This window comes from Azomonas agilis, assembly GCF_007830255.1.
Taxonomy (GTDB): domain Bacteria; phylum Pseudomonadota; class Gammaproteobacteria; order Pseudomonadales; family Pseudomonadaceae; genus Azomonas; species Azomonas agilis.
Map to the genome: position 1 here is coordinate 173,014 of NZ_VLKG01000004.1, position 57,671 is coordinate 230,684.

General features: G+C 49.6%; 52 protein-coding genes and 3 pseudogenes (2 of these 55 only partly in view). 15 read left to right on the top strand and 40 right to left on the bottom strand.

The features are described 5' to 3' along the window. The 8 genes and pseudogenes from LX59_RS07100 to LX59_RS07135 form a co-directional block, all read right to left on the bottom strand. A protein-coding gene (locus tag LX59_RS07100; protein ID WP_246118701.1) for a TonB-dependent receptor plug domain-containing protein crosses the window boundary here: on the bottom strand, window positions 1-1,660 show its 5' portion. It extends 812 nt beyond the left edge of the window; 1,660 of the gene's 2,472 nt are visible here — the first part of the coding sequence; it begins with the start codon at window positions 1,658-1,660; its stop codon lies off the left edge, out of view. Between the two features lie 202 nt (window positions 1,661-1,862). Beyond that, window positions 1,863-2,897 (bottom strand): ABC transporter substrate-binding protein, encoded by a 1,035-nt coding sequence (locus LX59_RS07105; RefSeq protein WP_144571155.1) that lies wholly within the window; start codon window positions 2,895-2,897, stop codon window positions 1,863-1,865. 170 nt (window positions 2,898-3,067) lie between these two features. Further along, window positions 3,068-3,874, bottom strand: coding sequence for an ABC transporter ATP-binding protein (locus tag LX59_RS07110; protein WP_144571156.1), 807 nt, complete (start codon window positions 3,872-3,874; stop codon window positions 3,068-3,070). A gap of 3 nt (window positions 3,875-3,877) precedes the next feature. After that, window positions 3,878-4,636 (bottom strand): annotated as a pseudogene (locus LX59_RS07115) (ABC transporter permease); the annotation flags it as partial. A 99-nt stretch (window positions 4,637-4,735) separates the two neighbouring features. Continuing rightward, window positions 4,736-5,536, bottom strand: coding sequence for a class II aldolase/adducin family protein (locus LX59_RS07120; RefSeq protein WP_144571158.1), 801 nt, complete (start codon window positions 5,534-5,536; stop codon window positions 4,736-4,738). A 21-nt stretch (window positions 5,537-5,557) separates the two neighbouring features. Then, window positions 5,558-6,403 (bottom strand): class II aldolase/adducin family protein, encoded by an 846-nt coding sequence (locus LX59_RS07125; RefSeq protein WP_144571159.1) that lies wholly within the window; start codon window positions 6,401-6,403, stop codon window positions 5,558-5,560. Between the two features lie 16 nt (window positions 6,404-6,419). After that, window positions 6,420-7,361: a D-isomer specific 2-hydroxyacid dehydrogenase family protein gene (locus LX59_RS07130; RefSeq protein ID WP_144571160.1), complete on the bottom strand. Its 942-nt coding sequence runs from the start codon at window positions 7,359-7,361 to the stop codon at window positions 6,420-6,422. After that, window positions 7,358-8,557, bottom strand: a complete 1,200-nt coding sequence (locus tag LX59_RS07135) for an acyl-CoA dehydrogenase family protein (RefSeq protein ID WP_144571161.1) — start codon at window positions 8,555-8,557, stop codon at window positions 7,358-7,360. The genes LX59_RS07130 and LX59_RS07135 overlap by 4 nt, the downstream gene beginning before the upstream one ends. Window positions 8,558-8,962: 405 nt before the next feature. Between LX59_RS07135 and LX59_RS07140 the strand changes: the two genes are divergently transcribed. Further along, the gene (locus tag LX59_RS07140; RefSeq protein WP_144571162.1) at window positions 8,963-10,069 is read left to right on the top strand and encodes an LLM class flavin-dependent oxidoreductase; all 1,107 of its coding nucleotides are present in this window, start codon (window positions 8,963-8,965) and stop codon (window positions 10,067-10,069) included. 53 nt (window positions 10,070-10,122) lie between these two features. Here LX59_RS07140 and LX59_RS07145 read toward each other — a convergent pair whose 3' ends face one another. Next, window positions 10,123-10,599: an integrating conjugative element protein gene (locus tag LX59_RS07145; protein WP_246118702.1), complete on the bottom strand. Its 477-nt coding sequence runs from the start codon at window positions 10,597-10,599 to the stop codon at window positions 10,123-10,125. 257 nt (window positions 10,600-10,856) lie between these two features. On the opposite strand from LX59_RS07145, the gene LX59_RS07150 reads away from it, so the two are divergent. From LX59_RS07150 to LX59_RS07160, 3 genes are all read left to right on the top strand, one after another. Beyond that, window positions 10,857-11,948: a zinc-binding metallopeptidase family protein gene (locus LX59_RS07150; RefSeq protein WP_144571163.1), complete on the top strand. Its 1,092-nt coding sequence runs from the start codon at window positions 10,857-10,859 to the stop codon at window positions 11,946-11,948. A 143-nt stretch (window positions 11,949-12,091) separates the two neighbouring features. Then, window positions 12,092-12,679, top strand: a complete 588-nt coding sequence (locus tag LX59_RS07155; protein ID WP_144571164.1) for a YceI family protein — start codon at window positions 12,092-12,094, stop codon at window positions 12,677-12,679. A 66-nt stretch (window positions 12,680-12,745) separates the two neighbouring features. Further along, the gene (locus LX59_RS07160; protein WP_144571165.1) at window positions 12,746-13,300 is read left to right on the top strand and encodes a cytochrome b; all 555 of its coding nucleotides are present in this window, start codon (window positions 12,746-12,748) and stop codon (window positions 13,298-13,300) included. A gap of 152 nt (window positions 13,301-13,452) precedes the next feature. Here the strand turns inward: LX59_RS07160 and LX59_RS16140 are convergent. Continuing rightward, window positions 13,453-13,919 (bottom strand): annotated as a pseudogene (locus LX59_RS16140) (AbrB family transcriptional regulator). A 215-nt stretch (window positions 13,920-14,134) separates the two neighbouring features. Here LX59_RS16140 and LX59_RS07170 point away from each other — a divergent pair. Continuing rightward, window positions 14,135-15,691: a sensor domain-containing diguanylate cyclase gene (locus tag LX59_RS07170; RefSeq protein WP_144571166.1), complete on the top strand. Its 1,557-nt coding sequence runs from the start codon at window positions 14,135-14,137 to the stop codon at window positions 15,689-15,691. Window positions 15,692-15,895: 204 nt separating this feature from the next. Here the strand turns inward: LX59_RS07170 and LX59_RS07175 are convergent, their stop codons facing one another. The 3 genes from LX59_RS07175 to LX59_RS07185 all read right to left on the bottom strand — a co-directional run bounded on the left by LX59_RS07175 (window position 15,896) and on the right by LX59_RS07185 (window position 20,977). Continuing rightward, entirely contained in the window at window positions 15,896-16,975 is a 1,080-nt protein-coding gene (locus LX59_RS07175; RefSeq protein ID WP_144571167.1) for an HD domain-containing phosphohydrolase, read from the bottom strand. Further along, a complete protein-coding gene (locus LX59_RS07180) occupies window positions 16,975-19,854 on the bottom strand; it encodes an ATP-binding protein (protein ID WP_144571168.1) in 2,880 nt (959 codons plus the stop codon). The genes LX59_RS07175 and LX59_RS07180 overlap by 1 nt, the downstream gene beginning before the upstream one ends. Window positions 19,855-20,257: 403 nt before the next feature. Then, the gene (locus LX59_RS07185) at window positions 20,258-20,977 is read right to left on the bottom strand and encodes a cytolytic delta-endotoxin (insecticidal protein) (protein ID WP_170234344.1); all 720 of its coding nucleotides are present in this window, start codon (window positions 20,975-20,977) and stop codon (window positions 20,258-20,260) included. A 187-nt stretch (window positions 20,978-21,164) separates the two neighbouring features. Between LX59_RS07185 and LX59_RS16145 the strand changes: the two genes are divergently transcribed. Next, window positions 21,165-21,299, top strand: coding sequence for a phage integrase N-terminal SAM-like domain-containing protein (locus tag LX59_RS16145; RefSeq protein ID WP_425457479.1), 135 nt, complete (start codon window positions 21,165-21,167; stop codon window positions 21,297-21,299). A 233-nt stretch (window positions 21,300-21,532) separates the two neighbouring features. On the opposite strand, the gene LX59_RS07195 is transcribed toward LX59_RS16145, so the two are convergent. The 3 genes and pseudogenes from LX59_RS07195 to LX59_RS16225 all read right to left on the bottom strand — a co-directional run. Then, on the bottom strand, window positions 21,533-22,294 hold the full coding sequence (locus LX59_RS07195) for an HvfC family RiPP maturation protein (protein ID WP_144571171.1): 762 nt from the start codon (window positions 22,292-22,294) through the stop codon (window positions 21,533-21,535). Next, complete coding sequence (locus tag LX59_RS07200; RefSeq protein WP_144571172.1) at window positions 22,294-23,142, bottom strand: HvfB family MNIO-type RiPP peptide maturase; 849 nt, start codon at window positions 23,140-23,142, stop codon at window positions 22,294-22,296. Before LX59_RS07200 ends, LX59_RS07195 begins: the two co-directional genes overlap by 1 nt. A 70-nt stretch (window positions 23,143-23,212) precedes the next feature. Then, window positions 23,213-23,260, bottom strand: a pseudogene (locus LX59_RS16225) (HvfA family oxazolone/thioamide-modified RiPP metallophore); the annotation flags it as partial. A gap of 81 nt (window positions 23,261-23,341) precedes the next feature. Between LX59_RS16225 and LX59_RS15595 the strand changes: the two are divergent. The 5 genes from LX59_RS15595 to LX59_RS07220 all read left to right on the top strand — a co-directional run bounded on the left by LX59_RS15595 (window position 23,342) and on the right by LX59_RS07220 (window position 26,609). After that, window positions 23,342-23,488, top strand: a complete 147-nt coding sequence (locus tag LX59_RS15595; protein ID WP_170234345.1) for a vWA domain-containing protein — start codon at window positions 23,342-23,344, stop codon at window positions 23,486-23,488. A gap of 69 nt (window positions 23,489-23,557) precedes the next feature. Beyond that, window positions 23,558-23,737 carry a vWA domain-containing protein gene (locus LX59_RS07205; protein ID WP_144571173.1) on the top strand — a complete coding sequence of 60 codons (180 nt, stop codon included), beginning with the start codon at window positions 23,558-23,560 and terminating at the stop codon, window positions 23,735-23,737. Between the two features lie 831 nt (window positions 23,738-24,568). Then, a complete protein-coding gene (locus LX59_RS07210) occupies window positions 24,569-25,444 on the top strand; it encodes an energy transducer TonB (RefSeq protein WP_144571174.1) in 876 nt (291 codons plus the stop codon). Between the two features lie 46 nt (window positions 25,445-25,490). Further along, window positions 25,491-26,207, top strand: coding sequence for a MotA/TolQ/ExbB proton channel family protein (locus LX59_RS07215; protein ID WP_144571175.1), 717 nt, complete (start codon window positions 25,491-25,493; stop codon window positions 26,205-26,207). Beyond that, window positions 26,208-26,609 (top strand): ExbD/TolR family protein, encoded by a 402-nt coding sequence (locus LX59_RS07220; RefSeq protein ID WP_144571176.1) that lies wholly within the window; start codon window positions 26,208-26,210, stop codon window positions 26,607-26,609. A 63-nt stretch (window positions 26,610-26,672) separates the two neighbouring features. Here LX59_RS07220 and LX59_RS07225 read toward each other — a convergent pair whose 3' ends face one another. From LX59_RS07225 to LX59_RS07250, 6 genes are all read right to left on the bottom strand, one after another. Then, on the bottom strand, window positions 26,673-27,872 hold the full coding sequence (locus LX59_RS07225) for an MFS transporter (RefSeq protein ID WP_144571177.1): 1,200 nt from the start codon (window positions 27,870-27,872) through the stop codon (window positions 26,673-26,675). A gap of 16 nt (window positions 27,873-27,888) precedes the next feature. After that, window positions 27,889-29,109, bottom strand: a complete 1,221-nt coding sequence (locus LX59_RS07230) for an alpha/beta fold hydrolase (RefSeq protein WP_144571178.1) — start codon at window positions 29,107-29,109, stop codon at window positions 27,889-27,891. 129 nt (window positions 29,110-29,238) lie between these two features. Next, window positions 29,239-29,994, bottom strand: coding sequence for a 2,3-dihydro-2,3-dihydroxybenzoate dehydrogenase (gene dhbA, locus LX59_RS07235; protein ID WP_144571179.1), 756 nt, complete (start codon window positions 29,992-29,994; stop codon window positions 29,239-29,241). Between the two features lie 23 nt (window positions 29,995-30,017). Beyond that, the gene (locus LX59_RS07240) at window positions 30,018-30,881 is read right to left on the bottom strand and encodes an isochorismatase family protein (RefSeq protein ID WP_144571180.1); all 864 of its coding nucleotides are present in this window, start codon (window positions 30,879-30,881) and stop codon (window positions 30,018-30,020) included. A gap of 9 nt (window positions 30,882-30,890) precedes the next feature. Then, window positions 30,891-32,522: a (2,3-dihydroxybenzoyl)adenylate synthase gene (locus tag LX59_RS07245; RefSeq protein ID WP_144571181.1), complete on the bottom strand. Its 1,632-nt coding sequence runs from the start codon at window positions 32,520-32,522 to the stop codon at window positions 30,891-30,893. A gap of 14 nt (window positions 32,523-32,536) precedes the next feature. After that, window positions 32,537-33,733 (bottom strand): isochorismate synthase, encoded by a 1,197-nt coding sequence (locus tag LX59_RS07250; RefSeq protein ID WP_211354831.1) that lies wholly within the window; start codon window positions 33,731-33,733, stop codon window positions 32,537-32,539. A 271-nt stretch (window positions 33,734-34,004) separates the two neighbouring features. On the opposite strand from LX59_RS07250, the gene LX59_RS07255 reads away from it, so the two are divergent. Beyond that, window positions 34,005-35,351 (top strand): condensation domain-containing protein, encoded by a 1,347-nt coding sequence (locus LX59_RS07255; RefSeq protein WP_211354832.1) that lies wholly within the window; start codon window positions 34,005-34,007, stop codon window positions 35,349-35,351. Window positions 35,352-35,402: 51 nt separating this feature from the next. Here LX59_RS07255 and LX59_RS07260 read toward each other — a convergent pair whose 3' ends face one another. The 8 genes from LX59_RS07260 to cobO form a co-directional block, all read right to left on the bottom strand. Then, window positions 35,403-35,945 (bottom strand): vWA domain-containing protein, encoded by a 543-nt coding sequence (locus LX59_RS07260; protein WP_211354833.1) that lies wholly within the window; start codon window positions 35,943-35,945, stop codon window positions 35,403-35,405. A 98-nt stretch (window positions 35,946-36,043) separates the two neighbouring features. Beyond that, entirely contained in the window at window positions 36,044-37,060 is a 1,017-nt protein-coding gene (locus tag LX59_RS07265) for a magnesium chelatase ATPase subunit I (RefSeq protein WP_144571183.1), read from the bottom strand. Continuing rightward, the gene (gene cobN / locus LX59_RS07270) at window positions 37,057-40,827 is read right to left on the bottom strand and encodes a cobaltochelatase subunit CobN (protein ID WP_144571184.1); all 3,771 of its coding nucleotides are present in this window, start codon (window positions 40,825-40,827) and stop codon (window positions 37,057-37,059) included. The genes LX59_RS07265 and cobN overlap by 4 nt, the downstream gene beginning before the upstream one ends. After that, entirely contained in the window at window positions 40,827-41,903 is a 1,077-nt protein-coding gene (cobW, locus tag LX59_RS07275; protein WP_144571185.1) for a cobalamin biosynthesis protein CobW, read from the bottom strand. The genes cobN and cobW overlap by 1 nt, the downstream gene beginning before the upstream one ends. Before the next feature lie 56 nt (window positions 41,904-41,959). Then, window positions 41,960-42,721 carry an ABC transporter ATP-binding protein gene (locus LX59_RS07280; protein WP_144571186.1) on the bottom strand — a complete coding sequence of 254 codons (762 nt, stop codon included), beginning with the start codon at window positions 42,719-42,721 and terminating at the stop codon, window positions 41,960-41,962. Further along, the gene (locus LX59_RS07285; protein WP_144571187.1) at window positions 42,718-43,731 is read right to left on the bottom strand and encodes a FecCD family ABC transporter permease; all 1,014 of its coding nucleotides are present in this window, start codon (window positions 43,729-43,731) and stop codon (window positions 42,718-42,720) included. The genes LX59_RS07280 and LX59_RS07285 overlap by 4 nt, the downstream gene beginning before the upstream one ends. Next, window positions 43,728-44,567: an ABC transporter substrate-binding protein gene (locus LX59_RS07290; protein ID WP_144571188.1), complete on the bottom strand. Its 840-nt coding sequence runs from the start codon at window positions 44,565-44,567 to the stop codon at window positions 43,728-43,730. The genes LX59_RS07285 and LX59_RS07290 overlap by 4 nt, the downstream gene beginning before the upstream one ends. After that, window positions 44,567-45,178: a cob(I)yrinic acid a,c-diamide adenosyltransferase gene (cobO, locus tag LX59_RS07295; protein WP_144571189.1), complete on the bottom strand. Its 612-nt coding sequence runs from the start codon at window positions 45,176-45,178 to the stop codon at window positions 44,567-44,569. The genes LX59_RS07290 and cobO overlap by 1 nt, the downstream gene beginning before the upstream one ends. 385 nt (window positions 45,179-45,563) lie before the next feature. Between cobO and LX59_RS07300 the strand changes: the two genes are divergently transcribed. Both LX59_RS07300 and LX59_RS07305 read left to right on the top strand, forming a co-directional pair. Continuing rightward, complete coding sequence (locus LX59_RS07300; protein ID WP_144571190.1) at window positions 45,564-47,006, top strand: ATP-binding protein; 1,443 nt, start codon at window positions 45,564-45,566, stop codon at window positions 47,004-47,006. Next, window positions 47,006-47,692: a response regulator gene (locus LX59_RS07305; protein WP_342779677.1), complete on the top strand. Its 687-nt coding sequence runs from the start codon at window positions 47,006-47,008 to the stop codon at window positions 47,690-47,692. Before LX59_RS07300 ends, LX59_RS07305 begins: the two co-directional genes overlap by 1 nt. A gap of 74 nt (window positions 47,693-47,766) precedes the next feature. On the opposite strand, the gene LX59_RS07310 is transcribed toward LX59_RS07305, so the two are convergent. From LX59_RS07310 to LX59_RS07345, 8 genes are all read right to left on the bottom strand, one after another. After that, complete coding sequence (locus LX59_RS07310) at window positions 47,767-48,222, bottom strand: ferritin-like domain-containing protein (RefSeq protein ID WP_144571192.1); 456 nt, start codon at window positions 48,220-48,222, stop codon at window positions 47,767-47,769. 11 nt (window positions 48,223-48,233) lie between these two features. Then, complete coding sequence (locus LX59_RS07315) at window positions 48,234-48,518, bottom strand: ferredoxin family protein (RefSeq protein ID WP_144571193.1); 285 nt, start codon at window positions 48,516-48,518, stop codon at window positions 48,234-48,236. 11 nt (window positions 48,519-48,529) lie between these two features. Beyond that, complete coding sequence (locus tag LX59_RS07320) at window positions 48,530-49,828, bottom strand: FAD-dependent oxidoreductase (protein WP_144571194.1); 1,299 nt, start codon at window positions 49,826-49,828, stop codon at window positions 48,530-48,532. Between the two features lie 10 nt (window positions 49,829-49,838). Continuing rightward, a complete protein-coding gene (locus LX59_RS07325) occupies window positions 49,839-50,921 on the bottom strand; it encodes an electron transfer flavoprotein subunit alpha/FixB family protein (protein WP_144571195.1) in 1,083 nt (360 codons plus the stop codon). 11 nt (window positions 50,922-50,932) lie between these two features. After that, window positions 50,933-51,778, bottom strand: a complete 846-nt coding sequence (locus tag LX59_RS07330; RefSeq protein ID WP_144571196.1) for an electron transfer flavoprotein subunit beta/FixA family protein — start codon at window positions 51,776-51,778, stop codon at window positions 50,933-50,935. 18 nt (window positions 51,779-51,796) lie between these two features. Beyond that, complete coding sequence (locus tag LX59_RS07335; RefSeq protein WP_144571197.1) at window positions 51,797-52,012, bottom strand: 4Fe-4S binding protein; 216 nt, start codon at window positions 52,010-52,012, stop codon at window positions 51,797-51,799. A gap of 455 nt (window positions 52,013-52,467) precedes the next feature. Continuing rightward, window positions 52,468-53,349, bottom strand: coding sequence for a phosphate/phosphite/phosphonate ABC transporter substrate-binding protein (locus LX59_RS07340; RefSeq protein ID WP_144571198.1), 882 nt, complete (start codon window positions 53,347-53,349; stop codon window positions 52,468-52,470). Further along, window positions 53,340-55,667, bottom strand: a complete 2,328-nt coding sequence (locus LX59_RS07345; protein ID WP_144571199.1) for a putative bifunctional diguanylate cyclase/phosphodiesterase — start codon at window positions 55,665-55,667, stop codon at window positions 53,340-53,342. The genes LX59_RS07340 and LX59_RS07345 overlap by 10 nt, the downstream gene beginning before the upstream one ends. 139 nt (window positions 55,668-55,806) lie before the next feature. Here LX59_RS07345 and LX59_RS07350 point away from each other — a divergent pair, with 139 nt between their 5' ends. Beyond that, entirely contained in the window at window positions 55,807-56,172 is a 366-nt protein-coding gene (locus LX59_RS07350; protein ID WP_144571200.1) for a hypothetical protein, read from the top strand. A 147-nt stretch (window positions 56,173-56,319) separates the two neighbouring features. On the opposite strand, the gene LX59_RS07355 is transcribed toward LX59_RS07350, so the two are convergent. Together LX59_RS07355 and LX59_RS07360 are read right to left on the bottom strand one after the other, a co-directional pair. Continuing rightward, window positions 56,320-57,096, bottom strand: a complete 777-nt coding sequence (locus LX59_RS07355; RefSeq protein WP_144571201.1) for a TerC family protein — start codon at window positions 57,094-57,096, stop codon at window positions 56,320-56,322. 78 nt (window positions 57,097-57,174) lie between these two features. Then, on the bottom strand, window positions 57,175-57,671 hold the 3' end of the coding sequence (locus LX59_RS07360; protein WP_144571202.1) for a CitMHS family transporter. Its footprint extends 808 nt past the window's final position; 497 of the gene's 1,305 nt are visible here — the last part of the coding sequence; its start codon lies off the right edge, out of view; its stop codon occupies window positions 57,175-57,177.

A 57,671-nucleotide genomic window follows, 5' to 3' on the forward strand; every position in this document is an offset into this window, starting at 1 on the left:
CCGGAACCACATTACCGTTGGCATCCACCGCCGTCCGGTTATCGGTCACACTGTAGCCAATCTGGGTCAGAGAGGGCGCGCGATAGCCCGTACCAAAGTTACCCCGTACCGCTAAGGTGTTGGTCAGTTCATAGCGCGAGTTAAGGTTAAAGCTGAAGTTCTTCTTCTGATCCATGTCGTCGAAGTGCTCCAGCCGTCCGCCCAAGCCCACCGACCAACGCTTGGTAGGCCGCAAGTTGACACTGGCATACAGCGCCGTGGTATTGCGCTGCTGATCGGCTTCATCCTCGGGGCGGATGGTGACAGCGGCCTGCGCACCCACCGCCGGCTGTCCGGTATAAGCCGTGTATAAAGGGTTGAGGGAACCATTGGCCAAATATTGCGGATAAGTATAAGGCCCCACAGTGTAGGCCTTGGGGTCGCCATCAAAGGTGCGAAAGCGCTCCCAGCGGTTTTCGATGCCTGCCTCAATGTCTACCGGGAAATTTAACAGCGGGAATTTTTCCACCGTCCCTTTAACATCGAAGTTGGTCGAGTTTTGCTCAAACTGAAAAGTCGCTAAATCATCAAAAGAAGTGGGAGACTCAGGCCCATAGGTGGGGTTAATAGTCAGGTCGCTGGAGTGCTGATTACGGTTGCGGCCATAGGTATTACTAAAATCCCAGTCCCAGTTGGATACACTCCCTTTAACCCCAAGCAAGAATTGGTAGTCCTCATCCTGAATATTATTCAGTGGGAAATAACCATCAGGAAATAACTCTGGGATAGAGGCATTGCCATTGGGAAGACGTTTGTTATTCAGTGCTTCGGTACGGCGCTCTCCATAACTGCCGTAGGAATAAAAGCGGGTGTAATCTGTAAGAGCAAACTCGGTGTTATAAGACCAATTATAGGCCTTGATTTTGGGATCACCGTTTTTGATCGCTCGATGATCCCAAGTTGCTTGGCGGGCATCATCAAAATAGGCCCGATAGTTGGGATCAGCCTTATCCAACCAATAGGCCATGCCGCGTTTACGGGCATCCAGCGAAACTTGTAGAAAGCCATCCTCACCAATGGCAAACCCGGTATTGCCTTCGAATTTACTGGTTTCACCCATGCCCGAATACAACTGGCCGTAGCTGGTTCCCACATGGGTGCCTGAGGGCGAGGAGCGCAAAATAATGTTAATCACCCCGGCGATGCCGTCCGCGCCGTATTTGACCCCGGCCCCATCGCGCAAGACTTCGATACGCTCCACAGCGGCAATAGGGATCATGTCGATGTCCACCGGGTTATGACCGCTGTTATCGGTAGAGCCACTGGCCGGAACCGAGCTGTTATGGCGGCGCTTACCGTTGACTAACACCACGGTATAGGCCGGGTTCATGCTGCGGTTATTCAGGGGCCGGACGTTGGATTGATAACCGGCCATGTTGGTACCGAAGTTAAAGGACGGCAGCAGCTTGGAAATGGCTTCTGAAAGTTCGGCGCGTCCGGTTTTCAGCAGTTGTTCGGCACTGATGATGTCTACCGGCGTGGGGCTGTCCACCACCGTGCGCAATTGGGTACGGCGCGTATCTTCCGCCGCCGCTGCCGAACGTTTCGAGCTGACGGTTACGGTTTCTAACTGAGTGTCCTTACTGCTGTCCTCAGCTAAAGCGCAGGCCGAGGCCAGCATAAATCCTGACAGGGGTAATAAACTCCAGGTTTTAAATTTAAAGGGTATTAAATAGCTACTCGGTACACTTTTCCTATAACGCTCAACACTTAACATAGCAACCCCAGAGACAGGTAATCCCCGTCGATTCAATGAGATCAATTTAATAAATTGGATGAATAATTTAATTATCGAGATAAATCTAAAGCGCTAGTTATTCGGATTAATAACCCGTGGTACTTAAATTAGTTGGCTGAGTTAATCCCGAACATTCCGGCCCTTGCTCACTAAATATATTTTTATCCGCTAATAACTGGGTATTAATCGCATGGGGAAATATTCCTTTAGCTACGAATAAATCATCAACATCCTGTAAGGTCTGCACATCCTGATCGGTGACGGGACGTACAATCTCATCCCCCCAAGAACGCAAGCGCTTGGAAACATTCAGCGGCACGGAGTTAGCTGTTGCAAAAATCTGGGCATATTCTTCTGGGTGTTTTTGTGCCCAATCAAAGGCTTGGCTAAGGCGAACCAATACATCACTCAACGCGCAGCGTTTTGAAGGGTCAGCCAGAGCCGAATCGGCAGCGGTAATAAAGCCTAAACCACTGTTAATGCCTTCCCCATGAATCAGCACCCGAGCACCGGCCTCTTCAGCAAAGGCTTGGTAAATACCAAAAGTGGCCCAAGCCTCAATTTGTCCGGCATTAAAGGCGGCTAAGGCATCCGTAGGTAATACAAACCCAACATTGACTTTTTGCTCATCCACACCTGCCTGCGCTAAAGCGCGAATTAGCAAGTATTGAGCAATACTGCCCCGAGCTGAAGACACCACCACATTACGGCCTTCTAAGTCTTTAAGACTGTGAATGGGGGAGTTTTCCGGCACCAAAATGGCAATGCTGCGCCCAGTACCACTACGGGAGGCGATGATTTTCAGCGGTGTGGCTCCGGTAGCTGCTGCTAATACCGGAGTATCTCCCGCAGGTGCTAAATCTACCGCTCCTGCGCGTAAGGCTTCGAATAAAGGCGCTGCGCCTTGGAAATTAGCCCATTCAATACGATAAGGCGTGTCTTTTAAGGTGCCTGCGGCCTCTGCAACCGTAAAAAGAATCTTAGATTGATCTCCTAGGCGCAGGGTTAACTGAGACCAATCCCTCTGCTGAGTATTTGTTTTAGCAGGAGTATCCGTATCAGAACATCCGGCTAATGCCGTACATAAGGCAAGGGTTAAATACCGATATCGCCACCTCATATAATAAGCCTTACTTAAGCGCATCATTAAAAATTCCCATTTAAACGCAAAAAAATCCTTAGCCTCTAACTCATAAGTTATGAGGCTATGCTGCATATATATTGATGAACGAGTGCCTTATTTAAATAAACTTACTGAGATCATAGTTATCCGTAAGTTTTAAATACTATTTAACCATTAGCGACTCGACGTAACTCTGCGTGCTCTATTGCCGCTTCCTGTAGGGCATGGCTTGCGGAGGTTTCAGGAGCGACTGCCGTCACCTGAACGCCCAATAAACTCAATAGATGCTTACGCAGCGCCTGAAAACCGGCTTGGCTGCTGTCCCTAGGTCGAGCTAGGGGAACGGAAGCGGCTTCGGCGATGCGGCCTTCTTTCAGTACAATGATGCGATCCGCCAGCAAAATGGCCTCGTCTACATCGTGAGTAACTAGTAACACCGCCGGGGTGTGGGCTTGCCAAAGGTCGATAATCAGCCGGTGCATGCGGATACGGGTTAGGGCATCCAAGGCGGCAAAGGGCTCATCCAGCAATAAGAGTTTAGGTTCGCGCACCAAACCCCGTGCCAGAGCTACCCGCTGAGCTTCGCCCCCAGACAGAGTAGCGGGATAAGCATTTAAACGATGACTCAAACCCACTTCGGTCAGAGCTTGAATGGCCAACTCCTTGGCATTGGGTGCGCGCACGCCTAAGGCCACATTGCGCCAGGCTTTTTTCCACGGCATTAAGCGCGGCTCTTGGAATACAGCGGCGCGCACTTCGGGTACGGCTAAATGGCCGCCGTCCAGCCGATCCAATCCAGCTAAGGCACGCAGTAGGGTAGTTTTCCCCGAGCCGCTGGCCCCAAGCAGGGCCACAAACTCGCCGGGGGCAATGTCTAAATCCAAACCATCAATGACGCGATTAGGGCCAAATTGGCGTACCACTTGCCGCAGGCGCACCGCCGGTTCGGCAGGGGAAGAAAGCCGCTGTGTCATGGTTTAATTCCTGATAAATGAAGGCCGCCATGCCAGAGCAAAGCGCTCCAACACCCGGATGATTCCATCAATGAGCAGCCCCAAAAGGCTGTAGATCAACAGGCAGATGACGATCACATCGGTACGCATAAAGTCGCGGGCATCGCTGGCTAAATAGCCCAGTCCGGCCGAGGTGTTGATTTGCTCCACAAACACCAGCGCCAACCAGGAAATCCCCAGCGAGTAACGCAGGCCCACAAAGAACGAGGGCAATGCACCGGGCAAAATAACGTGCCAAATCAGCTCGCGTCGGGTTAAACCCAGCGTCTGTGCCGCCTCAATCAGCTTAGGATCAATGTTGCGAATCCCAGCAAACAGGTTCAGGTACACCGGAAAGGTGGTGCCCATCACAATCAGGGCTACCTTGGTAAATTCACCGATACCAAACCAGAGAATAAACAGCGGAACCAATGCCAAAGAAGGAATGGTGCGCAACATCTGCATGGGAGAATCCAGCAGAATTTCACCCCGCCGCGACAACCCAGCCACCAGTGCTGCCGCCGTGCCAATACTGACACCGATGAACAGCCCCAAACCGGCTCGCTGTAGGGAGGTCAACAGATGCCGCCCCAGCTCACCGCTGGCGATCAGCGTCCACAGGGTTTCGGCGATGGCACTGGGCGCGGCGATGATGCGCGCTGGAATCAAACCCGCGCGTGAAGCCAGCTCCCAGAGGCACAAAATCACCAAGGGGCTGATCAGGCGTAGGACGAAATCCGGGGTCTTCCATGGGCTCCGTCGCCATGCCCAAAGAGGGCTAAGGCTTAAGGGTTTAACATTCTGTTCAGCCACGGGTGATTGCTCCTGGGTAATCCTAAATACTTAACGGCGGTAGCCATCGCCTTGGCGTTCCAGCAGACGAATCAAAGCATCCCAATGGCGCTGGGTGATGGGCTGCTCAGCCTCTTCAGGGCGCTCAGTCTGGCGGCGTACCTTGTCGATGGCATCCTGAGGTGCAAACAGCAAATCGGTATTGCCCCCTGATTGCGCCGCGATCTGGATATTGCAGGCGTATTCCAATACATGCAGGCGGCGGAAGGCTTGCTCTACAGTACTGCCTCCAGCCAACAGACCGTGATTGCGCAGAATCAGCAGGCTTTTATCCCCCACATTGGCAATCAGACGATCCTGTTCTTCTACATCCAGCACAATGCCTTCGTAGGTGTGATAGGCCACACGACCGTAAGAGGCCAAAGCGTGTTGGGACAGCGGCAACAAACCCTCTTTTTGCGCGGAAACGGCGGCCCCGTCACGGGTATGGGTGTGCAAAATAGCGCGCAAATCCGGACGCACCCGATGCAGGGCGCTGTGAATCACATAACCGGCTTGGTTAATGCCCAGCTCCAAGGGGTCTTCAATCACGGTGCCATCGATGTCAATTTTCACCAGATTGGAGGCGCTGACTTCATCAAACAGCAGGCCGAAGGGGTTAATCAGGAAATGTTCTTCCTTACCCGGAACCCGCACCGAAAAGTGGGTGTAAATATGATCCGTCCAGCGAAACAGGGCGGCCAATCGATAGGCTGCGGCCAATTTAACCCGCACCTCCCATTCATCAGCAGGGATGTGAGCGGGGCGAGCGCTGGCGGCTTGTTCATTAATGTGGCGGTTTAAGGCGGTCACGGTGGTAGTCCTCTGTTGGGGTTAATCCAAAAAGTCTGGTTCTTGGCGCAGTACGCGATCCCAAAACGGCAAGAAGCTGGCCCAGTTGGCGTACTCACTGCCGGTTAAAGCCGCCGTGCGTTCGGCGACTTCCGGGCGAATCAATTGCGGAGTTCCGGCGGCTTCGGCCAGAAGCTGGGCTTGGGCGGCGTTTTCAAAAGCGATGTAGCGCCAAGCCGCGCCCTCAACGGTTTGAGCTACAGTCAAATGACCGTGGTTTTTCAGAATCACTGCTTTACGGTGGCCAATGGCTTCGGCAATACGGCGGCCCTCGCTGTTTTCCAACACCACTCCGGTGAAGTCATCAAACAGGGCGTGATCCTGATAGAAGGCGGTGGAGTCTTGAGTGAGCGGGTCAAGCAAGCGGCCCAGAGTTGACCAGCTTTTGCCGTATAAGGAATGGGAGTGGGCGGCAGCGTTTACTTCTGGGCGGGCTTTGTGCAATTCCGAGTGAATGGCAAAAGCGGCTTGGTTCAGGAAGCCTTCCCCTTCCACAATCTCGCCCGCGTGGTTGACCAACAACAAATCCGACACCCGAATATGCCCAAAGTACACACCGTGGGGGTTGACCCAAAAATGATCCTTAAACTCAGGGTCGCGCACGGTGATGTGACCCGCGCTGCCCATATCAAAGCCCAGCCACGCAAACACCCGAAAGGCAGCAGCCAAGCGCTGTTTACGGTACAGGCGCTCCTCGGCCAATGTGGCTTGCTGGGGCGGCTGTTGCCAACGCTGTCGCACCGTACCTTCGCGGGCCAAGCTATAAGCGCTGGGTTTTAAGGGTGTTTTGTAGGAGACGGGACGTAAAACACTTACGGAAGAGGTCATGGCAAGATTCCTTAATTCAGTAACCACGCTGGCGGTCGACGGGATACAGCAAAGGTTGTCCAGTTTTAAAACGCTGGAGGTTGTCTAAAAAGCGCTCAGCGATACGACGCTGACCCAGCGTGGAAATCCCCGAGGTATGGGGCGAAATCCGTACCCTAGGATGCAGGTAGAGGGGATGCCCATCCGGTAGCGGCTCAGGATCAGTAACGTCCAAGGTGGCCAGCCCCAAGCGTTCGCTGTCCAAGGCTTCCAACAGCGCGGAGTGATCCAGCAGCGGCCCACGGGCGATGTTGATCAGATGCTGCCCCGGCTTGGCGTGGGCCAACAAGGCGCGCCCCACTAAGCCTCGGGTTTCTTCGGTGAGGGGCGCGGCAATCACCAGATGATCGGCGCGGGCGAACAGTTCCTCTAAACTGGCAGCGGTTTCCACCCCAGCTAGCTCAATAAGTTGCTTGGAGCGGCGGCTGGCAATCACCTGCATGCCTAGGTGCTGCGCCTGCTCGGCCAAATGCTGTCCAATGCTGCCAAACCCCAAAATACCCAGCGTGCTACCGCGCACGGGCGTCTGAGGTATAAAACTCCAGCGCGAATCCTTAACCCACAGCTCAGGGATACGCTTGGTGGCGGAAAAAATCGCCGCCAGTACATACTCGACGATGGCCTCAGTGGCCGTACCCTGAGCACTGGCTACCGGGCGCTGAAACAGCCATTTTGGATAGGCATCAATGCCCGCCGAAGAAAGCTGTGTCCACTGCACCTGAAAGGGCCAGCCCGCTGGCGGCTGTGGCTGGCTGAGTCCGCGAATTTCGATGGGCCGCACCAAGAGCGCTGCTGTTTGTTCCGGTAATTTCGGCAACAAACCCAGTGTAATGCCGATGACCTCGTCCTGCGGCAACTGGCTCTGCAAAAACCGATTCGTGGCCTCGTCCAACTGGCTGGCAATCAACAGGCCGCTCATACAGCAGGACTCGCGGCAAAGGCCTGTTTGCCCACGGAGGAAAACACCACATCGTCCTGAGGTGTATGTACCCGCGCGCAAAGCACATCGCGGTAGTGGCGCTCCAGTGGAAATTGACGCGATAGACCGGGATTACCCGCCGCCTCCACCGCTAAGGACACCGCTTCAATAGCATTTTGGGTGACTAGCTGTTTGATTTGCCCCGCATGCTGAGCGGGCACCTGTCCCGCCGCCGCGTTATCCAATAGCTGACGATTGGCAAACAGCAGCGTATCAATACGACCTACGGCCTCCTGAAAGCGTGGCAAGCTGGACAGCGGTGCGCCCAAATTGGACGGTGTACGCACTTGCAACCAGTTCACCAACCAATCCCGTGCCGCAATAGCAATCCCATCGTACAGAGACGACAACAGCACCGACATCCACAGCGCGCCCTGCGGATCAAACTCCGGGGTAGGGGCACTCCAAGGGCTGACGCTCACCGCATGATCCAGCGGCACGCGAACCCCTGAAAACTCGACCTTATGGCTGCATGTAGCGCGCATGCCCAAATGATCCCAGTCCTCGACGATACGAATACCGGGGGTGTCCTTGTGTACCAACCAAGCACCGACCAGAGGATCAACATCATCACTGCGCGCCCAAACCAGATACCAAGTCACGCCAAAGCTGCCGGTGGAATAGATTTTGCTGCCGTCAATAATCCAGCCTTCGGGGGTACGGCGGGCAATAGTGGCCGGAAGTCCGCCGCGTACTGGTGTTCCTAATTCGGGCTCCACGCGGAAAGCATTAATCAGCGCCCCCTCAAGTACGGCTTCGCGGCTCACTCGTAAGCGCAAATGCTCCGGCCAGCGCGTGTTGAACTGCAAACGGTGCAAATGCAGGTATTGCATGACCAAGATCAGTGCTGTCGAAGGCTCACCCTGTGCCACGGCAGAAATCACCTGACGGGCTTCAGTCAAATTGGCTTCTGCACCCCCTAATTCTTTGGCTACCGTTAGGCCCAACAGGCCCCGCTGCTGCAACAGGCGGAAATTTTCCCAAGGGAAGTCACTGCTGCGATCCAAATCAGCAGCTCCTGAAGCCAAAATAGGGGTCAATTCAGCCAGTGTGGCCGCCAGATCGCTAATACCGCGATGTAGGGGGCTGATGTTGCTGGCGGTCAGCGCGCCGCCTGTCTGCACAGAAAAACTCATGGGCTACCTTTGCTTTGAAAAAGCGGTTACGGAAGCCTGGGCGGACAGCAAGGTGGAAGTAGGCTGAACACCCAGATAGCCTCCACCTAGAGGGGTCGGTCTTTTAAGAACCGTATTCTTATGTTTTAGCTCTGTAAAATTCTTTTTGGTTATTAACTAATTATTAACCAATCACATTTTTAGTCATTCAAAAAATGCAAAAAAATTATTTTAAGCCGCGCAGGCTCCAGCATGGCTCTGTACAGCGCACGGCTCACCGCCTTTTTTTATAAAAATAAAAAATAATATAAACTTATTTCTATAAGTTTTTTGCATATACATTCGCCCTGTGTCTAACATCCGTACATCCCCTGCCGCGCAGTGCAGGGAGCCTAGTAAATTAGAAGCGAATGGATAGGAGACAACATGAGTCTGGAATTTATCGGCTTTATCGGCCCACAAGAAAGCAGCGAATCACTCTCCCCTCGTGGCCCCATTGTGGACGTGAACTTCATTAACGCCTTTGCCCAAGCCCAGGAATACGGCGGTTTCGATAAGGTGCTGCTGGCAGTTAACACAGCGGCACCGGATTCGCTGGTATTGGCCAGTTATGTAGCGGCGCAAACCCAAAAGCTGGGACTGCTGGTAGCGCACCGTCCCGGGTTCCAAGCGCCAACCTTTGCCGCGCGCCAATTGGCCACCCTTGACCAACTGACCCAAGGCCGTGCGGCAGTCAACATTATTACCGGCGGCGACAGCGGCGACCTGCAACGCGACGGCGAAACAGTGCTGAATAAGGATGAGCGCTACAAGCGCACCGATGAATATCTGGAGATCTTCAAAAAGACTTGGACCAGCGAGCAGCCCTTCGACCATCAAGGCGACTTCTATCGCATTGAAGACAACCTGACCCAGGTTAAACCAGTGCAAAAACCCTATTTGCCCATCTTCTTCTCCGGTGCTTCCGATGCAGCGGTAGAGGTCGCGGCCAAACACGCAGATGTGTATATGATGTGGGGCGAGCCAGTGGAAGAAATTCGCGCGCGCATCGCTCAGGTACGCAAAGCGGCGGCTAAGTACGGTCGGGAAAAACACATTCGCTTCAGCCTGTCCCTACGTCCAATTCTGGGAGCCACCGAAGCCGTCGCTTGGGATCGAGCCAACCAAATTTTGGAAGATGCCAAACTGCGCGTAGGTGAACAGGGCGGCTGGCGGCGCTTTAAAGAAGGCGCTAAAACCAACATCGGCTCCGAGCGGCTGGTGGAGTTCTCGCGCCAAAAACGCGTTCACGACCAACGCCTGTGGACAGAAATCGCCGCCCTAACCAGTGCCAGCGGTAACTCCACTTCATTGGTGGGCACGCCGGATCAGGTTGCCGAAGCCGCTTTGGAATACTACAAAGTGGGCGTAACCACCTTCCTGTTCCGCGGCTTTGATCCGCTACGCGATGCGGTGGAGTACGGTCAAGAATTGCTGCCACGCATTCGGGCCTTGGTAGAGCAACAATCCGTCAAGCCCGCCTTAGCCAGCTAAGAAGCTGGCCACCCTATGCGGGCTATCTCAGCATGGCCCGCTTGCCTAATCAGCTACAACCCTTGCTCAAGGTAGGTCGGTGTAATCAGCACCGGGTAGTGTTCCAAATCCAGCAAACGTGCTAAATCGTCCCCGGTTACAGGCAGTAACAGCAGCCCGTCAACCAACACACTCAATTCGTTCACCGAGTCCGGTGAGGCCGCATTCACCACAAGGCCCGTGGCTTTTAGGCGCTGGAGCAGGCTTTTATTTGCTCTGAGCCAATTGCGCGACAAACTGTCGTTACCTATAAGAAAAACCGGATTTAAACCCGGCATATCAATCGCACGATCCTCAATAAAACCGGGGGATAAACGCATAGAAATCACAGGAAATACGTCCGCTATAGCCGGTGATTCTTGCTGGAATAGGCTCCAGGTTGCATTAAGCTCAGGGCTATCTGATCCCTTGTGTGAAGGTTGAGCGGCCACAGCCCAACTGGCACATAGGCTAACCAGAATACTAAAGATCATCCGAGGTATCGGGGTCACAGGCTGTCTTCTTTCATTCTGTCTGATGCGTTGAGTATCGCACGATCTGAGGCAGCTAAATAGGTTGTTTATTTGGGTTTCACCCCATGTAAATACCTCGATTTTGAGCGCTTTAGTGTTAAGAAGATAAGTGGGCCTTAAACACCTGAGTCAATATATGGTGTGGAAATTTATGGATGCGTTAAGGTAGGTGGTGCTTGAGGAACTAAGACTGGCGTTGGTCTTGAAGACCTAAGCACATATAAAGAAGGATCAGTATGAAGCTGTTTCAATGCCAACATTGTGGTCAGACACTGTATTTTGAAAATGTACGCTGCCTGCGTTGCAATCACACATTGGGCTATCTCTCCCCTTTAAACCGAATGGCTGCCGTTGAACCTGATGGCTCTGTATGGCGGATTTTACCGAACAATGGAGCAGCTCCTGACACACAGCGCTGGCGATTTTGTCGTAACTGGGAAGTCAGTGCCTGTAACTGGATGATACCTGTGGATGAACATTCGGGCGAGGACGCAGAATTCTGTCCCGCTTGCGCACACAACCGCACTATTCCAGATTTATCAAATCCCGAAAACCTAGCGCGCTGGCAGAAAATTGAGGTGGCGAAGCGGCGGTTGCTCTACACAATTTTGCGGCTTAATTTACCCTGTCCCTTACCGGGTAGTGATCATCCTGAGCCGCTGGTGTTTGACTTTCTTGCTGATGACCCTAAGGGGGGTGCAAAGGTCATAACAGGCCATGCTGATGGACTCATTACCATTGCCTTGAACGAAGCAGATGATGTCCAACGTGAGAAAATGCGCCAAGATCTGAACGAGGTATACCGTACCTTGCTGGGCCATTTTCGCCATGAAGTAGGGCACTATTATTGGGACATCTTAGTGCGGGATGGCGGTGACTGTGAATCTTTCCGTATTTTATTTGGGGATGAGCGAGCAGATTACCGTGCTGCGCTAGATCGCCATTATGAGAAAGGCCCTCCTGTAGGTTGGAAAGACTCTTATGTATCCTCCTACGCGACTATGCATCCTTGGGAGGATTGGGCAGAAACTTGGGCTCATTACCTGCATATCGTCGATACCTTGGAAACTGCTGCGGCACTGGGCATGCAGATTGAGCCAGAAATAGACGAGCATCATGAGCTAACGGCGGATGTTAATTTTAACCCTTATCAAGGTTTAAACGCAGATAGACTAATTTCAGCTTGGGTTCCACTAACAGTTGCACTCAATACGCTGAACCGATCAATGGGACAATCTGATCTCTATCCTTTTGGGCTACCTGAACGGGTGAGACAGAAACTGTCTTACATACATAACCTTATTAAAAAACACAGCCTTAATAAATGATTTTGTATGCATTGGTGCTTTGTTAATTGTCACTATTAAGTTGACAGTATTTCAGAAATATCCGGCTATTTAAGCTCGTTTAATGACGCTAAAGTGGGACCATCTGTTAACCACTCTGCATCAAACATCACAGGTAGCCTTTCATGAACACATTGAGCACAGTATCCGCCGCCTTATTCCTCGCTACTGGCCTTGCTGTTTCTGCCAGCCCCGTTTTTGCCGCTCCCGAAACTTATACTCTGGATAGCACCCATACCTTCCCGCGCTTTTCATACAGCCACTTTGGACTTTCTACTCAACTCAGTCGCTTTAACAAAACCACAGGCACCATCGTTATTGATAAAGCAGCTAAGACGGCCAAGGTAGATATCCTCATCGACACCACCTCGGTAGACACGGGCTTTGCCACCTTTGACGAACATATCCAAGGCCCAGATTTCCTAGATACCGCGAAATACCCCACCGCTACCTTTAAATCCAACAAGGTACGCTTTGAGGGCGATAAGCCCGTGGCTTTAGAGGGTGATCTGACCATTAAAGGCATTACCAAGCCCGTAACCCTGAGCATCACCAGCTTCACCAACATGCCGCACCCTATGCTGAAAAAAGACGCTATCGGTGCTAATGCTCAGGTAGTGATCAAGCGTAGCGAATTTAACGCTGGAAAATATGCGCCCAATGTCGGGGATGAAGTGACCATAGATATCGCGGTCGAAGCTGTTAAAAACTAAGGCTTTCCCTGCCGCGGGGATTTTTACTCAGCGGCAGTTATTCCCTCTTAACTAAGAACGACTCCTATGGACACATCCTCAGCTCGTTATACTCGTACGGCTCAATGGCTACATTGGGGCATGGCCGCCCTTTGGATATTGAGCTGGGTACTGGGAATTTTAGCTACTCACTGGCGTGAAGCCTTAAATCCCACGCATGGCTTAACTATTTTGCACAAAGCCTTGGCCAGTAGCCTGCTGATTCTGATTGTGGTGCGGATAGCCTGGCGTTTGACTCATCCAGTGCCTGCTTTACCGAGCCATATGAGCCCGCTGATGCAACGTGCTGCACATATGGGGCATCTGCTGTTGTACGTAGTAGCACTGATTGCTTTGCCTGTATCCGGTTGGTACTGGAGTTCAGTCGCTGATAAACCCATCCTGCTTTTAGGTTTGGTTCAACTTCCCCCATTAGTTGCTCCAGACCCTGATCTTTATGGGTTAGCTAAGATAATCCATCAGTGGACGGCTTGGTTTTGTGGAGCTTTGATCGGCGGCCATATCTTAGTGGCGCTCAAGCATCATTGGGTAGATAAGGATAGCGTATTACGCAGTATGCTTCCTAAACCCTCTTCTGATTAAGGTATGTTTTAAAGGCTTTGGTGGTACCTACACAGCAGTTAGGTACCACCTAAATCAATCGACACCCTTATCCATCTCTTGAGTATGCTCCAGTTTTAGCCAGAGCTTGAATAAAGGTTCTGCACAGAGCATCACCACAACCAACCGCATATCTACATAACCGTCACCATTCCCACCCCTAGATGTAAAGCTTCAGCGGTTAGGTACATTTCTGCGCTGCTTCCGGGCATCATGCCGAGCGCTAGAGTAAATACGGGAAACTCGAATAGAGCACCGACTCCCCAAGCACAGACAAAGGTGCTACCAATCATAGCCAAGATAAACAGAGCTACCTTGACTAAAAAGATTGGGGCCGACTGAAAAACTTTCGATCAAAGAAGCCACCCAGAGTACAACCAATCATTAATTGGCCGTAGTTGCTTAATTCAATGGGCAATGCTGTATGCAGATCGAAACACGCCGTGACAAGAGCACAGAGAGCCATAGGCCCAAATATCCAAGGGTTAGGCAGTTTTAAGCGTTTCCAGATAAGGGCAATGAGGACACCTCCGACCAACATAGGCGCTAACCAATACCAATCTGTAGGAAGGCGGGTATGATTAAGAGTCGGCGTAGCCATATGGGCTCATAAACAAAGACTCTTTTGCGTTATTTGGTGTCCTTCATGTTTATACTTAAGTCTCTTTGAGTTGAGTTTAAGATCTGTGCAGGTTTTTAGTGGGCCATTACAAACTTTCGTATAAAATGCGCAAAATGTAGTGCTCTATAACAAAGCATTCTTTATACTAAATAAAATATTTATCGGACTCACTAATAAATTTTTGATAAAATTTCATGCCCAATAAACCAAAACCAAGACTGAGTTTCAATACTATAATATTTTGGTTTGCCTTGCTATCAGCACTGGGAACCCTTGCAAATGTATTTTTCGTAGTCTATGAAGTTCAAAAAAAATATATTGTAGATAGAGCAAAGGATTTTAATAAGGCTTATTCTGAAAAAGTTGCCAGTGGGATTGATGTTTTTATTAAAGCTAACATGGCTAGACTATCTTTTAGTGCTAGTGAAATTTCAAAAAATATTGATCACCCTAGTTTTATACAAGAAACCGTTTCACGCCTTGAGCAACAAGATGAAGATTTCAACTCAACTCTAGTGGCAAACGCCTATGGCGTTATAACACAGGCATCGCCAGAAACTTTATCTATAAAAGATAAAATTTTACAAGATTTGACACCCATTGAGACAAAGCTTCCAACAGTAAGTGATGTCTTTAGCTCAGTGGCGGGGAATTTAATTATATTTATTTCACATCCCATTTTTAGCGATACAGGAGTCTATCAGGGTCTAATAGGTGGAACGGTCAGGTTATACGAAAATAATACGCTGCAAAATTTAGTTAATGGATATACTCGAAAAGATGGCGCGTATATGTTTATTATTGATCGCTTAGGAAGAATTTTATATCACCCTGATCCTAACCTGATAGGAAGTATTAATCCAGATAATAAAGCGGTAGCCGCAGCATTAAAGGGCGATGATGAGTTTTTTTCTGATACTGAAAATGAGTCTGGTCTTCTTTCATCTTATGCTATAAGCCAAAAAAATGGTTGGCGCATAATTGTACAACAGCCCACTAAGATGGTGGATCAAGAACTGCATTTACTCATGGAAAAAATAGCATTGGGAATAATGCCCATTGCAGTTCTTGGTATATTACTTATATGGTGTGTAGGGGTATTAATTTCTAAACCTCTGACACAACTAGCACAATATGCACGCTCATTAGATACATTTGAAAGTTATAAGCTGATAAAATCAGTTCCCGCTCGTTTTGTAGAAATATGGTTAATTCGTTCAGCACTTTTATTTAGCTCATCGAAATTAAACGAAAAAATACAAGAGCTTCATAGACAGGTTGGTGTTGATGCCTTAACGGGGTTGGCAAATAGGAGAGCAATGCAGCAACAAATTGATATTTGGAAGGATGAATGTAAGAGCTTTTCAGTAATTTCGATCGATATTGATCATTTTAAAAGAGTAAACGATACCTATGGCCATGCCGCTGGTGATATAACTTTACAGTTTTTAGCCAAAATTCTTTTGCAAAACTGTCGCGCCGAGGACCTAGCCTGTCGAGCTGGAGGTGAAGAGTTTATATTGCTGACACCTACCACTAGCTTAAAAGTCGCCTCTGTGATTGCAGAGCGATTAAGAAAAACAATAGAAACTACACCTGTCGGAATTGTAGGTTCTATAACAATATCTGCCGGTATTGCCATATGGATGCCAGATGGCCCATCCGTGGATAACGTATTTGAGTTGGCCGACAAACTTCTTTATGAGGCAAAACAGAATGGGCGAAATAGAGTCATAACTCAAAGTGAGTAATTTTATATAAGAACTTAAACGCCTAGCACAGTAGAGTAATACTGTATATTAGTTAAGCATAATTGATCTTGCCCAGTGCCAGAAATTTTCCGAGGAACTTTTAAACCTGTGTCCAGTATTGCCGGGTAAGATCAATCTACCTTTTGAGAGAGATTAGGCTCAACTGACAGAGACAGAACCCAGCGTTATTCTGCAAACCTGTTATCAAACATCCAGAACTTGACCATTAGAATCTGAAAGTGAGGCCTGAAGCTGCTCTAGATGATCAAAAAGCTGGTCTGCTAAAGCGACCAAGTGGGGATCGAAATGTTTTCCAGATTGTTCATGGATGTAGTGGCGGATTTCTTCATTTGTCCAAGGCTTTTTATAGGGGCGCTCAGAGCGCAGTGCATCGTAAACATCACAGATGGCAACAATGCGCGCCGCTAAGGGAATTTCTTCGCCTTTCAGACCTTGTGGATAGCCAGTGCCATCCCATTTTTCATGGTGATGAAAGGCAATGTCAGCGGCCATCTCCATCAGCAGTGAGCCTTGAAAGTCATTCAGAATCTCATGACCGATGCGAGCATGGTTAGACATCACTTGGCGTTCTTCGTCAGTCAAACGACCGGGTTTGCCCAAAATTCCGTCGGGAATGGCGATTTTACCAATGTCATGCATGGGGGCAGCTTGGCGAATAGTTTCTACCCACTCTGGGCTTTGGCACAGCATTTTGGCAAAGAGGGCTGCCGATTCTCCAATACGCAGAATATGGTTGCCTGTTTCGTCATCTCGATAACGGGCCGCCCGACATAAACTGCGCAGCATGGCTTGATAGGTTTCAGTGAGTTGCTGGGTGCGTTCTTGAACGCGTTCCTCTAAGGCATTGCGCTCTTTTTGCACTGCTTGGCTGGCCAAGCTCAATTGGAGGGTATTGCGCACCCGAAGCAGTAGCTCTGACAAATCAACCGGCTTACATAAATAGTCATTAGCCCCCAATTGCAGACCCTTACGCCGGTTTGGGGCATCGTTTAGGGCCGTAATAACGATGATGGGCTGGCAGCTACCATCTCTGCACTTTAAGGCTTCCAAAATATCAAAGCCGGTAGGTGGAGGCATGTTGAGGTCGAGTAGCAGCAGATCCCAAGGGTTATTTTGCAACCATACAAGGCCGGCAGCAGAGTCGGTGAATGCCTGTACTTGGCGCAATCCAAAGGTGCGTAGTCCCGACTCCAAGAGGCGTAAATTGGGTGCGATGTCATCAATGACGACTACTTGGGCATCTCGGAGGGATTCGGGAAGCATTAAATGGAATCCTCAAGCAAGGCAGCAGCTTGGTTGTATAGGTCTTCTTCAGTAAAGGGCAGCGGCAAAATACCTTGGAAGCTTAGCCCCATTAAAAGCTCTAAATCCTCTGGGGCGGCCATAAAGATCGTTGGAATGTTCTGCAAAGAGGGATGTGCTGCAAAAGCATCCTGCAACTGCTCTGCTGTGATATCAGCCAGTTTCGTGGAAAGAATCAGCAATTGAGGCGGCTGTACTAGGGCTTTTTGTAATGCTTCTTTCCCGCTGTCGCCCAAGTAGGTTATTCCTAGCGGATTGAGTACTTTCTCTGCAATATCTCGCCTTTTGGCATCCGGGTCTATATAGAAAATACGCGCTTGAGCTGTGCTTGACTCTGATGGGGTAGGTTCCATTTGGGGGGAGCTCAGGGGCAACTCAATCCAAAAGCAGCTGCCAACACCCAGCTCGCTACTCAAACCCATTTCCCCCCCTAGAAGACTGGCATATTCGCGGCATAGGGCCAGACCAATCCCAGTACCTTGAATAGCTGTGTTTTCTTTACCTAAGCGTTGGAAGGGCTCAAACAGCTTGCTTTGCAGCTCAGGACTAATGCCAAACCCCGAATCCTCTACCTGCAAGCGAATTCGTTGCTGTTGGGCAAACAGCCGGTATCCCAAACGAATATATCCTTGAGGACGGTTGTATTTGATGGCATTAGACAGCAAATTCAGGAGAATCTGGCGTAGCCTGCGTGGTTCAACCCAAACCTGAAGATCGGGATTAGGAGCCTCTACCGTTAGCTTTAACTCTTGGGCAAGGACTTGTAAACGTACTAACTCTCCACACTCTTGGAGTATATGGGCCACCTCGGTTTGCCTAAGCTTCAATTTGGGTTTTTCAGCCTGAATGTTGGCCCAGTCCAGTAAGTCATTGACCAAATCACCTAAGTGTTGGCTGGCAACGAGGATTTCGTGCAAATGCGTGGGGGCATTGTGCATTGCCATTGTGGGATCTGTTTCACGTTCAAGCTGCATCAGTTGAGCAAAGCCATGAATAGCATTGAGCGGTGTGCGCAACTCGTGGCTAACGCTGGAGATAAAACGCGATTTGGCTTGGTTGGCTGCTTGGGCTTCTAAGCTGGCTTGACGCAGATCTTCTTCTGTTTGTTTGAGGGCATTGATGTTGACGTAGGTACCAGCCAACATGCTAGGAGTATGAGAATTGGGATCAAAATCCACAACCTGTCCCCGCCCTAATAGCCAATGGTAACGCTGCTGTGCGTCTCGAAAGCGAAATTCGGTTTCATGCAATTGACCATTTTTATCTGGCTCTGTGTAGGCACGACGAAAACGGGCACGATCTTCAGGGTGCAGGCGCTCTAAAAATTGAGCTTCACTGATGCTATCGTTACTCAGGCCAAAGTGTTGACAGAATCCTCCGCGCAGACTGATTACCCCCCTTTGTAGGTCATATTCCCAGAGGCTTTCCATGTCTCCGCCGAGGACAATTTCTAAGCGTTGCTGGATGCTGTTGCGCTGACGTTCACTTTGTTTTAGCTGAAGTCCCACGGCAGCGGTACGCTCTGCCATGTCATTCAGCTCTTGGATGCCAGACTTAGGCACTTCGGGTTGCCACTGCCCTTGGCCTATTTTGGCCATCATATTTTGGATATTGAGAATGGGCTTTTGCAGGGCGCGACTTAGGCCTCTGGCTCGCCACCATTGAAAACTGAAAAACATTAAATAAAACACCAACAGTCCTGCAATCATCAGGTAGCCGATGTGCTTGTAGTGTTGGCTTAATATCTCTGTTTCAAAGTAAATAGCGTGCTCGTCCACCACCATGAGCAAGCGCCAACCTGTTTGTGGGATGGTGTGCCAAGAGATAAGCTTTTTGCTGCCATTGAGTTGGGTTTCCATCAAACCATCGGGGTGGGCATAAAGCGCGGCAGCAATTGGGCGTGTTTCTGGACGATTTTGCAGATTGAAATCTTCCGGCTTGAAAAGCTCCTGACGAATTGCTTCATCATATGAATGATGTGTCAGCTCATGTAAGCCAAAATCTCGTTCCCCTGCTTTAGGCAGAGCCATGATATCGAGCTGATTACTGACCAGTACCCCGTATCCATTCCAAGGGGTGCTCAGGGTGTCGATGGCTTTGAGCACATCATCCACTGTGATGTCCAGACCCACTACCCCCTCTAAATGCTCACCTTTGTAGACAGGGGATATGGCAGACATCATCCAGCCATTGCCCGCAGGATCGAGATAAACTTCAGTCCAAACCGTTTGGCGCTTGGGATTGTGCTGCGCATCCGCGAGGTAATAAAAATTGAAGTCGGGAATTTTAAGATTGGGTTGATACTGGCTGGCAGTATGAAACCACGGATAAATGTGGTTGTAGCTATCCCATGAGTTGAAGTACACACTAGCAACCAAAGGCTCCCGTTCTTTAAGTTGCTTCATCAAAGGATCTAGGGTTTTTAATTGGGCGACTTTGTGCAGATCTTGCTGCTCGGGAGGAGTGATGCCTGAATAAAAGCTAGCAGCGCCTCCAGTATCTTGGGGGCTATAGCGAACGCCAGAGGGTAGCAACTCCAGTTCTGGCGGAGGTTTTTGTATTTCAGCGTTCTCAAAAGCAAGGGTTGTGAGGTTGCGGTAAAGCTCAGTGGCAGTATGGACACGACTCAACTGATCGTTAATCAACGAAGATTCACGATGTGAAGCGTCCTCCAACTCTCGGAGGGCAACATCATGCAAGTATTGGATTTGCGCATCGTGAATACTGGTATTAGACAGCAAATAGACTGCAATGAGCACAGTCTCTACCAAAATCAGGGGGATCAGCGAGCTGCGTACAAAGGCTTGCCAGATCCACGTCTGTAGGCTGCAGGGACGCATATGTTTTGTTTTGCGTTTGAACAGCATGAATTAAGAGGCTAAAGGTAGCAGTATGTGGTTTAAAATTTGACAAATATTTTAGGGGAAGGTGTGTTTAGGGGCGATGCTGCTTTGATATCGTTGACACCTTTACTGGGTTCGAGTTAAGGAGTCAACTTCCCAGTGCAATGGCAGTATGTGGAGTTTGAAGATAACAGATATAGCTCAGCTTTGTGATGACCCAGCGGAATCTACGAGGTGTCTACTGAAGCTGGGTAAGATCAAGCTAACGCCTAAATAACCGGCAGCCAACCACGAAGCAGTGTTTTGGCTGTCCGGCTACCAAAGGGAGTGAGGTTAATCTATTTGTTAAGTACTAAGACTGCAAATATACTCACGCTTTAATAAGAGGTATAAACATGAACTATTCAATCTTAGTTGGGCCGTCACCAACCAACTCTTCGAGCAATTTATAACCTTCAGCATTTGCAGATTTTGAAAGGGCTGGTTTAGCCAATTGTGCTGTAGTCAGCGCTTGTATTCTACTCAGATAAGACTCGGTATCTTTTAGCGTAATAAACAATACTCTTTCATATTCTTTATTAACTTCAATGGTGAGCCCCATTGGACATGTAAGTAAAATAAGACCTGTAGCCCCAGCCTCTACAGAAAATGTTATATTGTACTGATAAGTTGTTTTATGAGCTTGTTTCTTCTCCCAAAATATCCAAGCATCATCTTTTTTTTCGTTAAGCCCAACATACGCACCTTCGATTGCAGCTTGTAATTGTTTAGCTGGTTCAGGTGCTAGAGCAATACCAAGAACAGTATTTATCGTTTTCAAGACCATTTCAGTCATAACTGATGTTCTTGAATCACTTGTTTCATGATATATGTCTGTAAAATTTGTTACGGAAAGATTAGGATCAGACTTAGCTAGCTCCAGTCCTTTCTGTACATCAAACCTTAAAGAGTCATTCTCTGCTGGAACTAAAGCCTGCTGGAATAGGTTTGCTGTCTTTAAGGCTAAAATTAATACATTTGGATCTGTAATTGATACAATGTTATCAAAATTATTACCGTCAGCTTTTAATCTGATAAATAAGTTCTGTGTGATAACAGGGCTGGTAATTAGGCTTTTCATTAAATGTCTATCCTTTTTCATTAATGTAATTTTTTATTGTAAATTTTGCCTAAGCAGGATTTACAATAATCTAACTGTAGCCAAGAAAAATATTATTTCCTGTTTTTTTATATTGATATTTAAATCAAATAGTTACACAGATTTATGCCTATAGCAGGAGTCCGACACCCTGTCTGAGTTTCCTCGTTTGCTGAATCAGGGGCGTGCGGTCATTCGTATGTGTCATTACTCGTTGCGAACCGAGCACAGCTATTGCGACTGGATTTGTCGTTTCATCCGCTTTCATCTGTACCGTCACCCTACGCGATATTGGCCATGCTGAAATCACAGCTTTTCTTTCACACTTGGCGGTAGGGCAACAGAGTCTGCTAGGGTACAAAATCAGGTATTAGCAACCTTGGCTATTTTCATACCGAGCGGAACTTGAGATGGATCTGCCGTAGCTAAATGAGGTTATACAGGCAAACTCTTCTGAGCGTTTTTCAGTAGTAACGCCCGTATAAAAAGTTCAGCAGCATTAAGCCCTATGAAGGAGGCTGCTCTTGTCGCGTTCCGTTAGAAAACACTGTTACCACTGGCCCCTAAAATGAATCCTTGGGTATGCAAGTTTTCTAATAATTCTAAACCGAAGGCAATCAATTGCTGTGGACTGGGGTGTGCCATTTCAGTGGCCAGTTGCTGCAGAGCCTGTTGCCCAGATAATAAATTTGAGCTGATCAGTTGTATCAGTCGAGCGGTCACGGCGTTAAGCTCTATAAATCGGATCTGCATCGCTTCGTTGCGATACGCCAATAAAAAGGTCAATTGCGCCACTTGAGGTTGATATTCCGGGCTAATCCGATGGACGGGCCATTGATAGCTTAGCAATTTGTGAGCGGGTGTCAGCACGAGCGCTCCTAACAAACTACCCTGCGGATCGTAGTGCAGCGTGGAATTGGGAGCGATGTCTAAAGCCAGCTCAACCCATTCGTAGTGAGCCAGCTCCGGTAGCCATTGGGGTAAGGGTTCGGAGTAGAGTCCTTGTTGTAGATACTCCACCCATGCCTTGGGAATTTCATAAAACCAAGGCGTGGTGAGCGGCCAATCCCTCAAAAAGTGCCGGTTAAGACGTTGCCAGCAGCTATCGCCTAACACTCGGCGGCAAACTGGAAAGCAGCGATTTAAAAAGCCCAATACATTGCTGAAGACTAAATCCGCATAGAGTGCCATGCGCGGTGCATGGATACCCTGAGGCAGGGGAGCGCAATCTGGATTACGCAGGTAATTCGCCATTTGATATTGGAATTGTTGAAACGCGGGTATCGCTTCCCTGTCCATTAGGCGCACCTCGGTTTGCACTCGACATATTGTTGTTGGATGTGGCGAATGCGTTCAACTTCCGGTAGTAGTTTGTCTAAGGAGGGAATATTGAAGTCGCGCTCTAAGCAGGTGGGTATCGAATGGCCTAGGTGTTGATAAGTGATCTCTAGCAGTTCCCAAACAGGATCAATTACTGTTGTGCCGTGGGTATCAATTAAAAAACCGTCAGCCTCTTGGTAATGTCCCGCTACATGCAGGTAACAGGTACGTTCTAAGGGTAGAGCCTTCAAGAAGCTTAGGGGATCAAAACCGAAGTTTTGACTGTTGACGTACAGATTATTGACGTCAAGGTGCAGTAGGCAGTCGGCTTCCTCTAAAACATGAGTGATAAACTCAGTCTCGCTCATCTCAGCGCCCGGAGGCTGAATGTAGTACGAGGCGTTCTCTATCGCTATGGGCCGCTCCAAAATCTCTTGGGTCTGACGGATGCGTTGAGCCGTCCAATGTACCGCCTCTTCAGTCAGCGGAATGGGCAGTAACTCATACAGTTGTTGGTGATCGGCGCACCAAGAGAGGTGTTCGGTGTACAGCTCTATGCGGTGCTCCGCCATAAAGCCTTTGATTTTGTGCAATAACTGGGTATTCAGTGGGCCCGGCCCCCCTAAGGACAGAGACAGCCCATGACAGACAAAGGGATAGCGCTCTGTGAAAAAGCGCAAGTCTTTCTGGCTTTGTCCACCCAAATCAATCCAATTCTCAGGAGCTAGCTCAAAAAAATCGATGGCACAAGGGGTAGTGTTTTTCAAGGCATCAATCAGTTCACGACGAAAGCCAAGCCCTGCTCCTTCAACAATGCGATTTTGCATGGAAAAACTCCAATAACCAGAAGTGAAGGAGCGAACAGACTGGGCTCACCCCTAAGCGCTAATAAGCAGTTTAATGTTTTGCGCCGCATTTAGCTTCACCGCATTTACCCTCCGCTTTTTGTCATTTTGGGCTACTTTTCTGATTGGAAACCCTTCTCCTCGCTGTCCGTATATGGTGGCGATGGATACTTCCGGTTCCATGAGCGGCGAACCCATCCAGCAGTTCCGCGGAGGCTTTAACCGATTTTTGCAAAGCCTGCTGAAGGATGAAGTTACTCTGTACCCGATAGAAGTAGGTTTGATTACCGCACAGTGGCCGTGCTCAACAGGTATTACCCTTTACTAAGGTCAATCAAATTGGCCATGCAGCGTCTCGAAGTCCCTAAAGCCGAATACCGTCGAGCTGGTGTAGCCTATGCTGATCATCATCAGTGACGGTATGCCCACAGACGACTGGCAGATGCTGGCCAGTCAAGCACAGGAACTATCTCGGCGGCGAAAGCTAGCCAGCCTTCCCATCGATGTTAATCAAGCCGATATCAATGTATTGGGGCGTTTTTCCAGCCATTCAACTGCAAGGCTTACGCTTGGCTGATTTCTTTGAGCATCTCTCTCTCTGCATTCAGCCTCTAAATTCTACCCTCGCTGGGGTAAGCTTTTCGCTGATGGGAGGGTTGGATCAGCATGGCTGTTGAGCGGATGTGATGTGCCCGTGGAGTAAGCGGGCACATCCCTCCTAAAGCCAATTTCAAACCTACTTTTTAGCCTCTTCAACCCTCTTTATTGAAGGTTTTAGAACCCCTGAACTACGGGCTCAATCTCGACAGATGCTGTCAGTCAGTACGGTCTGCCATTACCAGAGGAGTTACAAACTTATGATTGAAGTGGAGCCAGTGGGTAAGGCACTGATTAAGGCGGGTCAAAAGCTGATCGGTTGGATTAAAAGTTGGTTTTAACCCTCCCCTCGTTAATTCATAAAGTAAAGAGGATTCCACGCTATAAGGGGCCGTGCAAGCTTGGCGCTATCCAGTCTGTGGGATCAGCAGCGCAAGCATTTTATCAATAGCGTGCCCAATTCAGTGGCATGGATGCCTCGCTGATAAGCCAGATGAAATCACCATTGAGGGGTTTGCGTTGTGCTTTTTGGGCACCTAATGCCCCACCAACCTGCTCGCCAAAGTTAAATCAGGACATAATTATTCTTATATTTTATTTTTATATTTAAAAATATAAATTTATTTAATTAAAATAAAGGCATTTAAATTCAAAAAGTTAAGATTTTTTATTCTAAAAAGAAATTAACAAATCAATAAAAATTATTTTAAGTGATTAGTAAAAAGATTCAATCATCTTAGCAAGCTCTCTCTATGACATCGGCTTTAAGGCTTGATGGCCATTTACTGTGTTTTGTTAAGGAGTTTGACTCATGGGTAGCGTTCTTGAAGCCACCACGCAAAGCCACGGACTTTGGTATGAAGCACGCAGTCCTGCTGAGCTGATTGAGATAAGGCCGCCCAGCATCCAACAAGCACTGCATCGCATTAGATTCAGCGCTCCTAAGCCCAGCTTAATCGGACGACGTGAGGCCATTTTGTTGGGGGTGTTTGCTTTGATTCTGCATACAGGCGCTCTGTATTGGCTGAGCCAAAGACCCACGCCCGTGTTACCCGAAGTGCCGGTGCAAATCCCTCCTATGGCGATTGAGTTCAGCAGCCCGGCCCCTGCGGCAGAGGCTCCTGCGGTTTCTGTGCCAACTCCTCCTGTAGTGGATACACCACCGCCTCCTCCCGTGGTGGATGAGTTAGCCGCCCGTAAGCCTCCCAAGCCCGTGGTTAAACCCAAAATTCAACCACCAGCGCCCCCAAAACCTAAACCGCAACCTAAAGCGGAATCCAAACCCGTGGAGCCTAAACCTTCGCCGGCTCCCCAGCCCCAAACGGCGGTGCCCGCTCCTAGTACTCCGAGCACAGCTCCGGCGGCTCCTGCTAGCAGCTCGGCACCCAGTTCCAGTTCGGCTCCCTTAACACCTGCCTCAGCCACAGCGGGGTACCTGCGCAATCCTGCGCCGGAATATCCCGCGTTAGCTCAGCGGCGCGGTTGGGAAGGCCGGGTGCTGTTACGGGTTCGGGTATTACCCAGCGGTAAACCCAGCGAGATACAGATACAGACCTCTAGCGGGCGTGATCTGTTGGATCAAGCCGCTATTCAAGCGGTACAGCGTTGGAGTTTCGTGCCCGCCAAACGCGGTGATGTAGCCCAAGAAGGCTGGGTCAGCGTGCCCATTGATTTCAAGTTGCACTGAGTCTGTGAAAGCAGACCGTTTTTTATTCGATCATTAAGGAGTGGTTATGAATCTATTAGAAGATCCCTTTGCTTCCGTAGAGCATGTGGTTATTTGGGTACTGGTTGGATTTTCCATTTTATCTTGGGGACTGGCTCTGATTAAAGGGGTGCAGTTTGCCCGGCTTAAACATCGAGATCGGCGCTTTTTAAAGGCTTTTTGGGCGGCTCCGAATTTAGACTCCGCCGCTCGTTTATTGAGTCAGCAACAGGGAACAGGAGCCGCAGCGCATTTGGCTCAAGCCGGATTTGCGGCCATCCAAACCCAAGAGGGGCCACAGGATTTAGCCCATGCCATCAATCATCAAGATCGTTTAGAGCGCGCACTACGGCAGCAAATCCAACGTGAACGCCGTTCTTTAGAGTCCGGCTTGGCGGTATTGGCTTCCATCGGCTCTACCTCGCCCTTTATCGGCTTATTCGGCACCGTGTGGGGGATTATGGAAGCACTCAATGGCATCAGCGCCGCCGGCTCCGCCAGCTTGGAAACCGTAGCCGGGCCTATCGGTATGGCTCTGGTAGCTACAGGCGTGGGTATTGCTGTCGCGGTGCCTGCAGTGCTGATTTACAACTACTTCCTACGTCGTCTAAAGCTCGCCGCGGCTGATTTGGACGATTTTGCCCACGACTTCTACAGTCTGGCTCAGAAAACAGCCTTTAAGCTGATCCCCTACCCCAAAAACGCTATCAACCCCTCTGCTCATCCGGTTAAGGAGGCGAGCTAAATGGCCTTCTCTACTCAAGAAAGCGATGAAGTGCTCAGCGAAATGAACATCACGCCCCTAGTGGATGTGATGTTGGTATTGCTGGTGGTGTTTATTGTCGCCGCCCCCATGTTGACTAACGCCATTCCCATCAATTTGCCTAAAACCGAAGCCGTAGCTCCGGCGAATCAGAAAGATCCTCTGATCGTCAGCATTGATGGTTCAGGCAAATTGTTCTTGGATAAAGACGAAATTCAACCGGAGTTATTGGAGTCAAACCTACGTTCAGCCAAAGAACAAAATGCAGATCTACGGGTACAACTTCAAGCCGATGATCAGGTGGATTATGGGGTAGTGGCTAAGGCTATGGCTTCCATTGAGCGGGCTGGCATCACCAAATTGGCGATTATCACGGCACGTTAAAACCGCAAGACACCTAGTGCATGGAGCCCAGATGCACTAGGTAAAACCCAATTGAGCGGTAGCCTATTTAGGCTGTGTGCGTATCGGCCATGCAGAGATCAGTAACAGTAACAGGCTAATCAGCAGATAAGGCAGATAGGGAGCAAAGGCATACACTGAACTGCCGAGCAGTGGCCCCAGTACAACACCTAATCCCTGAGCGGCTCCCACAGCACCGGCGGCCGATCCTTGTTCATCAGCATTCACCGCATTGGCCGCTAAGGCCGAAAATGCCGGAAATACCCAGCCCATACCCATAGCGGCTACGAAATAGCACAGCCAAAGTTGCCAGACCTGTGAGACAAAGCACACGCCTGCAAAGCCCAATCCAGCCACTGCCGCTCCCACATGCACCATGCGCCGTGCAGGCCACTTTAAGCGGGCAATAATCAGTTGGGTCAAAATGAGAGAAACGCCCACCAAAGTCAGAGTAATACCTGCTGCTTGGGCCGCCGCTGCGGGAGGCAGCGCTAAATGATCAAGGGCAAAAAAGCCTACGGTAATCTGAGCCACCGCCACCGATAAGGTAGCGATAAAAGCCACCGCCAGCGGATGACGCAAACGTGGGTCGCTCAATCGAATGGGTTGAGCACGTTGCCCTAAATGATGTTCTTGAGCAGGCAAGTAGATAAACAGCAACACAAAGGCTAGGCAGGGTAAAACCGCCATCACATACAAAGGCAAACTGAGGCTATATTGCGCCAACAGTGCAGCCAAGGCTGGCCCAAACACCATACCCACCGCGTTAGCCACCCCCATCCGAGCCATAGTTGCAGCCCGCGCATGGGGTGGGAAATTGTCGGCAATCAGTGCCTGTCCTGAAGCGGGAATAGCGGCATAGAAAGCCCCGACTGCGCCTCGCCCAATCAATAATCCAGCAAAAGAAATGGCACTGACGGGCAACCAATACAGGGCCAAATCCACAAAGAGGCTGAGTAAGGCATAGGACACCGCCACCCCAGCACAACCGAATAGGAGTATGGAGCGCCGTCCTAAACGATCACTGGCATTACCCCAAACCCGCGCCAATAATAGCCACAGTAAACCGGCGACCGTCACCGTAGCCCCGGCCTGCCAAGGCGCTAAACCCAAGGTGCGCGCAATGGGGCCGATTAGGGGAACATAGGCGATCATTGCCATGGTGCAGGCAAGATTGGCGAACAACAGCGGGCGCAGGTCTAAAGCAGGTGTACTGGAGTAAAGCTCTGTGGTTTCCGATGACATGGAGGCTCCCAAAAAGTCATGAGTCGTTTGCTATACAGCACGGAGGGCTGTTCTGAGCCCCCTTTTGTTGGGTTGAACCTAAACCCATCACCTCAAACATCACCTGAGTTTGCCAAGAAAAGTAGGGGTTATAGGTCAAGCGAGCGTGGATCTTTCCAATCTCTCGATAGCCCCAATCTGAGAACCACACGGGGGCTCCCAGCTCACAGGCATGGGTGGCTTGGGCGTCTTGCCCATTCCAACAAATTCTTAGGCTCCCCTGTTCGCCGTACAGAGGGTTATCGGGGGAAAACAGAGGGCTCATGTGCGAAAACTGGCTGATATGGCGTGTCGGTAAGGCATCGGGCTGCACCAAAATACGCGGATCTGAGTCTGCACTTTTGGGCACTTGTCCGTACCAGATCAAGCGGCTATCTGGATGTGTAAAGCGTGCTTGAAAAGACTCCAGTAAGTAATGGGTATTCAATACCGAATCGTGTTCCGCCACGACCATCAAAACCGGCTTGGTATACTGCGCGTCATCCAACCAGGCGCGAACGAGCTGGCTGCTGCGGTAAAACTGAGCAAAACCATTAGTGGGCATATTCATGTAGCGCACTGCGTTTTGCGACCGCTTATCCTCAGGACTGCGTAGCCAAGGTTTTACCCAACTGATAAAGGGAGCCAGCCAATCGTAAGAGGTATTGGCTTGAAAGGCCGGTGAAAACAACAATAGCCCAGCGATCTCAGAATGGGTTGCCGCGTATTCAAAGGTTAAATTAGCCCCAGTTGAAAACCCACCCAAAAAAACCTCTGGGACTTCTCGTTCTAAAATGGCCACCTGTTCAGCAATTAACCTCTGCCAATCTTCAAGACGGACGTACAGCATGTCCGCAGGCTGCGTGCCGTGGCCGGGTAACAACAGGCTACGCACCAAAAAACCCTGTTGTACCAACTGAGCTCCCAGGTCATAAAAAGACCAAGGTGAATCTCCCAACCCGTGAACCAGCAAAACACCCCGAGTTGCTGGACTAGTCGGTCTCCATTCGCGGGGGGCATTCCAAGCTAACTCAGCCTTAGGGTCTGGAGTCTGAAACGCGCGTCTTTGCTCCATCCAGTGCAAGGTTTGACGGCGATAGTCTTCGAAGCTGGATTGACCCAGAGGCGTGATTGAGGTCTGAGTCGATGTGCAGGCTAGGCTCGTCAGAACCAACAAGAGGGCTAATAGCGTACGAGCTTGAGAAGGCAGGAAGACCATGATGCAGTAGCTCTTGACTGAATTCACCCTGAGCATAAAACACTGACTGAGCCTTTGAGGAGGCATCTGAAATTGGCTCCCACCCCTAAGGGCTAGGAGCCAGCTGAGAGAAGCGCTCTATTTTCCTTGTTAAGCCGCTAAGGTCGCGCCTCCGTCAATCACGATATCCTGTAGGGTAATGTGACTGGCCAAGTCAGAAGCCAAAAACAACACAGCGTTGGCGATTTCCTCAGGCTTAGCAATTTTACGCAGCGGAATGCCCAGCTTAAATTGCTCCAGAGAGCCATCAATCAAGCCTTGGTAGGCCTCTGTACCCCGTGGCATCCCGCGTAACATGGCCGTATCCGTGGAGCCCGGCGACACCAGATTGCAACGCACCCCATAAGCAGCCAACTCCAAACCCACACAGTGGCTTAGGCTGACTAAGGCCGCCTTAGAAGTACAGTAGGCCGTCATCCCCAAACGAGGTACATGGGCCGCGTTAGAGGCAACGCTAACGATAGCCCCTGATTTTTGACGTTTAAACACCGGAGCCCACTGCTTCAATAAATAAAACACCCCGCTGACGTTGACGTTTAAACAGCTCTGCCAATCGTCCAGAGTCAGGGTTTCCAGATTGCCTAAACGCAATATGCCCGCTGCATTGACCAAGATATCCAGATGAGGCTGTTCCGCTTGCAACTGGGCGCTGACCTGCTCCACCTGTTGTGGATTACTGATATCCACCTGAAGCAGACGAAAACCAACTTCTGCATCTGGAGTATCGCAATCAAGCCCAATAACATCTGCGCCATAAGTCTGAAACTGCTCGGCAATACAGCGCCCAATACCACTGGCAGCGCCGGTAACCAGCACGCGCTTTCCGAAAAAATGTTGTTGTTCCATCTAAGTGACTCCCAAAGCGTCCGTTACTGGGGTTGGCTCTTGGACTCAATCAAAGTCCACCAAGCGTTGAGGGTTGGAGTCCGAGCCAGCTCCTCAAAACTCACTTGAACCCCAAGCTTTTTGAGTTCAGCGACCAGAGCCATGACTTGAATAGAATCCAAACCGTAGTGCATCAGGTTTTCGTTGGCATCGAAGTGACTTTCGTCTTCGTCGATCCAATGTAGGACGCGCGCTTTTAGCCAATCCTGATTGAGTGATTGGGCCGCACCAATCAACTGAGCGGTATTGACCACAGAACCACAGTAGGCTGCTACATACTGCACAGCCATTTGGTGATCTGCTTCAGAGAACGCAGCCACTGCATCATTGATCATAAAAGGCTGGATGTCGTTCATAAAGGCATCCATAGCCGTCACTAAACACCCGATCTGGGCATAAACCCCGCCAATAATCAGCTGATCGCGCCCCCAATTTTTCAGCAACGCCTGCAAATCGGAGCGCTGAAAAGCACTGTAACGCCACTTCACCAATATAGTGTCGTCAGCATCAGGAGCCAAAGCCGCGACCACTTGCTGCAATTTAGGATCAGCGGCGGTCAATCCAGGCCCCCACATATCGTTCAGCAAACCGCGATCGACGGCGGATTGTTCCGTGGGTTGAGCGGTATACAAAACCGGAATGCCCTGTTGCTTACACCATTGGCGCACACAGACCAAATTCTGAATCACAGACTCCATTAAAGGGCTGTTGTCGCCATAGAATTTGACGAAGTAGTCCTGCATATCATGTATTAACAGCACCGCGCGCTTGGGATCGGGTTGCCAATTGACGCGACTGGTTGGAACTTCTAGCGGGATGGAATACGGGGGCAAGGTAGGAATGGCCATGAGAGTACCTTAGACAGATTCAGTACAGGAGGAAGAGGCTTGCAGTTGGGCGCGTAATTGTTGTTTATCAATTTTGCCCACGGCAGTCAGGGGTAAGTGCTCCAGAAAGCAAAAACGATCCGGCAACTTATATTCAGCAATACCTTGGGCCAGCAGATAGCGACGCAGTGCTATAGGCCGCAGCTCGGAATGGGTAACGCTTAAGAAAGCACAGCTCTTCTCACCCATCAGAGGATCTGGCATCGCCACTAAAGCCGCTTGAGTCACATCCGGATGTTGCAGCAGCAAATGCTCGATTTCCTCAGCCGCAATTTTCTCACCACCCCGATTAATTTGATCCTTAACCCGCCCAACGACCCGCAGATAGCCATCCGCTGTGCGCTGTACCAGATCACCCGAGTAATAAAAACCCTCGGTGTCAAACACACGGGCATTGTGCTCTGGGCTTTGGTAATAACCCCTGAAGGTATAGGGGCCACGGGTCGCGAGTAAGCCGGTTTCCCCAAATCCCAGCTCAATCCCTGACTCATCTACCACACGAATTTCATCATCCGGGCTAATTGGGCAACCTTGGGTAGTAAATATATGCAGCTCGTCATCGTCTAATCGAGTGTAATTCACTAAGCCTTCGGCCATGCCAAACACTTGCTGCAGGCGACAGCCTAAAACTTCGGGGACACGACGTGCCAAAGACTCAGCAAAGCTCGCTCCGCCTACTTGAATCAGCTGCAACGATTTCAAACAGGCTGGGTAATCAGGTGCAGCCTGTAACCATAGGGCAACGGCTGGAGGCACTAAGGCCACCATACTCACAGCATGGCGTTCAATTAAAGCAAAACAGCTCGAAGGTTCTGGACTAGAGGCCAAAACTACGCAGCCTCCCACGTGGAAGACCCCTAAAGCACCGGGAGAACTTAATGGAAAATTGTGGGCCGCAGGCAAAGCACAAAGAAAACGAGTTTCCGCCGTTAGCTGGCAGATATCGGCACTGGCCCGCACACTGTAGTCATAGTCGTTGTGTGTGCGTGGAATCAGCTTAGGGGTTCCGGTACTGCCACCCGATAGTTGAAAAAAGGCCACTTCATCGGGAGCCGACGGGCCAGCAGACCAATCCAATCTGGCTGGGGTAGCCAAAGCCTGATTAAGACTGGTTTGGGGGTTTGAGTCATCCAACAATAAAGTCACTGACAGTTCAGGCACTAACTGATGCAGTTCGGATACGAAATCGTCGTTGGTAAACAACTCATGGTGACGACTGGCGATAACCAGTTGAGGCTGAATCTGACGCGCGTAGGCACTGAGTTCTAAATGCCGGTGATTAAACAGAGCATTAACCGGAGCAACCCCTATTTTCAGTAACGCAAAGAACACCACATAAAATTCAGCGATGTTGGGTAACTGTACTAAGGCTTTATCGCCGCACGTCAAACCTCGCGCACTGAGGTATGCGGCCAGATTGTTGGCTTGCTGATCTAAGTCAGCATAGCTGAGGCTGCGTTCACCACAGATTAACGCAATGGCATCTGGGCGTTCGCGACACTGCTGTTCCAAAATGCGGGTTAGGGGTTGATCAAGCCAATATCCGCACTCGCGGTAACGCTGGGCCAACTCATCAGGCCAACGGTTGTATTCAATACGCACAAAAATACCTCAGCTTATGCGGGAGTATCCAAACTATTAATCCAACCCAAGCCGCAGGCATTTAACATAGTGCCTAACTTAGCCTGAGTTTCATTCCATTCCGCATCGGGCTGTGAAGCCTCTACGATGCCCGCCCCAGCAAACAGACGAATATTTTTGTGCTGGACAATGCCACAACGAATGGTAACTACCCATTCACCGTTGCCCTGACTATCACACCAACCCACGATACCGGTGAATAATCCGCGCTCAAAGGGCTCTACGAGGTTGATCAATTTGCGCGCTTGTCCCGTCGGGTATCCGCATACCGCCGGAGTTGGGTGCAGTTGGCAGGCTAGCTGTAGAGCGTTCAATTCGGGATTACGCAAACGACCCTTGATCTGTGTAGACAGATGCCACAAAGCCGAAGTAGACATCAGCGAAGGATGATCTGGAATATCCAGCTCTGCACAATGAGGCTCTAAAACACGCCGAATTTCGTCGATGACCAAATGATGCTCATACTGATCTTTAGGGGAGGTCATCAAACGATCTGCTATGGCACGATCTTGCTCAGGATCGGCTTGGCGTTTAGCAGAACCGGCCAGAGGGTTCGATTCAATCTGTGCGCCCTGCTTGCGCAACAGCAGCTCAGGGCTAACACCTATAAGTTCTCCTCCTTCAGAGAGCGGTACGCGAAACTGATATCCGCTGGGATTTTGTACCCGCAAACTGGCCAACAACCGCTGTACGTCTACAGGCTCTGAAAACTCTAATTCGCAAATACGCGATAACACCGCTTTGCGAATATCAGAGTGTTGAAAATTAACAATGGCATGCTGCACCGCTTTTTTAAAGCCCTGCTCATCGGGGATGCTGCGCTGATTGAGTAAGGTGGGGCTATCTTTGGTTTCACGTGATACATGAATAGGTTCTGAGCGCTCAACCCATTGATATTGCGCTGGAATATACAGGCAAGAGGCTTGGGTCAAATCGAAGGGAATCGCGCCTACAACAATGGGATTGACCTGCCCTGCTTGTCGGGCTTGCTCCATTGCCCCACGCAGTGCTTGTTGGAAGTTACTGTGTTCGCAGCCACCTCCAAAAGCAGGAGTAATAATCTCAGCTACCTTACCGGTAGCACGCAGATCATGTTGCATTGATGTAAATAAGAATTCCGTTTCATTGGGCTGAGGTGATTCCGATAGGTACTCATATGCCTCCGAGGCCATACTGATCATAGGTTTCCTGTCTGCCAGTTAAATGATAAAACTTATCATTGTTATTTTTAACTGCAAATGTCAACATTTTATATAAGCTCACTCAATCAACACTTAAGGTATATTTATATACTGGCTTTTTGCTATTAATTATTTATATAAGCAAATATCAATCAATATTTTAAAAATGGAGAAGGAATACCCTCGGCCCTATTTAGGGGCTAGTCCGCGTTATTCCTTCGTACAGAGTTTTATTGCACAAATGTCCTCTAAGGTTTACATCATGTCAGAACATAGTCTGAGCACTCATGAAATGCGTCTAACGCTGGCCCAACTGGATTTTTGGGAAGAGTTTTCTCTGCACCCCGATCAGCCGGTATCAACCGTGGCGCACTATCTGGATATCCAAGGAGGCATAGATCCAGAGGCTTTATTTAAAGCCATTGAAACCACCGTGCATGAAACTGATGTACTGGCTTTGCGCTTCTATATTCCTGAAGGGCAAACCAAGCCCATGCAACACTGCGACCCCTGTCGTTTACCCAAACTGCAACTGATTGATCTGCAAGATCGCGCTGATCCCTATCAAGCCGCCAGCCAGATGATGCAAGCGGATGTGGCCGCTAAACTGAATCTGCTAACCCAACCTCTGTCTGTGCAATGGCTGTTTAAGTTAGGAGCCGATCGCTACCTTTGGTACATTCGCGCCCATCACATTATTCTGGATGGCTTTGGTATGGTGTTGATTGAACAGCGCTGTGCCAAGCTGTACGCGCATTATCTGGGTAAGGGAGATGCGGGAGCTCCATTCCATTCCTTCGCCCAATACCTCGATGAAGATCAAAGCTACTGCGCAAGTCCACGGTTTGAGAAAGATCGTGCGTTTTGGGACGACTACCTAAAGTCCGTGCCCGTAGCTCTGCCAATTCTGCATAAAGAAGACGAATACTACGGCGGCGAGGAAACTGGGCTGAGTTTTGAGTATGAGTTGCCCAAGCCCCTCATTAACCGTATGCACCAAATAGCGGCTCAAATGGAAATGGGATGGCCGGATTTATTGGTTGCGATCTCTGGACTGTACCTGTTCTATCATTACCGCCAACAAGATCACGATGGCCAACAAGCTTTGCCCCTTTGGCTCCCTTTTATGAACCGTTGGGGCAGTGTAGGGGCTTATATGCCGGCTTTATTGGTGAATATTCTACCTTTATTTATTCAACCTAAACCTGAAGCAACCTTAGGGGAAACCCTAAGTCAGCTCTCTTGCACACTGCGCAAACAACGGGCTCACGGTCGTTACCGTATTGAGCAATTGGCTACAGATCAGGGATTATCTGAGGGAACTCGGTACTTTTTCTCCCCATTGGTCAATGTATTGCCCTTTGATGCCCCTGAGTTTGAAGGTTGTACGGTGAAACACCAAGTATTAGCCAGTGGCCCCGGTGATGGGTTTAACATTACCTACCGTGGCCGCAGTGATGCCGAGGCTTTGATTTTAAGCATTGATGCAGACCCTTCTATGTTCCAACCCCAAGAGTTTGAACAACATTCCCAAGCCTTATTAGCTTTTTTAGAACAAGTATTGGATGGCTCAGCGATTAATATTCGTTGTGATCAATTACTGAAGTAGTATTTGTAACTAATTAATACAGGTTATTCCCTACAGTAGGGAATAACCCAATTACCTTATTAATTCGTCAACATCAATACAATCAGCTTGCCATAACTGAGCCAGCTTTTGCGCTCGTCCTAAAGTACGTGCTCCCTGATCAAAATCAATCAGGGTAGTCTGGGCTGCAAAACTAGGACGCGGGGGAAGCTGGCTAAAACGAACATCAGACAGCAGCCACAGTGCTATAGGTTCCTTATGTTTGGCCAAGAGGCGCTCTGCTAAGGCCAGCGCAGCTTGGATCGGCGTAGCACCTCCTCCCGTAATAGCGCTAATCCAAGCATGATTAAAGGCTGCGGCTTTACCTGGCGCTTTCAATACATAGGCTCCTTGTCCTGAAAAACCAATCAAGGTTAGAGATTCCCGCCGCTGATAACAGTGGTCAACCCAAGCCTGTAATAAACCTTTCGCCTTAGATAAACGCTGGCCCCGTAACATGGAGGCAGAACAATCCAGCACAATGCAATGCAATACGGCTCCTCCTGTGGGGGCCAACTGATAACGCAAATGCTCTAGTTTTAAAGTCGCCGCGCCCTTAGCTAACAGAGTCGGCAACCAATCAATACGCTGATTGATCTTATGTGCCCTAGCCTTGGCACGACTGAGTCGAACACTGCGTCCACTCGTTCTCTGACCGGGAACAGGTGAACGCGCTAGACTTTTTTTGTGGGAAGTGGCCTCAGAGATTTAACGGAAGTTATGGGGGGAGTCTCTGGTGGTAATGCCCCCCAATTTTCCATGTCCGAATTCGAATGAGCCTCCGGTTGAGGCTGCTGATTACTATGGGAAGGCGGAGTTTCAGGTGGTTGCTGTTGCGAAGAGCGCCGGTGGGCTAAAACCAGTTCAGCTACCGCCTCTATATCTACTACCTCCATATAAGCTCGCCCTGCTAAAGCCGCATGGGCGCGGGCGGCCCGCAACATCACCAAATCGGCCCGTACACCCTCTACAGCAGCGGCATAGCAACGCTCCGCCACCTGGGCATGACTCAGGTCGTCAAAGGCGATACTGGGTAACAAGGCTTGAGCTTGGGCAATACGAGCGGCTAAAGCAGTTTCATTCGCCGCATACTGCCTAGAAAAAGCGATAGGGTCAGCATCAAAGGCCAGACGAACACGCACAATGGCCTCCCGCTCGGGCGGACTTAAACGCGCTTCTAAGCGCACAAAAAGACCAAAACGATCCAGAAGCTGTGGGCGTAATGCACCCTCCTCAGGGTTCATAGTACCGATCAGGACAAGCCGTGCCGGATGACTATGGCTAATGCCATCACGCTCAATGCGGTTGATGCCGCTAGCACATACGTCCAGCAGCAGATCGACCAAGCCATCGGCCAATAAATTGACCTCATCCACATACAGCACACCTTCATGGGCACGGGCAAACAAGCCCGGACGAAAACGCACTTCACTACTTTGTAAGGCGGCTTCTAGGTCTAGGCTACCCACCAACTGCTCTTCAGTAGTGGATAGGGGCAGGTTTACAAAGTGTCCATTGGGTAAGAGTCCGGCTAAGGCTCGGGCGGCTGTGGATTTTGCCGTACCCCGTGGCCCTTCGATCAGTACCCCCCCAATCAGAGGATCAACCGTGGTTAACAGTAAGGCCATTTGCAACAGCGATTGACCTTGCAAGGCGGTAAAAGGAAAAGCCGGTGGAAAACTAGGATTCATCGTGCTTCCTGATGCTGTTCGGCATTAAGCAAATGCTGCTCTACACAATCTCGATAAATACCGGGTTCAGCCCATAGACCTCGATCCATTGCCTCCAGTAGGCGCTCACAAATTTCGGTCAAGGCATCGGGGTTATGACGCAGTAAAAAGTCACAGGTATCGGGATCTTGTAGATAAGCGTCAGTCAGACGGGCGTATTGATCGTCCCGCACCACGCGTGCGGTGGCATCGAAAGCAAACAGGTAGTCAACCGTAGCGGCCATCTCAAAAGCGCCTTTGTAACCGTGCCGCTTAACACCCGCGATCCATTTAGGATTAGTGACTCGACTGCGCACTACGCGGCTGATTTCCTCTTGCAGTGAGCGAACGGCTGGAGCAGAGGGGTTGCTGTGGTCTCCAAAATACAGCGTGGGTTGTTGACCACTCAAATGACGTACCGCAGCCGCCATACCGCCTTGAAATTGATAGTAGTCGTCGGAGTCCAGCAGGTCATGCTCGCGGTTATCTTGATTGTGTAGCACTAGCTCAATGTTGGCTAAACGCTGCGCAAAACTGGGCAATGCTGCCGTTCCTTCATCGGCTTGACCGTAGGCATAGCTGCCCCAATTTAGATAGGCTTGGGCAAGGTCTGCGTCTTCATTCCAATGTTTTCCGTCAATCAAGCCTTGCAAGCCAGCGCCGTAGCTACCGGGCTTTGATCCAAATACTCGATAACCCGCCTGACGTTGTGCTAAATCCTTGGGTATGCCCTGTGCTTCCAAAGTAGCGGCTTCGCGCAATATGCGACTGCGAATCGGATTTACCGACTCAGGCTCGTCAAGGGCCGCTACGGCTTGTACCGCTGCATCAAACAGCCGAATCACATTGGAAAAGGCATCGCGGAAAAACCCCGAAACCCGCAAGGTAACGTCAATGCGTGGTCGATCCAGCAGCGACATAGGCAAAATTTCAAAGTCGGCTACGCGATGACTGCCCTCAGCCCATTGGGGACGCACTCCAATCAGGGCAAAGGCTTGGGCAATATCGTCTCCGCCGGTACGCATAGTGGCCGTGCCCCAAACGGACAAGCCTATGGCACGCGGATAATCTCCGTGCTCTTGCACATAGCGCTCAATCAATCGCTCGGCAGAGCGCAAGCCCAGCACCCAACTGGTTTGGGTGGGAATGGAGCGCGTATCCACTGAGTAGAAGTTGCGCCCCGTGGGTAATACATCTGGTCGGCCGCGTGTAGGAGCTCCGCTGGGGCCAGCCGGAACGAAACGACCGGATAATCCCCGCATCAATTGGAATAGCTCTTGGGCTCCACAGACTTCCAATCGTGGTTGCAGTTCAGTCGCTACACGCGCCAGAACCGCGGAGGTGCTCGGCCACTGAGTATCCTGAGTTTCAGGCAAAAACCCGCACTCCAAAACCTGCAAAGCCATTAACTCTAAACGCTCGCGGGTATCTCCTGTGGTACGCCAAGGATCTGCATGAACCGATGCCAATACGGCTGGACAGGGGTCTGTCCAAGGAGCCGCCCAATCTGCTTCCAAGGGATTAAAATCCACTAGGCCCAAGTCCTTGGCTAAAGCAGTAGTTAATCCTTGGTTCCGACCCTGAGCATTGCCGATGGGATGACGTGCCAAGGCTAATAAAGTATCCCTGTATAACCGCCCCGTAGGTGAATGACCGAAGACATGCAGACCATCACGAATTTGTGCCTCTTTAAGCTCGCACAGATACGCATCAGTACGGTTGAGTAGCTGCTGTTCTTCCTCTGCTGAACGAGGAACCTTCAGCCCTAAATCCTGATGCAGGTTGTGACGCAGGATATGATCCAAAATTTGACGGCGCAGTAAATCGGCACGGCCGCGATCCAGCATTAAGGCTTCGTAATACTCGTCTACCTGTCGTTCTAAATCACGAGTGGGGCCGTAACTTTCAGCGCGGGTTAAGGGCGGCATCAGGTGATCAATAATCACCGCCTGAGCACGGCGTTTAGCCTGTGTACCTTCGCCGGGATCGTTGACGATAAAGGGGTACAGATGCGGCATTGGCCCGAAGATTAAGTCCGGCCAACACTCATCAGACAGGGCGACACTTTTGCCAGGTAGCCATTCCAAATTGCCGTGCTTGCCAACATGCACAAACGCATCGCTACTCCATACCTCACGCAGCCAATAGTAAAAAGCCAAATAATGGTGCGGCGGCACTAAGTCCGGATCGTGGTAACTGGCCATAGGATCTAGCTGATAACCGCGCGCCGGTTGAATCCCAATAAATACATGGCCACAGCGCAATCCCGCTAACATAAAACGCCCTTGGCGCAGCATGGGGTCAGCTTCGGGGGTTCCCCAGCGCTGAATAACGGCGGTTTGATTAGCTCGGGGCAGTTGATGGAACCAGCGCTGGTAGTCCTCTAGCGCAAGACTTTGCCGAGCAGGGCGCAAAGCCCACTGTTCTGGATCGTTGGTAATGCCTTCTTTAAGACGATCCATCAGGGCATCGCCGTCTTTTGGCACAGCCTCAAGCCTATAACCTTCCTCCTGCAGTCGCCGTAGGATTGCAATGACTGAGGCGGGCGTGTCTAAACCGACACCGTTCCCCAAACGTCCCTCGCGTGTCGGATAGTTAGCCAAAATCAGGGCAATGCGCTTTTCAGCATTGGCTAGGCTGCGTAAACGACACCAGCGTTGAGCTAATTTAGCCACAAAATTGAGGCGATTGGGTTGGGCGCAATAGCACACCACATCACTTTGCGTTAAAGGATTATGGTGGTCTAAGCCCTTAAAACTGACCGCTCGAGTAATGATGCGGCCATCCACCTCAGGTAGCGCAATATTCATAGCAATATCACGCGGAGCAAGCCCTCGTGTATCAGCCCGCCACTGCTCTTGATTATTACCAGAGAGGATGACTTGAAATACCGGAATATCTCCCACCAATGCATGATCCTCAGGATCATCCAAGGCAGAACGGGCAAACGCGGTAGTGTTGAGAATCAAAGCCACTTTGTGGGCCTGAGCCAGTTGGCGTACCAAATGGATGCTGTGCGCTTCCTTCAAGGAAGTTAAGGCAATGGGTAAGGGATTTAACCCCTGAGCTTTTAACACTTCACAGAGTTGTATAAATACGCGCGTATTGCCCGCTTGCAGATGAGCACGGTAGAACAGCAATAGGACACAGGGCGCATCCGGCTGCCATTCTGCCTGCCATACAGACAGTGGAGAATCCTCTCCAGAGGGATGAAATACGCAAGCCGCTGGCAAAGGGCTGGGAGGTGCAATGGAGCTGGTTTTCGCTAAAAAATGCACACCGATAAAACGATAGAAGTTGTGTGCATTGGTTAATCCCCCCTCGCGTAAATACCGCCACAGGGTGCGAGCTACCTCTATCTCGACAGTGCTTTGCAGCAACAAATTCAGGTCTTCGCTGGTATCACCTGAAAACATCACTAAGGCAATGTTACGGGCGCGACACAGCGTCCCAATTTGCTCCGTGCCATAAGGCCAATAACTTTCCCCACCTAGGTGATCTATGACGATCACCCGCGCCTGTTGCAGTACCTCATCCAGATAAAGATCAACGGAAGCGGGCTGGCGTAAATGCAGTAAATTGGCCAAACGCACGGTGGCAAAGTCCGTTGGAGGACAGGCCGCCGCCAGCAACGCCAAGGTAGTATCTGCTGCACTGAGGATGACAATATCCGCAGGATCTTGCTCAATACGAGTAACGACTGAGTCATCCTCAATAAATCCCCCCGGCTGAGCGGCGAGTAAATGCATCAGGCGGCCTCAGTCAACACAGCGGCGCTTAAAGCTTGGGTCAGCAATTTGGAGTCTAAATCCTCACCAATCAATACGATGCGGGTTTGACGTGGTTCACCAAGGTGCCAATGACGGTCAAAATACTGCTCAAAACGTCGCCCAACCCCCTGTACGACTAAGCGCATGGGCTTATCTTTCAACGCCACAAAGCCCTTAACGCGGTACAGCTTATGGGTCTGCACCAGATCGTTCAAAATAGCCAGCAGGCGCTCCAAATCAACCCAAGGCAAGGCCACAGAAAGGGATTGGAAGGCTTCATGGTCGTGATCATGTTCTTCGCCTTCCCCATGCTCATGGTGGCTGTGGCGCTGATGAATACTGTCTTCTGAAGCCGCCCCAACCCCTAAAATAACATCAAGATCCACACGACCCTGATCGCTGGCAATGATCTTGACTTCTGCGGGGAGCTCTTTGCGTACTAGGTTTTCGACCAAGATGCGCGCTTGAGTATCCACCAAATCGGTTTTAGACAATATGACTAAATCAGCGGCAGAGAGCTGATCTTCAAACAACTCGTGCAGAGGGGACTCATGATCTAGGTTAGGATCAGCACGGCGTTGTGCATCCACGGCCTGCGGGTTGGCAGCAAATTGGCCCGCCGCCGTAGCAGGTACATCGACTAGAGTAATCACTGCATCTACGGTGCATGCGTTTTTGATCTCTGGCCAATGAAACGCCTGAACTAAAGGCTTAGGTAGAGCAAGGCCTGAGGTTTCAATCAGTATGTGATCAATCTCTTGGCGACGTGCGATTAATTGTTGCATAACGGGATAAAATTCTTCTTGAACCGTGCAACACAAGCAACCGTTGGCTAACTCATAGATTTGGCCTTCTGGCTCGGTATCATCCCCATCACACCCAATGCGGCAGGTACGCAAAATCTCACCATCAATGCCTAACTCGCCAAATTCATTCACTATCACGGCAATCCGCCGCCCCTCTGCATGGGCAAGAATATGGCGCAGTAAGGTGGTTTTTCCGCTACCGAGGAACCCCGTAACAATGGTGGAGGGTATTTTGGTGTAGGTAGACATCTGTTTTTATCCTCGGAAAATCGCTTGGATACGGGTTTGACATTTTGGTGGACATGTTAAGGGGTACAGCGCCAAGGTAATACATAGGGCTGGGACTCATACTCGCCTTGCATCGCCTGCACTCGATAAACCCGCTGTAGATTAGCAGCAGTCAGTACTCGGCGTGGCGCATCACAGGCAATGGCCTGTCCTTGATGCATTAGCAAAATGCGATCACAAAACCGACTGGCCAGAGTGAGATCGTGTAGTACCACTATGACGGCTCGCTCGGCAGTGCATTGAGTACGTAATAGTTCCATAACGCTGAGCTGATGGTAAGGATCTAATGAGGCCACAGGTTCATCAGCTAACAACAGCGGCGCTTGTACGGCCAAAGCGCGAGCCAGACGGGCTCGTGCGCGTTCTCCTCCAGAAAGACAGTCCATACGGCGCTGGGCTAAGGGCTGTAAGTGCATCTGTGCTAAAGCCTGAGCGATGGCTTCTTGCCCCAGCTCATCTCGATATCCATAGGGTAGACGGCCTAAGGCGACAAAATCCTTTACTTGCAGTGGCCAAGTTACGGCATCTGCTTGAGCTAAGTAGGCTAGGCGTTTAGCACGAGCATTGGGTGCTAAATGACTCAGAGAGTCTTCTTCTAGGTAAACGGCCCCTGTGTGAGCTAATAACTGAGCGATGGCCCGTAGTAGAGTGCTTTTTCCGGCTCCATTGGGGCCAATTAGGCCAAACAACTCACCACGCTCAAGCGTCAAGGAAATCTTATCTACTAAGGTTGTAGTTTGGCTGTGTACCGACAGAGACTGAACCCGTAAAAAGCTCATAAGTTAGCCCCAGCACGTTGCCGTAATACCAAAATCAAAAAAAATGGGGCTCCAATCAAAGCAGTGACGACACCGAGCATGAGTTCAACCTCTGCACTGACCAAACGCAATACGACATCGGCCGCTAACAGCAATAAAGCGCCTCCCAAAGCACTGGGTAAAAGTAGGTAAGCCGGGCGATAGTTCACTAAGCGCCGCAGCATATGAGGCACGACTAAGCCGATAAAACCTATAGAGCCTGTAACGGCTACGCTAGCTCCAACACAGAGAGCCGTCCCTAGCACGATTCGAATGCGTAAGCTCGTTAGTTGAACACCTAAACTGGCCGCCTCATCCTCACCTAAAGTTAAGGCATCCAATGAACAGGCACAGGATAGCAGCAAACCTAAACCTAGGAGGATAAAGGGTAGGGCTAGATGAATGTCCTCAAAACTGCGATCCGCCAAGGAACCGAGTAGCCATAGCACAATGTCCTGAACATCCGTAGGATTAGGTGCTAGGTTGATTGCCAACGAGGTTAAGGCTCCTGCTAGAGAGGAGAGGGCAATACCTGCCAAGATTAGAGTTAGATTACTGCCTCCTCGGCAAGCGATGAGGTATAGCATCAGTGTTGCTAAGGCTGCACATCCCATAGCAGCAATGGGTAATAGCCATAGGTTCAGTGCGGCTAAGCCGAAATACAAACACAATACAGCCCCCAAGCTGGCGCTGGAACTAATGCCTAACAACCCAGGCTCCGCTAAAGGATTGCGCAGTAGCCCTTGTAAAGCAGCTCCCGCCATTCCTAAAGAAGCTCCTACAAGGATGGCGAGTAATACACGAGGCAAACGTATTTCAGCCACGATAATTTGGTGTCGGCGTGCTATTTCGTCAGCAGGAGCCGAGTTGATGGGCAGTAAGCTGTTGACGATATCAGTCAAGCTAATGGATACAGGCCCTAAAGTCAGTGAGTAGAGTGCCAGTAATGTCAACGTACCGCTCAAGATCAAATTCAAACGTAGCGTACTCAAGGATGTTGCTCCGGTAGCAATTTTTGGCGAGCAGCGGCAAGCTCTTCAGCGGCTTGAATCAAGGTCCAATTTGCGCAGCCCCAATCGTTATGGGTTAACTGAACGACCGGAACCGTTTTGGTTAATGCCTGTAAGCTAGGGTGGCGACTGAAGCGAGTACGCGCATAGGCCGTATCCCGTACGAGCGGTGCTGATACGATTAATTCAGGCGGACGGGCGATAACTTCTTCTAAGGCTAAACGTCCCCAACCGCTGCGTCCTGAATCAGCTTGTTGGTTAGTTAAACCCGCTGCTCTAAATACTGCGTCTATATGAGTCGTAGAACCCGCTGTTCCTCCGTTAGTCCTGAGGTAAAGGGCACTTATGGATTTGTTAGCTGTCTTCGCTTTTAGGTGTTCTAGGCGCGTTTTGACATCTGCAACTAAATGATTAGCGGTATCGCCACGTTTGAGTGCCGTTCCTAGATGTTTTGTCCCATCTAGTATGCCGCTCCAGTCTTTAGGGAAAGGAACATGAATGACTTGTATACCCTCACGAGTCATTAAGTGTGCTTGGTGGCGGCCTTTCCAACTGCGTGAAGCTAGAACCAATTCAGGATGAGCAGCGATCACTTCCTCCGCGCTGCTACTGTTGGCTGGAAACCGTTTGGCTTGAAATGCGAACGAGGAGTGCGTAGCTCGTTGGCTGAGTTTGGATATGGAGATGATTTGTTTTGGGTCGGCTAGGCTCAATAGCAGTATGTCCGCACAGAGATTAGTTGACATGACGTGCGGGAGTGGTTCATTGGCTTGGGTAAGTGGAATCCAAGTTAGCCAAAATACAAATAGTCGAAGCATTAAAAATCAATGCCTGCTTGGGCTTTAATGCCCGCTTTAAAAGCGTGTTTTCGGTCGGCGATTTCGCTCACTGTATCTGCTTGATCTATGAGCTCAGGTGGTGCTGCCCGACCTGTGATGATGACTGTTTGCATGGGAGGGCGAGTCTTAATTGCTGCTAAAACTTCGGCTGTATTTAGGTAATGATATTTGAGTATATAAGTTAGCTCATCCAGTATCACTAGACTGAGGTTTGGGTCTTTTAGCATTTGAGAGGCTTGAGTCCAAGCTTCATCTGCAGCTCTTTTGTCCTCGTCCCAATTTTGGGTGTCCCAAGTGAAGCCAGTGGCCATAGCATGGTATCGCACTGTGCTGGTGAGAGCTTGTTGTTGGAGAAAAATGACTTCACCGCTGGCTTGGGTTCCCTTGATGAATTGCACCACCCCTACAGATTGACCATGTCCTAAGGCACGGTACAGGGTGCCGAAAGCTGAGGTGGTTTTACCTTTACCGTTGCCGGTAATAAGAATCAGGGTACCGCGTGATTGGTTAGCTCTGTTGATGGCGGTGTCTACAACTGCTTTTTTACGTTGCATACGTAGGTTGTGCCGCTGTTTTTGATCCTCTTCCATTAGCTGATCCTCAGGGTTGATAGGTATTAATTCGGGTATTTTAGCCAAGCCTCTCTTGTTTAAATATAGTTTAAATATAGTTTAAGTCGTTTTTTGTGCTCTGGAGCCCTAGAGCCATGCGGGTTTTAGAAGGGGTGACTCTCAGCTATGCCAATTTTGTGCTCAGCTATGCCAATTTTGTGCTCAGCTATGCCAATTGGACTCTCAGCTATGCCAATGGCTGTGGATAACTTATAAAAGAAGTTTTTGTAACTTAAAAGTATAAATATATATTTATATATGCCTTATTATTTTTTATTTGTGCTTTAAAATTTATTACACTAAATATATTGGATTTTTAAGTTTAATTCGTTGGACTATTTTGAATATTAATTGAAGATTATTTATGAGTTTAAATAAGTTATTTCCTGCTTGTATCAGTAGTTTTTGTTTAACATTTATTCTACTTCCTGCACAAGGCCAGCTTAATTTATCCAATATGGCGTTGTTGTATGTACTTCTTGTTGTAGTTATTGGAAGCCATTATGGTCGGTTGGCTGCTGTATTGAATGCTATATTAAATGCAGTACTTTATGCTCATGTATTTGTTCCACCATTGTTTTCGCTTGCCATTACTGAGGTTCAACACCTGTTGTCAGCACTTATTATGTTGGTGGTTGCTATACTGGTTGGCCATCTTACTGCATCTTTAAAGGTACAGGCTGAGCAGATACAGGTTCGAGAAATTCAAGCTAGAACCTTATATGATTTAGCTAAACATTTAACTGGGACTAAGACACCTTTTGAAGTTGAGAAAGTTGCTGATCAGTTTTTAGGGCTAACCTTAGGTATTTTAAAAATTAAAATAGTCTCTTGTCATGAGACCAAAGCTAATTTCCCAGTTTCTTTGGAAGCTTTAGAATCAATAAAAAAAACACAGAAACCTGTAATTCAGATTGATAAAAGAATAGCATTATTACCACTAACATCAGACTATTTTTTATTATGTGAGTTATCAAATAATTTTGATTTACACAATTCGTCTCCAGAGTTATTAGAAACGGTCGCTTCAGTCATTCGAGTTGCTTTAGATCGGATATATTTTGCTGAAATAGCACGTGAAACTGAGATACGCAGATCGGCAGAATCTCTACGTAATTCCATACTTTCTGCCTTGTCTCACGATTTGAGAACACCTTTAACGGTGGTATTGGGCTTAACAGAGAGTTTAGCCCTTGGCAAAGCCTCACCTGAACGACAAAAAGCAATGTTGACATCACTGCATAATCAAGCACTTTCTATTAATCGATTGGTTACTAACTTGTTAGATATGGCTCGTTTACGTTCAGGGCAGATTGAGCTTAATGAGGAATGGCAGCCTATTGATGAGGTAATTGGAGCTACTTTACGTCAGATACGATCTCAGTGGAGAAATAGCGAGATTACTTTAGATATCCCCCCCGATTTACCTCCTTTGCGTTTTGATGCGGTGTTAATTGAGCGTGTATTATGGAATTTATTGGAGAATGCCATTAAATATTCTATGTGTGATTTGCCGATTGAACTTATTGTGCGTCGTACAGGGGATAATTTAGATGTTATGATCTGTGATTCAGGCCCTGGACTACCTGCTGAAGGTATTGAAGAGTTATTTGGTGTTTTTCAACGGGGACAGACAGAATCTAATATTCCTGGAGTTGGATTAGGATTGGCCATTGCACGTACTATTGCAGAGGCTCATGGTGGACAAGTAACTGCTGAAAATCGAACAGGGGGAGGGGCTTGTTTTCGTTTGCGGTTGCCGTTAGGCAACCCTCCTATGCTCAGTGAACTTGAGGATGATGTTTGATGGAAACCCAAACCATCTTAGTAGTAGAGGATGATCAGCAGATCCGAGATTTGCTTAAAGTAACTTTAGAAGGTGAGGGCTATCAAGTTGTAGAGGCTGCAACGGCGGCTCAAGCGGCGGTGGAAGTTAGATCTTGCAATCCCAACTTACTAATTCTTGATTTAGGATTACCGGATCGAAACGGTATTAACTTTATTCGAGACTATCGGCTGTGGTCTTTAATACCAATCTTAATTCTTTCAGCGCGTACTCAGGAAAGCAGTAAAGTAGCTGCTTTAGATTCCGGGGCTGATGATTATCTAACCAAGCCGTTTGGTGTATCAGAGTTAGTGGCTAGAGTGCGAGCTTTACTACGCAGAATGCCCGCTCAACCGGGTCAGCAGGCCTCAGTAATTGAGTTTGGCGATTTTCGGATTGATTGCATTAAGCGTTTAGTGACCCGTGGTGGTGAACTATTACGTTTGACGGATATCCAATATCGTTTGTTGATACTGTTAGCCTCTAATCCCGGACGGGTGATGACCCATAAGCAGTTGTTATTGCAGATTTGGGGCGGTAAGGCCGTGGAAAGCCATCAGTATTTGCGAGTTTACGTGGGCCATCTACGACAGAAAATTGAAGCTAATCCTGCTCAGCCACGCCATATCATTACGGAAACGGGTGTGGGCTATCGGTTTCAACTCTAAACAGTATTTTTCTTACATAAAAATCCCGACAAACTTAGAGCTTGTCGGGATTTCTTTTAACTATGGCAAATGGCTTAGAATTTTAAACGCTGTTGCCATTGACCGAGCTGAGTTACATGCTCGGCTTCTTCCTCAGCAAAATCGTTAGCCATCCGCTTTACCTGCGGATCGGTACTGGTATCGGCGATCAGGCGGTAGTAATTGCAAGCCCGCTGTTCGCCATCTAATGCCAGTTCCAAAGCGGCTGCCACGGTCATAAAGGCATCTACGCCTTCCCAAACCGCCGCTTCAGGGCTGCATCCGTCCGGCCAATCGTAGTCTTCGGGAGCCAAGTCAGGCAGGCTGTGGAATCCACCACGCTCCATGGCTTCCTTCAGATGCAGACGCGAGTAGTGCGCCATCTGCCGGAAGAAGTTGACTACCTCAGCATCGCCCACTGTAGTCATGGCTTCCGCCAGTTCCTCATAGCGACGGGCCGACTCTTGTTCCAGTTGAATGGCATGAGCCAGAAAGCGCTGGATTGTATCCATACCTCAATCCCTCAACCGAATTTAAACAGGATGCCGAAACCGCCCCGAGGCCATTCCCAGTCCAGATTGCCACTGTCTTGGCAGATGATACGGCAGGTACCGCACTCTAGGCAGCCGTCAGTTACCAGTACGACTTTGCCGCTGTCTTCTTTGGTGTAGCAACCGGCAGGGCAGCAAATAGTGCACTGCTTTTCAAGGCATTCGGTGCAGTGGTCAGGGTCTTTGATTTTGATGTGCGGACGGCCTGAATCTACCCGGTAGCGGTCTTGGAACAGCTTTTCTTCGATCTTAGACATGCTCTGTCCCCTTACTCAACCGCGCGCCAGAATTTAAACGCATCGCCGATCAAGCCAAAGATTGAACGGGAAGCCACGAAGCTCTTACGAATTTCTTTTTCCTTGGTCTTCTTGTCCATGCCATCCACACGGATGATGGATTGAACGGCCTTGGAGATCAGATCCGGGTAAGTGGTGAAGAACTGTTTGTTCTTGTGGAAGATATCCGGCATGCGACGGTATTTCTTCAAGTCCTTCATCACAAAGCTATCGTCCAGCTTGCGCTTGTACTCGGCTAAGTTTGATGCAGTGAAGGGTTTACCAGCCGCTTTCAGCTCAACCAAGGTTTGGGCTGCCAGCATGCCGGTGGTCATGGCCAAGTTGGAGCCTTCACGGTGGATGCCGTTGACGAACTGCCCTGCGTCACCGGCAATCATCCAGCCTTCACCAAAGACTTTAGGAATGGCGTTGTAGCCACCTTCGGGGATCAGGTGCGCGGCGTATTCTTTCATCTCACTGCCGGCGATCAAAGGCGCGATGGAGGGGTGAGCCTTCATCTTGTCCAGCAGATCGTAAGGAGTGATTTTGTTCTCTTTGAAGTCCGAGACCATGCAGCCTACACCCAGAGTAATAGACTCTTTGTTGGTGTAGAGAAAGCCGGTGCCCATCATGCCAGCGCTGATACTACCGGCCAGCTCGATGGCTACGCCTTCGTCTTCGCCGATGTTAAAGCGTGCTTCGATGACTTCTTGGGGCAGGAAGTGAATTTCTTTCACCGCCAGCGCCACGTTTTCGGGCTTGATTTCTTTCTGGAATCCGGCTTTTACGGCCAGACGTGAGTTAGCACCGTCTGCCAGAATCACCGCATCCGCGCGTACTTCGCCGCCTTGACGGTCAGTGCGTACACCCACTACCTTGCCGTCTTCAATCAACAGCTCGGTTACAGTAGTTTCGCAGATGGTCAACACACCGGCTTCGCGGGCTTTTTTGTTGAACCACTGGTCAAAATGCACACGGATGATGGTGTAACGGTTGTAGGGCTCTTTGTTGAAATCTTCTGAGCGGTAATGGGTACCGACAAAGGAGTTTTCATCCGTAACCCAAACCCGCTGCTCAATCAGATGGCGCTCTAAAGGTGCATCGTTACGAAAATCAGGGATGATTTTGGACAGGGCATCTGCATACAGAATGGCGCCCTGTACGTTTTTAGAGCCGGGGGTTTCGCCGCGCTCAATTTGCAGAACTTTGAGTCCGCCTTTGGCCAAGGTGTAGGCGGCAGCGTTACCCGCCATGCCCGCCCCAACCACGATCACATCAAATTTTTCAGTCATGGTTTAGTCCTCAGCCCGTTTGTTTCATCTGAGCCAGATGGCTACGGAAGGCTTCCGTCAGTGCTGGCAGAACGGTGTTGGCATTTCCCACGATGCCGTAGTGGGCAAAGTCAAAAATCGGGGCATTAGCGTCGATGTTGATGGCGATAATCACATCGGCACCGTCCATACCCACCCGATGCTGAATAGCGCCGGAAATACCCGCTGCGATATACAGTTTAGGGCGTACGGTTTTACCAGATTGACCCACTTGACGATCCAGCTCAGCCCAACCGGCTTGCACTACTGGACGGGAAGCACCGACTTCAGCGCCCAGCACGCGGGCTAGATCCCAAACGTGACGGAAGTTCTCTTGGTTCTTCATGCCACGACCGCCGGCCACGATGATGTCGGCGAAGGGCAGATTGGGTTTGTCACGGGTATCGTCGGCGATGAATTCCAGCACCTTAGTGATGATGCTGGTTTCGATCATGGAGAAGGCGACCTCGATGATCTCGCCATTACGGCCTGCTTCGGCTTCGGGCATGGCCATCACGCGCGGACGCACGGTCGCCATTTGCGGACGATGACGTTGAGTCATGATGGTACACAGCAGCGAACCACCGAAGGTTGGGCGGGTAGAGGCCAGATTGCGGGTGTCGGTATCAATGACCAACTCAGTGCAGTCGGCAACCAGACCTGTGCCGAGGGTGGTAGCCACCGAACCGGCCAGATCGCGACCTAAGGTGCTAGCACCCAGCATCAGAATTTCAGGCTGATAGGTATTCACCAGATCGGTCAGAGCCTTGGTGTAGGGCTCATTGCGGTAGTCGGTCAGAACATCGTCTTGCAGCAGGTAGCATTTGTCTGCGCCGTACTGGAAGGCTTCACCACAAATGGCTTTGCCGCGCTCACCGGGGCCGCAGATGACCACGCCGCATAGCTCTACACCCAGAGCATTAGCCAGTTTGCGACCTTCGCCCAGCAGTTCCCAAGAGACGGGATGTACTTCGCCACGTTCGCTTTCAATGCATACCCACACATGGCGGTAGTTGACGAACTGTGGCAGTAGCTCGACCTTCTTTTTGGTCGGTTTTTTCGCGTTTTCGCTCATCAATCGACTCCTTAGAGGGCGCGCTTGGCAATTTCTTGTTCCAGCTTGGGATGCTGGGTAAAGACTTTAGCCAGTAGGGTGATGGCTAAATCCTTAGGATTGCCGTCGTGAACTTCGATCATTTCTGCGCGTTTGCTGCGAGGCTTGGGCGCAAACACCTTACTCACCACCGTTGGGCTGCCTTTCAGGCCTACCATCTCGGCTTCGTCGATACCGGCCTGTTCGCGGTTCCATACTTTGAGCTCATGACGTGCTGCACGGAACAGATCGTCCAGATCTCCGAAACGCATTTCGTTGGTGCCTTCGAGCATGGTGATCAGGCAAGGGGTGCTGGTTTTCAGCAGTTGTACACCACCTTCAGCACGGCGCTCGACCAGAATTTCTTTCTTCTGAGGATTAACCTCAACCACCTTGGACACATAGGTCAGCAATTGGTAATCCAGACGTTTAGCGATGCCTGGCCCCACTTGAGCCGTGTCTCCGTCGATAGTTTGCTTGCCGGTGAAGATCAGGTCCACTTGCATGTCTTCCATGATCTTGCGAATAGCAGCACTCAGAGCGTAGGAAGTCGCCAGCGTATCGGAACCGGCAAACGCACGATCGGAGATCAAAATGGCATCATCCGCTCCGAAGGATAAGCACTTACGCAGTGCCGCTTCAGCCATGGGCGGGCCCATGGTGATCACGGTCACAGTGCCACCCAACTGATCTTTCAGGCGCAGGGCTTCTTCCAGCGCAAACAGATCATAGGGGTTGATGATGGCTGGAACCCCTTGGCGCATGATGGTGTTGGTGACCGGATGCACCCGAATTTGGGCGGAATCCGGCACCTGCTTAATACAAACGACAGAATGCATAAGAGCACTGCTCCTTAATTAGGCTTGATAACGCGGTAAGCTTTTATCGACGCGAATGCAATCCACAGGGCAGTTGATGACGCATTGGGCTTCATCGTGATCGCCCACGCACTCAGTGCACAGCTCAGAATTAATGGCGTAAACGCTGCCCTTTTCATAAATCGCATCGTTTGGGCACTCAGAGGCACAAGCAGCGCAAGCAGTACATTCAGAACCGTTAATTTTATAAGGCATTTGGGATATCTCTTCTAAGAATGGCTAATTCGGTACCTAAGTACAGAGCAAGTCATATGCCATGCGTGTAAAAGAGATTTTTATATAAAAACAACATAAAAATCGTTGTAAAACAATAGGATATAATTTGTTGTTTTTATGCTAACGACAAAATAAATATTTTGTTTGTTTTCTTTAAAACAAATATTTAGTTATTTTTAATCTTTATAAATATATTATTCTTAGTACAAATATTTGTTTTTAAAAAATGGATTAACCAAACTATTAGTTATCTTGATGAGTTGTTATGTATTTCATTTGGAGGTTTATTTTTAGACTAACTTAAGCGTTTGCTCCCAAAGTAAGGAGGTATGAATCACTTTTGAATTTTGATGGATCTGGTGTCATGACTCACCGAGTGGGTTCGCTATACTGCAATGAAAGATACTTCTAAAGTGCGCAATAGAAAAAATGGCTCAGGGCATTGAAGGAGTGGATTTTGTTTGCATGATCCGCAAGAGCGGTTCGTATTCAGCGTGACTGACCGAAGTAAAGCCGGTGGCATCTTGAGAGGTTAAAAACCCAGCTAAAGCCTGTGGATCGCCGAGTATGGCACTACGAATGCGAGCTTTGTATTCAGAACAAAGGCCACTGCTAAATACATAAGGATCGTAGTAAATGCGCTCTGAACGCCAAAGCACATTGAAGGTACTGGCCGAAATGCGGCCAGTATTGAGATAGGCATCAGCGCGTACACTGGCCACAAAAGCTGCCTCTACCCGACCCTCTAACAAAGCATCCAGTGACTTATCGTGGGAGCCGGTATAGACCACAGAACTAAAAAACTGTGTCAGGGGCATACCTACTTGGGCAGAAAACTCAACATTAGGCACCATACTACCCGAGGTACTGGCAGGATCACTCAAAGCTACTCGCTTGTTCCGCAGTGCTTCCAGATTACTGGCTTGCTCAAGGGGGGTTAGCAGTAAGGCTTGGTAATGGTGCCCTGCGGGAGTGAAATAGCCTCGATTGATGGTCAAGCTAGCAAAAGGCTCAATGTGTGGATCACGTTGGTAGGCCAGCAAATAAGAAGCCGGGCCCAGAAAGGCGATATCCACACCACCGGAAACAATCGCATCCACTACGCTTTCATAAGAGGAGGCAGCCACAATCTCTGCTGGTATTCCTAAAACATTACTGAGATAGGCCAGCAGCGGCTGATAATCACGGATCAGTGCTTCCATACTTTTTTTAGGTATAACCGAGATACGTAAACTCTGCTGAGTGCATTGGGCTTGGGCCATGCTAGATAGCATCAATGCCAATACCCAGCTCACCCAAAAACTGACTACGCGCATGTTGTCTCCATCGAATCCATGAAGGGAGGATATTTGTGTAACTGATCGGCTGTCATGGGTCGGCTAAAGTAATAGCCTTGGGCAATGTCGCACCCCGCCAAGCGCAAGTACACCAACTGTTCACGGGTTTCAATACCTTCGGCGATCACCTCTAGGCCTAAACGCTTGGCTAAGATAATGGTGGAGGAAACAATGGGGCTGTCATTATGGGTATTAGAAAGTTTAGTAATCAGCGAGCGGTCAATCTTCAAACGGGTTAAAGGGAGCATCTGTAGATGAGAAAACCCCGCATAGCCCTGACCAAAATCATCAAGGCTGATGTGCAAGCCGGCTTTGCGTAAACTTTGTAAGTGCTCAATAGCCTGTCCTTCGGCATCTAATACACAGGTTTCGGTCACTTCCAGTTCTAAGCAGGCTGGATCAAGGCCATAGCTTTCTAATTCGCTCAGTACACGGTCGCTGAAATCTGCTTGGCGCAATTGAAGTGGCGAGACATTAACCGCCATCTGAGCTTTTATGCCCTGACTGCGCCAGAAAGCCATTTCCTCACAGGCAAGACGTAAGACTTCCCAGCCTAGGGAAAGAATAAAGCCGCTGCGCTCTGCCAGTGTAATAAAGCGATCCGGATAGACTAAGCCAAACTCTGGATGCTGCCAGCGGATCAGTGCCTCATAACCTATAACCTGCATTGATTCCAAGCGCACCTGAGGTTGGTAATGGAGTACAAACTGTCGTTCCTCCAAGGCAGCGCTGAATGCTTGTTCTAAGACAAACTCTTCAATATCGGCGACATTTAATGAAGAATCAAAGAAGCGATATTGGCCACGCCCCGCTTGCTTAGCCGAATACATCGCCGCGTCTGCGTAGCGGATCAATTCATCCATCATTTGCCCGTCACGGGGGCAAATAGCGACACCCACACTGGGGCTGGTGTTCAGTTCATGCTCGTTTAGGGCATAGACTGCTGAAAGTTTGCTGACCAGAGTCTTTACCCAAGTATCAATTTGCTCTTCGCTACGATCACCGGCAAGCAGTACGACGAACTCATCCCCTCCAAAACGTGCGGCTTCATCTCCCGGCTCTAGTAGGTGAGTAATACGCCCCGCTACGGCCTGTAGCAGCAAATCTCCAACTTTGTGCCCAAGGGAGTCATTGATGGATTTGAAGCGATCCATGTCGATGAATAAAATCGCTGTCAGATGGCGTTTACTGCGTTGCTTGGCTAAGGTGGCCTCGGCTATTTCTATAAACTGGCGACGATTATATAAACCACTTAAGTGATCCGTAGCTGCTGCATGGCTGCTGCGCCGGTATTCCTCCTCCAAACGCTGGATCAGTTGTTGGTTGATCTGTTGGGCCTGTTCTAAGGCTAAGAACGCTTCCTGACGCTTGCCCAATACACGCCAAATCCAGACTAAACCCATCAAAATCAACAGGGTCATGCTTAAGTTTAGGTACAGTTGGCGTTCATAGATGTGTTGCGATGAGGACAGGATCTCGTCCCTTCTCTGACTGACCGTGACACTAAAACCCCGCTGCGGTAAACGCCGATATAGGCTTTGATACTGTCCTTCGAGGCTGTATTGGCTAAATTTACCCGCTAACTCGCTGTTATCTGGCAGATTGGGACTGAGCTGTTCACCCGCCATAACCACACCGCTGTTACTGACGCGCAAACGCTCGGCTCCTGCGCTATCTAGCAAACGCAGCAGGCCACTGTTGCCTAGGTCAATGTGTTGAAGTAATCCTGCCAAGTAACCAATATCCGACTGTACCAGCAAGATACTCTCCAGCTTACTCAGTGTGGAGTCGCTTAAAGGCAACAAAAAAGGCAGGCTCCAACTGGGTTGGTTGGTGTGTTGCGTAGCTAAACTTTGATTCGGTAATAGGGGTTTAAAACCATAAATTGCAATATGCTGACGTAATTGTTCCAGCGCATCCGTTGGTAACTGTGCTGGCTCATTGGGATGACTGGCAGTTAGCATACGGCCATTGGGCTCATAGAGTGCCATGCGCTTGAGGGCCGGATCTTCAGCCAGCATGCGCACTAAGCTCCAGTGCTTGCTGCCTTCCTGCCCCCGCAGATCTATCTGTATAACCTTGCCAAGGGCTTGGGCTCGGTCAACCAGTTGGCGCAAGCTCTCTGCTGTAATAGTTGCTAGGTTGAGGTGTTCAGCAGCTTTGGCGGCCAGTGCTTCTTGGCGTGAGATGGCTTTTTGCTGAAAAAATAACTCCCATAAAAATGCTAGGGTGGTAGTACAAAGCATTACCACTAACACTTGTAGAAAGGTGAGTGAGGAAAGGTATCGGCGGATCACTGCGCATTATTCTGATCATTGAATTGAGCAGAATACTATGAGTCGATAAAACTTCTATGACGGAAGGCCTATGGGAATCTAAATAAACCCGTGCGCTCACGTATCATAGAAGCTCTTACAAGCTGCATGGGATTCTATGATGACTGACCTTTTTATCACCGAAGATGAACTTGAAGATCTGTTGGATTACGAACGCCACGAGCACCCCAGCGATGCTTTAGTACGCAAGTTACTAAAAGCTATTGGTCAACAAATAGGATTTACTGAGAAAAGGGCCATCAATGCGTTTAGGGAAGGAGATGCTCTGATAACCGAGTTATTTTGGATCGCGTTTGATCGGGTTTTAGATACTCAAGGTATGCGGGAGACGATTGGTCGGGTCAATCGAGTGAGTTACTGTGCTCCTTGCAATGCCTTTCACCTGTGGTATGACCCTTTAAATTCTAAAGAATCTGATCCTTCCGTGGTTAGCAAGCTGCTTATACCTGCTTTGCGTACTCATTAAGTGTCTCTGCTTGCTAGACTTAATATCTAAAGAATAAGTCTTTGCACGATCCCGAACGGGATATTCAGATAAAACACATTAAAAACCTGACCTAGCATTGCCCGGCAGTATGTCAACCGGGCAATGGGGTTTTAAGCTAAAAACTCACTACTGACCCGGCATGTCTTTACGCAGTTTGACAGGCTCTTCCGGCACTTTTCCTTCGGCCAATTCCTTTTTCTTGCGAGCTGTACGCATACGGATGTTCAGAGCTTCCACCGCCAGCGAGAAGGCCATCGCAAAGTAAACGTAGCCTTTAGGCACATGCACCTCGAAGGCTTCAGCGATCAACACCGTACCCACCACGATCAAGAACGACAGCGCGAGCAGCTTTAAGCTGGGGTGCTTGTCGATAAAGTCGCTGATGGTACCGGCTGCTAACATCATCACCAACACGGCTACGATAATGGCTGCCACCATCACGGGAACATGGGACACCATGCCTACAGCGGTAATCACTGAGTCCAGTGAGAACACGATGTCGATAATGGCGATCTGAATGATGGTGCCGATAAAGTTGCCACCACCCTTAGGATTATTGGTTTCGTCTTCACCTTCCAAGCCGTGGAAAATTTCGGTGCTGCTTTTCCACAGCAGAAACAAACCACCAAAGAACAAAATCAGATCTCGACCGGAAATACCCTGTCCAAAGACATGGAACAGATCCGCTGTCAGACGCATCACCCAAGTGATGGACAGCAACAGCATAATCCGGGTGATCATGGCTAGTGCTAACCCAAATATACGAGTACGCGGCTGCATCTCTTTGGGCATGCGGCTGACCAGAATCGAAATCATGATGATGTTGTCGATTCCTAACACAATTTCCAGTGCAGTCAGGGTAAAAAAGGCAACCCAAATTTCTGGGTTGGTTATCCATTCCATACAAAAGCCTCGGTGATAAAAAGAACACCCACTTTGGGGTGTTCAAACAATAGAACCGTTCTATCTAACGTTTTGGTTTCAGTGTCCAACCAGCGGGAATACGCCTGTCAATAACGCAGCACCCAAAATAAAGAGGCAAATCAGCGTGGCCAGTTTTAAGGCAAAACGCTGTAAATCGCCCAACTCAATTTTAGCCAGCCCAACCAGTAGATAGGTAGAGGGTACCAGTGGACTTAACAGGTGAACTGGCTGCCCAACAATGGAGGCGCGTGCCATTTCCACTGCACTGATGCCATAGTGGGAAGCTGCTTCGGTCAATACCGGGAGAATTCCGTAGTAAAAGGCATCGTTAGACATGAAGAAGGTGAACGGCATACTCACTAGGGCAGTCACCACCGCTAGATAAGGGCCCATCTCTTCAGGGATCACCGCCAGCAAGCTTTTAGACATGGCTTCCACCATGCCGGTACCACTGAGCACTCCGGTAAAAACCCCCGCCGCAAAGATCAATCCCACCACCGCCAGAATATTACCAGCATGGGCAGCAATACGTTCTTTTTGCATCTTCAGACAAG

Excerpts from the sequence above, each read along its gene's own strand:
- LX59_RS07105 (WP_144571155.1), bottom strand. The coding sequence starts at position 2,897 with ATGAGGTGGCGATATCGGTATTTAACCCTTGCCTTATGTACGGCATTA.
- LX59_RS07110 (WP_144571156.1), bottom strand. The coding sequence starts at position 3,874 with ATGACACAGCGGCTTTCTTCCCCTGCCGAACCGGCGGTGCGCCTGCGG.
- LX59_RS07125 (WP_144571159.1), bottom strand. The coding sequence starts at position 6,403 with ATGACCTCTTCCGTAAGTGTTTTACGTCCCGTCTCCTACAAAACACCC.
- LX59_RS07130 (WP_144571160.1), bottom strand. The coding sequence starts at position 7,361 with ATGAGCGGCCTGTTGATTGCCAGCCAGTTGGACGAGGCCACGAATCGG.
- LX59_RS07135 (WP_144571161.1), bottom strand. The coding sequence starts at position 8,557 with ATGAGTTTTTCTGTGCAGACAGGCGGCGCGCTGACCGCCAGCAACATC.
- LX59_RS07140 (WP_144571162.1), top strand. The coding sequence starts at position 8,963 with ATGAGTCTGGAATTTATCGGCTTTATCGGCCCACAAGAAAGCAGCGAA.
- LX59_RS07150 (WP_144571163.1), top strand. The coding sequence starts at position 10,857 with ATGAAGCTGTTTCAATGCCAACATTGTGGTCAGACACTGTATTTTGAA.
- LX59_RS07155 (WP_144571164.1), top strand. The coding sequence starts at position 12,092 with ATGAACACATTGAGCACAGTATCCGCCGCCTTATTCCTCGCTACTGGC.
- LX59_RS07160 (WP_144571165.1), top strand. The coding sequence starts at position 12,746 with ATGGACACATCCTCAGCTCGTTATACTCGTACGGCTCAATGGCTACAT.
- LX59_RS07170 (WP_144571166.1), top strand. The coding sequence starts at position 14,135 with ATGCCCAATAAACCAAAACCAAGACTGAGTTTCAATACTATAATATTT.
- LX59_RS07175 (WP_144571167.1), bottom strand. The coding sequence starts at position 16,975 with ATGCTTCCCGAATCCCTCCGAGATGCCCAAGTAGTCGTCATTGATGAC.
- LX59_RS07180 (WP_144571168.1), bottom strand. The coding sequence starts at position 19,854 with ATGCGTCCCTGCAGCCTACAGACGTGGATCTGGCAAGCCTTTGTACGC.
- LX59_RS07185 (WP_170234344.1), bottom strand. The coding sequence starts at position 20,977 with ATGAAAAGCCTAATTACCAGCCCTGTTATCACACAGAACTTATTTATC.
- LX59_RS07195 (WP_144571171.1), bottom strand. The coding sequence starts at position 22,294 with ATGGACAGGGAAGCGATACCCGCGTTTCAACAATTCCAATATCAAATG.
- LX59_RS07200 (WP_144571172.1), bottom strand. The coding sequence starts at position 23,142 with ATGCAAAATCGCATTGTTGAAGGAGCAGGGCTTGGCTTTCGTCGTGAA.
- LX59_RS15595 (WP_170234345.1), top strand. The coding sequence starts at position 23,342 with ATGAGCGGCGAACCCATCCAGCAGTTCCGCGGAGGCTTTAACCGATTT.
- LX59_RS07205 (WP_144571173.1), top strand. The coding sequence starts at position 23,558 with ATGCTGATCATCATCAGTGACGGTATGCCCACAGACGACTGGCAGATG.
- LX59_RS07210 (WP_144571174.1), top strand. The coding sequence starts at position 24,569 with ATGGGTAGCGTTCTTGAAGCCACCACGCAAAGCCACGGACTTTGGTAT.
- LX59_RS07215 (WP_144571175.1), top strand. The coding sequence starts at position 25,491 with ATGAATCTATTAGAAGATCCCTTTGCTTCCGTAGAGCATGTGGTTATT.
- LX59_RS07220 (WP_144571176.1), top strand. The coding sequence starts at position 26,208 with ATGGCCTTCTCTACTCAAGAAAGCGATGAAGTGCTCAGCGAAATGAAC.
- LX59_RS07225 (WP_144571177.1), bottom strand. The coding sequence starts at position 27,872 with ATGTCATCGGAAACCACAGAGCTTTACTCCAGTACACCTGCTTTAGAC.
- LX59_RS07230 (WP_144571178.1), bottom strand. The coding sequence starts at position 29,109 with ATGGTCTTCCTGCCTTCTCAAGCTCGTACGCTATTAGCCCTCTTGTTG.
- dhbA (WP_144571179.1), bottom strand. The coding sequence starts at position 29,994 with ATGGAACAACAACATTTTTTCGGAAAGCGCGTGCTGGTTACCGGCGCT.
- LX59_RS07240 (WP_144571180.1), bottom strand. The coding sequence starts at position 30,881 with ATGGCCATTCCTACCTTGCCCCCGTATTCCATCCCGCTAGAAGTTCCA.
- LX59_RS07250 (WP_211354831.1), bottom strand. The coding sequence starts at position 33,733 with ATGGCCTCGGAGGCATATGAGTACCTATCGGAATCACCTCAGCCCAAT.
- LX59_RS07255 (WP_211354832.1), top strand. The coding sequence starts at position 34,005 with ATGTCAGAACATAGTCTGAGCACTCATGAAATGCGTCTAACGCTGGCC.
- LX59_RS07265 (WP_144571183.1), bottom strand. The coding sequence starts at position 37,060 with ATGAATCCTAGTTTTCCACCGGCTTTTCCTTTTACCGCCTTGCAAGGT.
- cobN (WP_144571184.1), bottom strand. The coding sequence starts at position 40,827 with ATGCATTTACTCGCCGCTCAGCCGGGGGGATTTATTGAGGATGACTCA.
- cobW (WP_144571185.1), bottom strand. The coding sequence starts at position 41,903 with ATGTCTACCTACACCAAAATACCCTCCACCATTGTTACGGGGTTCCTC.
- LX59_RS07280 (WP_144571186.1), bottom strand. The coding sequence starts at position 42,721 with ATGAGCTTTTTACGGGTTCAGTCTCTGTCGGTACACAGCCAAACTACA.
- LX59_RS07290 (WP_144571188.1), bottom strand. The coding sequence starts at position 44,567 with ATGCTTCGACTATTTGTATTTTGGCTAACTTGGATTCCACTTACCCAA.
- cobO (WP_144571189.1), bottom strand. The coding sequence starts at position 45,178 with ATGGAAGAGGATCAAAAACAGCGGCACAACCTACGTATGCAACGTAAA.
- LX59_RS07300 (WP_144571190.1), top strand. The coding sequence starts at position 45,564 with ATGAGTTTAAATAAGTTATTTCCTGCTTGTATCAGTAGTTTTTGTTTA.
- LX59_RS07305 (WP_342779677.1), top strand. The coding sequence starts at position 47,006 with ATGGAAACCCAAACCATCTTAGTAGTAGAGGATGATCAGCAGATCCGA.
- LX59_RS07310 (WP_144571192.1), bottom strand. The coding sequence starts at position 48,222 with ATGGATACAATCCAGCGCTTTCTGGCTCATGCCATTCAACTGGAACAA.
- LX59_RS07315 (WP_144571193.1), bottom strand. The coding sequence starts at position 48,518 with ATGTCTAAGATCGAAGAAAAGCTGTTCCAAGACCGCTACCGGGTAGAT.
- LX59_RS07320 (WP_144571194.1), bottom strand. The coding sequence starts at position 49,828 with ATGACTGAAAAATTTGATGTGATCGTGGTTGGGGCGGGCATGGCGGGT.
- LX59_RS07325 (WP_144571195.1), bottom strand. The coding sequence starts at position 50,921 with ATGAGCGAAAACGCGAAAAAACCGACCAAAAAGAAGGTCGAGCTACTG.
- LX59_RS07330 (WP_144571196.1), bottom strand. The coding sequence starts at position 51,778 with ATGCATTCTGTCGTTTGTATTAAGCAGGTGCCGGATTCCGCCCAAATT.
- LX59_RS07335 (WP_144571197.1), bottom strand. The coding sequence starts at position 52,012 with ATGCCTTATAAAATTAACGGTTCTGAATGTACTGCTTGCGCTGCTTGT.
- LX59_RS07340 (WP_144571198.1), bottom strand. The coding sequence starts at position 53,349 with ATGCGCGTAGTCAGTTTTTGGGTGAGCTGGGTATTGGCATTGATGCTA.
- LX59_RS07350 (WP_144571200.1), top strand. The coding sequence starts at position 55,807 with ATGACTGACCTTTTTATCACCGAAGATGAACTTGAAGATCTGTTGGAT.
- LX59_RS07355 (WP_144571201.1), bottom strand. The coding sequence starts at position 57,096 with ATGGAATGGATAACCAACCCAGAAATTTGGGTTGCCTTTTTTACCCTG.